Genomic DNA, 56,418 nt, shown 5'->3' on the forward strand with positions numbered 1-56,418 from the left:
TCAGCGGTTTTAGCAGCCTTTTCAATATCAACCTTTCCTTGCCAAGCATAGCCGAGGGTAGTTTCAAGCATATTATTCCATTCTAACCAAGAAGGAGTAAATTCAAGAGATTTGAGTTGTCCCTTTTCATATAGAGAGAAGATAGTGAGAGCGGATTTAATGTTAGGATCGTCGAAATATACTCGGGTTTTCAATTTAAGAGCGGGTATAGCCTGATGTTCTTTTCCCATAATTTCCTGCCCTTTAGGTCCAGTAGCGAACTTAATGAATTCCCAAGAAGCCTCTGGATATTTAGACTTAGAGTAGATAGCGAGGGAAAGTTGGTTAGCGGACATAAATCTTCCAGCAGGTCCTGAAGGTATAGGAGCGATACCCCAACGGAAAGGTAGTTTTCTATAGCTAACAATGAAAGAAGATATTCCCAGTGTAGTTGCGAAGTTTCCAGTCATGAAAGGATCGGAGAGTCCCTGCATGAAGGACTCAGAGGGACAGACCTTATATTTATATCTTAGTTCATACATAAATTTAAGACCCTCAAGGGATTTAGGGTTAGAGTAGATGGTGCAGGATTTTTTATCCTTAGAGAGTACAGTACCTCCTGCGCTCCAAATGATAGGATAGAGTCCACCCTCACCCCAAGTAGGGACGTAAGTTCCCCAGATTTCAGGAGTACCATCTTTATTTTCATCTATAGTTAATTTTTGAGCTGCCTCAATCCATTTATTCCAATCCCAAGACCAGTCAGGATATTTAATCTTATACTTATCAAAAATATCTTTGTTGTAGAACATTATACCGCCTAAGGTGATATCCCTTATCATAGCGTAAATCTTTCCATCCCATTCACAAACTTCCGGATCGTAATAATAATTCTTAATATTTATATCTCTCCTTATCCATTCGGTTATATCTTTGAACACTCCCTTTGAGGCTAAGTCTATGAAATAAGCTCCATCCATTAAGATCACATCTGGTGCATTTCCAGCTGCAATTCGGTTTTGTAGTTGTTGCCAATAAGCTCCCCAGGCAGTAGATTCTAAATTAACAAATATTTTATTTTGGGACTGATTAAAGGCGTCAACGATTTTTCTCTCTACTTCAATTTCCCTTATATCTCCCCATCTCATGTAAGTAATTTGGATTTTGCTCTGTCCAAGAGCTGAAAGAGACAATAGGATAATCAAAAAGCTAAAAATTAAGAACTTTTTCATTTTCAAACCCCCTTCAAAACTTGACTACTTTACTCAAATTCCTTGGGCTCTCTACATTTATGTTTTTACTTTTAGCAATATTTAGACCTAATATTTGTCCCCATATGACTTTTAAGAAAAGGCTTTCGGGAAGATCGGAAATGTAAAAGTCAGATCCCTTTCCACCTATGGTTATTACTTCTGCCCCATAGCTTTTTAGTTCATCGACTAACGGTTCTTCAGCCTGAATTCCTTTTGTATATATAGAAACTAAAAAGCCCTTTTCAAGAAGAGATTTGGGACCATGTCTATATTCAAAAGTAGAATAAGCTTCTATCTTTGAAAGCGACATTTCTTCCAACTTTAGGGCAGATTCTCTGGCAATACCTTCCTCTGCTCCAAGTCCTAAGAATATGTAGTGGTTATAATGGGTATAGTTTGAAGATAATTCATTGGCAGTATTTATTATCTTTTCAATTTCATTTAGTAGATCTTTGTATATGCTTAAATCTTCTCCTCTAACAAAACTTGCTATCATCTCTATGGTAAGAAGCATAGAGGAGAAGGATTTTGTCATAACAATAGCGTCCTCTTTTATGGGCAGAACAATGGAATTTTGAGATATTTTTACTAAAGAGCTTTCTTCCTCTAAGGTGATACCAAGGGTTGGAATTCCATACTCTTTAAATTTTTCTCCTGCCTTAACTACTTCGGTAGATTCTCCAGAGCGAGATATTAATATGGCAGATCTTCTTAAGTTTTTGAAATCTCCTATATTTTCCTTTGGAGAAAACCATATCTCTCCTCCGGGAAGAGCTTTTGTTTCCATGTTAGTTTTAAAGGTGAAAAATCTACTTCCCGAAAGGCTTAAGTATAAAGAAGTTCCACAACCTATAAAATATATAATGTCGGAATTTAAGATAAATTCAGGAAGATTATTACTTTTTAAGTAATTCTTAACATAATCAAAAACCCTTGGAAGATCTGTGATTTGTTCTTTTATTTCCTTTTCTACGATATACATAAACAAACCTCCTAAACAACAAATTTTTGACTCCATTCAGGGATTTTTTTGAACTCTTCAGGTATAGAATCGGAAACTATGTAATCTAAGTCATCAAAATTGCATACTTTAAAAGGTACCGATAAATTAAATTTTGAACTATCCGCAACAAGTACTTTCTTTTCAGCTTTTGAGATTATGGTTTTTGCTACTTCTGCCTCTTCCATATCAAAGAAGGTGATACCATTTTTAATATCTACCCCGTTAGCCCCAAAAAAGTAGTAGTCTATTTTCCCTATCTCTTGGAAGAATTTAATCACATGTCCTCCTATGCACTCAAGGGATTTTTCTTTTGTGGTTCCTCCTGAATGGATCAATCTGAAATTTTTCCTTAAATTTATTACTGCCCAAGCAGTGGTGATAGAGTTAGTTAAAATGGTTAAATTAGTAATAGGACTTTGATCTAAGGCTTGTACCATGTAATATATGGTAGATCCACCACTCATGGCAATGATAGAGCCATCTTTTAAAAGGGATAGAGCTTTTTTGGCTATTTCTTTTTTGATTTCTTTGTTTTCTTCAAGTCTTAAGAAAAAGGAATTCTCTGAAGAAATACTTGTTGCTGTTGCTCCGCCTCTTACTCTTTTTATAAGTCCTTGTTTTTCCAAAAAGTTTAAGTCTCTCCTTACGGTGATTTCTGAAATAGATAATTCTTTTGCTATCTCTTGTACTGTAAGATAACCTTTTTCTCTTATTAGTTTTAAAACCCTCTCAAATCTATATTCTTTCATTTTCGTTTATTTTAAATCAATATTTGAATTTTTTATTATTATAACAGATATTTTAGGGATGTAAAGAGGGGGGGGTGAATTTTATTATTCTTCCTTTAAAGCTTAATTTTGCCATATCTACAAAATTAGATCGTTAAATTTTAAAATTGATCTTTTTTAATCATTTTTATTGTAAACTTTGATTATAAATGATATAATAGCACTAAAAAGTTAAGGTAGGTGTCTTCATTGAAAAAGCTTCTTAGTCTTTTAGTGGTTTCCCTTTTGGTCCTTTTAATGATGGCTTCAGGACAAAAGACAGTAACTATTAGATATGGTGTATGGATGAGTGAGCAATTAGATGGTATAAAGGCTCAAATTTCTACTTTTGAAAAGAGGTATCCCAACATAAAAGTGAAGCTTGAGCATGTACCTTGGGAAGATTATTGGACAAAGCTTCAAACCATGATGGCAGGGGGAGATTGTTGGGACGTTTTTACTATGGATACAGGTTTTTATTTACCCGATTATGTAGCGAGAAATGCATTGGTAGATATTACTCCATTCATAAAAAAAGACAATCTGGATTTGAGTGTATATCCATCAGGAGTTTTAAAGCTACATAATTTTGAGGGCAAATATTATTCTCTGCCCAGAGACTATGATACTATAGGGATGTTTTACAATAAGAAAGCCTTTGATGAGGCAAAACTTAAATATCCTGATGGGAATTGGACTTGGGAAGATTTAAAGAAGGCAGTTGAGAAGCTAACTAAGAAAGATGCCAAAGGGAATATAGTAAGGTATGGGATTACAGTAGATGGAGGTCCGCTATCAGTTTCGCAAGCTTTCTTATTCCCCATGATTTTATCTCTTGGTGGAGATTTAGTTAAGGATGGAAAAGTAGTTTTTGATAGTCCTCAAGTTAAGGAGGCATTAAGTTTTGCGAGGGAGTTAACGGAAAAAGGTTATGCTCCAAAGCCAGGAGTAACCAGTGGAGATCTATTTATTGCAGGGAAGAGTGCTATTAACTTTAGCGGATCTTGGATGTTAGGATATTATGCTGAAAATATTAAATCTTTTAACTTTGGGGTTGTCATGATTCCAAAATCAAGGACAGGAAAGAGGGCAAATATTTCTGACTCCTTGGGTAATGTTATCTGGAGTAAGACGAAGAATTTGGATGCTGCATGGACTTTTGTAAAGTGGATGGCGAGCAAAGAGGCAGCAGAGATTCTTGGAAAGTCTGGTACTGTAATTCCTGCATATAGGGATACCGATACCTTGTGGATGCAGAGTTTTAAGAGATTTGGAAAGGAAAAAGATGCAAAGGTGTTTATAGATTCGGTGAAGTACACCAATCCATGGCCTCAAACAAGGGGATCTAGCGAGTGGTTTGACAGATGGGAGACTTATTATATAGTTGAGATTATAGCAGGGAGATTAGGAGTAGAAGAAGGTTTGAAACAAGCCACAGAAGAAATTAATGGGATTATTGAAAAGGCCTCTCAATAAATTGATTTTTTGGGGAAGGGGCTATAAAGGTCTCTTCCCTTTTTAAGGTGGAGGTTATAGAAAATGAGGGTTCTTGGAGGAATACCTAAGTACAAACAGGCAATTTATTTTTTTGTCTTTATAGTTTTTTCTTTAGTTTTTGCCCTTCTTGCTTACTATATACCTTTTGGAATTTCCTTTAAGCTTGCCCTTTCTAAATATGACGCCATTTCAGAGCCTCAATATATAGGATTAGAAAACTTTAAAAAGATTTTTCAAGATAAGGTTTTTTGGATATCATTGAAGAATTCTTTTTTATATGCTCTATATGTGGTACCTACAGCAGTAATTTTGAGTTTTCTTATTGCGGTTGGTTTAAATAGGAATACTAAATTTTTTAGATTTTTAAGGGTTTTTTATTTCATTCCTACAGTGACCTCTTCCGTTGCTATTAATTTTGTATGGCTTTGGTTTTTCAATCCAGAGTATGGACTCTTAAATACTATATTAGGATTTTTAGGGGTAAAAAAGATATACTGGCTAACAGATCCTAAGATTGCACTATTTTCTCTTGCTATTGTAGGTATATGGGGTAGTTTAAGTTATAATATTATTCTTTTCCTTGCAGGACTTCAAAATATTCCGTTTACCTATTACGAGGCAGCATCCCTCGATGGAGCAACTAAAAAAGATATGTTAATTCATATTACTCTTCCCCTTATGACTCCCATCATCTTTTTTGTACTTATAATGCAGATTATTAGTTCAGTGCAGATGTTTGAAAGTGTTTTTATTATGACAAGGGGAGGACCTGGATACTCTACTTATACCCTTGTCTATTATATCTATCGTAATGGTTTTAATTGGTTCCGAATGGGATATGGAACTGCTCTATCTTGGATTCTTTACTTTATTCTTTTAATCTTAACTATAATTCAGTTTAATCTCCAAAGGAGATGGGTATACTATGAGTAATAAAATCATAGCCCTCCTGCTCATTATTGGTGCTTTAATTATGTTTATCCCCTATTGGTTTATGTTGGTGGTTTCTTTTGAAACTATTGAAGAGGCATCTGCGGTGCCTCCTCATCTTTTTCCTTTAAATCCTATAATTAATAATTATAAAGAAATATTTATAAAGCTTGATTTTGGAAGATACTTTTTAAACTCTCTTATGGTTACTTTAAGCCTTGTGTTTTCTCAGATTATTCTCTGTTCTCTTGCGGGTTATGCCTTTGCAAGGCTTTATTTTCCTCTTAAAAATGTGATTTTTTTGATTTTTCTTTCGGTAATAATGCTTCCTGGAATTGTCTTGTTAATTCCCAGGTATTTGATCTTGAAAAATTTGTCCCTTGTTAATACCTTGATTGGAGTGATCCTTCTTGAGATATTTAGTGAGTTTGGCATTTTCCTCTATAGGCAGCACTTTTTGTCCATGCCTATTGAGATGGAGGAGGCTGCAATAGTAGACGGAGCTAATATGTGGGATATATTTTGGAAGATTATGATGCCTCTATCAAAGCCTATTACTTTGTCCTTTGGACTCTTAGTTTTTATTTATGGTTGGAATTTATTCCTTTGGCCTCTAATTGTTATAACATCTCCCGAAAAGAGAACTTTACCCATAGCAATAGCGCTTCTTCAGGGGCAATATTTTAGTAATTGGGGAGTAATTATGGCAGGTGGAGTTATTGCTTCTCTTCCACCTATAATTCTTTTCCTCTTTACTCAGAAAAGTTTTGTAGAAGGAATAGCCTTTAGTGGGCTTAAATAATTTAAAGTATGGAGGTGTGAATGAATGAAGATTAGTTTTATTGGAGCAGGAAGTGTAGTATTTACCAGAAATCTTTTGAGGGACTTGGCATTATTTTCTGAGTTTGATGAAACAGAGATAGCTCTTATGGATATTGATCCTGAGAGGTTAGAAGTTGCAAAAAAGATAGCAGAGGAGATAAAAGAAAAGAAAAATAAAAACTGGAATATTAAAGGTTATATGGATTTAAAATCTGCTATTGAGAATTCTAAGTATGTGATAAATACTGTCCAAATTGGTGGAAAATCTGCTACTTATGTGGATTTTGATATACCTGAAAAGTATGGCTTAAAACAGACCATTGGGGATACCCATGGAATTGGTGGAATAATGAGATTTTTGAGAACAGCGCCATTTTTAAGAGAGCTTACTCGGAATATAGAAGAATATGCTCCTTCCGCCTTACTTTTAAACTTTACAAATCCTATGTCCATGAATCAGTGGTATATTAATGATATCTCTGAGATTGACACAGTGGGCTTATGCCACTCCATACCCTATACTATTGAGCAAATTTCAAGTTATGTGGGAGTTCCTTCTAAGGAAGTAAATTACAAAGTAGCAGGTATTAACCATATGGCTTGGGTTTTGGTCTTTGAAAGAAATGGGGAAGACCTTTATCCCCTTTTATTTAAGGCTATGGAAAAGAAGGAAATATGGGAGAAGGATCCTGTAAGATTTGAGATACTAAGAATGTTTCATTATTTCGTGACCGAGTCTTCAGAACACAATGCAGAGTATGTTCCATACTTTATTAAGGATGAAGAGTTAGTTAAAAAACTTAATATTCCCATAAGGGAATATATAAGAAGGGTAGAAGAAAATGAGAAGGTTTTTGATGCCTTTAGAGACTATTATTTAAGAGGAAATAAGGAGGCATATGGGGTAGTGAAAGAACATTATGGGGACGAAGATGATGATACTTCAAAGGAATATGCTATTCAAATTATACATGGAATAGAGACAAATAATTCAAAGCTTGTTTACAGTATTGTTAGAAATGATGGGATTATAGATAATTTGCCTATGGATTGTATGGTAGAAGTTCCATGCTACGTAGATAGAAATGGAGTTTCTCCATTAAAAATAGGATATCTACCTGATCAACTTGCAAGTTTAAATCTCTCTCATATAAATGTTCAGAGGCTTGCAGTAAAAGGTGCCATAGAAGGGGATAAAGATTACATCCATTATGCTGCTCTTTTAGACCCCTTAGCTTCCTCTTTGCTTTCTCCAGAAAAAATCCATATGATGGTGGAAGAATTATTAAAGGCTCATGAAGAGTATTTAAAAGATCTTTTTAGAAAGTAGGTGAGAAGGCATATGTGGCTAAGCAAAGATTACCTTAGGAAAAAGGGAGTTTATTCTATATGCAGTTCTAATTCTTATGTGATTGAGGCAAGTATTGAATTTGCTAAGGAAAAAGGTGATTATATCCTGATTGAAGCAACTCCTCATCAAGTGAATCAGTTTGGTGGATATTCAGGAATGACTCCTGAAGATTTTAAAAATTTTGTAATGAAGATAGCAAAGGAAAAGGGTTTGGAAGAAGATAAGATAATTCTTGGGGGGGATCATTTAGGTCCCCTTCCTTGGCAAGATGAACCTTCACCAACAGCAATGAATAAGGCGAAGGATCTTATCAGGGCTTTCGTGGAAAGTGGCTATAAGAAGATACATATTGATTGTAGTATGCCTCTTTCCGATGATCCTAAAGTGCTTCCTTATGAAAAAATAGCAGAAAGAACAAGAGAGCTTTTTGAAATTGCCGAAGAGACTGCAAGAAAATATAATTTTCAGCCTGTATATGTGGTAGGAACTGATGTGCCTATAGCAGGAGGTGGTGAAGAAGAAGGAGTAACTTCTGTAGAGGATTTTAGATCTGCAATCTCCTCATTAAAGAAATATTTTAATGATGTCCCTAATATATGGGATAGAGTAGTAGGTTTTGTAATAATGCTTGGTATAGGATTTAGTTATGATAAAGTATTTGAATATGATAGGGATAAAGTGAGAGGTATATTGGAAGAGGTGAAAAGAGAAGACTTATTTGTAGAGGGTCATTCTACCGATTACCAAGCAAGATATGCATTAAGAAATATGGTAGAAGATGGAGTAAGAATTCTGAAGGTGGGTCCTGCTTTAACTGCAGCCTTTAGAAGAGGAGTTTTCTTGCTTAGTAATATTGAGGATGAAATTATACCTGAAAGGGAAAGATCTAATATAAAGAGAGTCATACTTGAGACAATGCTAAGGTATGATAGATATTGGAGAAAGTATTATAAGGATTCGAAGAGGTTAGAATTAGACATTTGGTATAACTTATTGGATAGAATTAGGTATTATTGGGAGTATGAGGATGTAAAAATGGTTTTAAACAAGCTTTTTGAAAATTTTTCAGAGGGTGTTGATATTAAGTTTATATATCAATATTTTTATGATTCATATTTTGATGTGAGAGAAGGAAAAATGAAGAATGATCCAAGAGAACTTATAAAAAAAGAGATAAAAAGAGTTTTGGAGGATTATAGCTATGCTATAAACTTATAATCGTTCCCAAGGCTCTATATCGCCTGCTATAACTTTAAATATAGGATGTACTTCAATTTTCTTTGTATTTTTTATCTCTTTATATTTTTTTATATCTCTTATTATAAGCTTTTTTAATAGATGTTGAAATTCATAATATATTTGTCCTTTTGAGACAGGGATTTTATCTGTTATCTCTACCTCTACAATTTTCTTTTTGTCAAAGTTATAGCCTCTTCTTTTAGCTTCTAAGAAAATTTGAAAAAGATAGGCATTAATATAAAGTACTGGATCTTCTGTTTTTTTAAATCTTTCTAACTGGGGATGATTTCTATAGCCTTTAGTCCTTCCTTCTAATACTTTTTTGGCAAGTAGTCCCTCTCTCCAAACTGCTAAAAGCCCTTTAGTATCTAAATATTTAGGATGTATAGACCATAAACGCATTTAAGTTTCATTAATTTTAATAAATATATTCAAAGTCGTAAGAATAATAGATTGTTATTCCTTTACTTTTTGCAAATTCTTCTGTTTCTGGTTCTGTCATATATGTGACTATGATGGGAAAGATTTCTCCTTCTATTACCTCTCTAATATCCTTTAGCCTGTCTATAAAGTCAATTATATGCCTTAAGGAAAGATTTGCTTTTGCCTCTCCCACTATAAATATCTCTTTTCCATCCCTTTCTCCCTTCCCTAAAATATTTATCTCCATAGGTTCTCCCTTTTTGTTCTTTATAAACTTTCTGATGAGTCTTTCTTTTACCTCAATTCCAAAATCTCTTTTTAAAAGGTAAGGAAGAGATCTATAGGTTCTATCCTCAAGTTGGAAATCAATACTATGGGATAGTTCTCCTAATTCCTTTGCTATTCCATTTATTTGTTTCTGCATATTTTTCATGGCTAAAGTAAGCTCTCTGATTTCCTCTTCAGTCTTTCTCTGGGCTTCCGTTAGAGCCTCAACGGCGGTTTCTAACCTAGCTATTCTCTCTTCGGATTTTCTCTGAGCTTCTGTTAGAGCTTCCAGTCTCTCTTCAGTTCTTCTTTGTGCCTGAACAAGCTCCTCAATCCTCTCTTCGGTTTTTTCTTGAGCAGAGATAAGTCTCTCTACTGCAGATTTTAGATCCACAATTTCTTTATGAATAGGAATTCTTACTTCAAGCTCCTGAAGAACTCTCTCTTACAATAGGATATAATTCTTCTTTTGGTATTGCCATTTAATAAATTCCTCCTTGGTTTTATCTTATCATGTCTAATGTCTTTTTATCAACAACACCCTCCATAGGACCTCTTTTGGTTACACTTAAAGCTCCTATTATGTTTGCTCTTTTTAATGCATCTTCAATGGTATAACCCTGAAGTATGCTTGCTACAAATCCAGCATCAAAACAATCTCCTGCTCCTGTTGGATCAACCTCTTCCACTTCTATGGGAGCCACTTTGTATACTTTGTCTTTATAATATGCCTCTGCTCCATGTTTTCCTTTTTTAATTACAATAATTTTTTCCTCTTTGTTTACCTCTCCAATTATGGATAGTTCTCTTTCTCCCGAGAGAATGATTTTTGATTTTGATGCTATGTTTTTGATGGTTTCTAAGTATTCTTTCGAAAGTCCAAGCTCTACTCTTATATTGGGATCAAAGCTTATTAATTTGCCATATTCATAGGCAAGATTTACAGCTTTGTGTATAGCTTCTTTTACATTATCCTTTATCGCCAAAGAGCATCCCATTATGTGTAGGGCTTTTATATTCTTTATTAAATCTTCTGTTATATCTTCTGGATAAATACAGCTTGCAGCAGAGTGAGGTAGATGAAAAATAAATTTTCTTTCTCCATTGGAAAAGTAAGTTACAAAGGCAATTCCAGTAATATATTCCTGGGTTTTCTTTATTAATCCAACTTCTACACCATCCTTTTTCAATCTTTCAAAAACATTTCTGCCAAAGTCATCTTCTCCGATGCATCCTAAGATTCCACCTTTAAGTCCTAATTTTACTATTTGATCAATAAAAATTGCAGGAGCACCACTTGGATATGGTCCTAAAAACTCTCCGGGATGTAAAAAATCTTGATCAATTTTTTTTGCCATTATCTCTACAAGAATTTCACCTATGGTTAACACATCTAATTCCATAATTTTTTACCCCTTTAGTTTTCTCCCTTAACATCAATTATCACTTTAAAATATTGATCTTTATAATTTAAGATATCTTCAAATGCTTGAGGGACTTTATCAAAGGGATAAATATGGGTTATCAGAGCTTCATAGTTTACTTGATTTTTTCTTAGTAATTCAAGAGCAATAAGATAATCATCCTTTGTATACATTAAGGATCCTTTGAGATTCAATTCTCTATCCTGAATATATATAAGCTTAGCCATAGAGATCTCTTTTGGGACTCCCATAAGGATAATATCGGTTCCTTTTCTTGCGTATTCAATTGCTAGGTTTATGGTTTGATCTACTCCTACGCATTCAAATACCAAGTCAGGACCTTCTTGAGTAAAGAGGGAAAGATTTAAATTCTCTGGTTTTACAGTGATTATTCCAGGGCATAAATTTTTTGCAAGATTTAGCCTTTTGTCAAGGACATCAACAAGGACAATCTTTTTTGCAGAGGAGAGATATAAAAATATCGTAGTAAGAAGTCCAATAGGACCACTTCCTATTACAAGAACTTCATCTCCTGGTTTAAAACTTGATCTTCTTACTCCATGCACCGCAACCGCAAGAGGCTCGGTAAGTACTGCCCTTTTTAAGGGAACCTCATTTACTTTGTACACTTTATGGGAAGGTATTTTTATATACTTTTGAAATCCACCATTGGTCTTTGTACATCCTATAACATCTAGATTTTTGCATATATTATATCTTCCATGGGTACAGTTATAACATATTCCACAGGTTAAACTTGGCTCAATTACTACAACATCGTTTAAATCTACATTTCTCACATTTTCTCCTTTTTCAATTACTTTTCCTACAAATTCGTGTCCCAAAACTATTCCAGGTTTTACAAAGGGGTGTTCTCCTAAATAGGCATGAAGGTCAGATCCACAAATTCCTGCATAAATGACCTCAAGAAGAACATCATTCTCTTTTGGTTTTTCTAAGGGTGTTTCAATAAGTTCAAGCTTTTTTATATCTTTAAGAAGCCATCCCATATTTTTCATACCGTATCCCCCTAAAAATTATTTATTTAAGATTATTACAAAGGTTCCTTTTATTTCAAGAGGTATAATAAAATAGATTGTAGAAAGGGGAAAATTTATATGTTCATCGAAATCAAGGATCTTTCAAAAAGTTATCAGGTTGGTTTAACTAAGATTGATGCCCTCAAAAAGTTATCCATAGACTTTGAGAAGGGCAAGATATATGTAATCCTTGGACCTTCTGGCTCTGGAAAAACCACTCTTCTTAACATTCTTGGTGGAATTGATAAACCCGACGAAGGAAAAGTTATAGTTGATGGGGAGGATATAACTAACTATAACGATAGGGAGCTAACTAATTATCGAAGGAGAAAACTTGGCTTCATTTTTCAGTTTTACAATCTTGTGAACTCTTTGACAGTTCTTGAAAATGTACTTTCCACTAAATACCTTTCAGAAAATGGTTTAGATCCTAAGGAAGTTCTTGAAGTTGTGGGAATGTGGGAGCATAGAGATAAATTTCCTTTTGAACTTTCGGGTGGTGAACAGCAAAGGGTAGCTATAGCAAGGGCAGTAGTGAAAAATCCATCTATAATACTTTGTGATGAGCCAACAGGTGCTCTTGATTTTGAAAATGCAAAGAGGGTTCTAAAGCTTCTTGAGGATATTAATAAAAGGTATGGTACTACTATTATAATTGCAACTCATAATACTGCTATTGCAAAAATGTCCCATAAGATTATAAGGCTAAGAAGTGGAGAATTGGTGGAGTACCAAGACAATCCATCTCCAGCTCTTGCTGAGGAGGTGGTTTGGTAATGCTTAAGAAAATTCCTATGAGGATAATATGGAGGGATAAGTCTCACTTTTTGGGGATAATTTTTCTTGTTCTTTTTGCATCTTTTGGATATGCTATCTTTAGTATTCTCATAACAAACATTGATACTAATTATAAAAATTTTGTGGAGAAGTATAACCAGGAGAATTTTCACTTTACTACATTTTTCCCTATAGATATTTCCTCCTTAGAGAAAAAATATAATGTGCTTATTGAGGAAAAATTTACATGGGACTTTGAATATGGTGATAGATTAATAAGATTTTTTAATTTAACAGAAAAGGTAAATAAGCCTTTAATTCTTGAAGGAACTCTTCCTAAAATAGGGGAGATTGCTGTAGATCCTAATTTTGCCAAGGCAAATAAATTAAGGATAGGCGATGGGATAGAAATTAATGGCATTAAGTTTCGTATTTCAGGATATGTAGCTCTCCCCGATTATATTTATATAACAAAGAATGAGACTGATCTTCTTCCTGATCCTATGCATTTTGGGATTGGAATAATGAATTTTGAAGACATGAGAAAATTTTTAGAAAGTGTTGCCTATAGATATTATATGGTGAGGGGAACTATTTCTGATCTTTCCTCTTTTAAAAATGAGATAAATTCTAAATATAGGCTTATTTCCTTTGTGGAAAAGGATGAAAATTTCAGGATCATAGTTACTGAGATGAAGATGAAAAGTGCAAAACCTATGGCTTTTGTTATATCTGGTACTATTTTAGTAATATCCTCAATTCTCCTCTTTATTGTTCTAAGAAGGCTTATAAATTCTATGCATGCTGAGGTAGGTACTCTTTATGCTTTAGGATATAACAGCAAAGAGATTGTAAGGGTATATATTCTTTTTCCCATATATATTTGGCTGATGGGTGTTATCCCAGGAAGTATTATTGGTTATGCCCTTTCAGGTCCTTTTACAGATTTTTATGTCTCCTTTATAAGTGTGCCTATAGTAGAAAAGTTTATTCCCACAAAAGATCTTCTTATTGCCTTTTTTGTACCAGCTCTTTTTATGATTCCTTCTGGATATATAGCTATAAAGGATCTTCTTAAAAAGAGAGTGGTGGAGATAATAAGAGGAGAATCAGAAAAGGGATTTAAAACAAGATTTCGCATGGAATTTCTTGATAGGTTCTCTTTTAAGAGAAGAGTAATGTTAAAACAGGGACTTTTACATCCTTCAAGAGAGCTAGTTTTAATAATAGGGGTTGCTTTTGCTACCTTAATTATTCTATATGGAGTTGTTGCAAAATCTGCCCTTTCTTATCTTGTGGAAGATACTTTTCAGAATACTTATAAATACAATTATATGTATCTTTTGAATTACTATGAAAAGGAAAATAAGTATGATGCTGAGCCTTTTAATATGCTATCCTTTTATCTTAAAGGCACCAAATCAAAGGTTGTGATTTATGGTATTTTAAAAGATTCTCAGATGATATTATTGAAAGATGGCAAGGGAGACAAAATAAATTTAGAGGGACTTGTAATTTCTCAGTCTCTTGCAGATAAATTTGGTCTTAAGGTTGGAGATGTTTTGAATTTGGTTAATAATATTGATGGAAAAGAATATAGTTTAAAAGTTACAGGGATTGCTGATCTTTACGTGGGAAACAATGGATATATGAGTCTGGAAGAATTTAATGAAACTTTTGGTTTTGATAAGGGGTCTTTTATTGGACTTTATTCTTTTCACAAGCTTGATATTCCTAAGGAAGACCTTGTTACTTATATGAGTAAAGAGGATGCAATAAAGGTCTTTAAGGATTCTGCACAAAGTGTGGATCAAATGCTTCAAGTAATGTATCTCGTATCCTTTTTCCTTGCTTTCACCATAATTTATGTCCTCGCTTCTTTAGTGATTACGGAAAATAGAAAACCTCTTGCTATTTTCAAAATCCTTGGGTTTAGAGATGGAGAGTTGAGCTCCATGTTTCTTGGTTTTAACAATTTCTCCTTTATAGTGGGCTTTCTTCTTGGAATTCCTCTTTATAATATGCTTATAAGTTATATTATAAAAGGAGTTCTTAAAGATGTAGATTTTTCTTTTAAGTTACAAGCTCAATTTAATGATATACTCTTTTCCTTTACTTATCTTTTTGTAGCCTTCTTATTTTCAAGATATTTAGGAAGAAGAAGAATTAACTCCATCTCCCCAGTGGTCATTTTAAAAGAGCAGTCAGAATAAAAATGGGCTCCCCAAAGGGGAGCCCTCAATTACATGGTAGTATAAGTTGGAGTATAGGTTTCTCCATATCTTTGTAATACTTTTATAAAAGCATTCATATGATTTTGAGAGCCTTTAAGTAAATTTGTATAAACTCTGATTATATCAGGTTTATTGGTTCTCTTAATTGCCTCTTGTAGATCTTTTATATCAAGTTCTTCAATAAAAATTCCTACTTTTAGAGCCTCAACTGCTGATTTTTTGCCTCTTTCTACCAATGTGTTGTAAAGTTCTGTGAATTTAGTATTGGTAAATTTTCCAATTCTATCATCAACTACTGGGTCCTTTAATTTGTAGTAATTGATCAATGTCTTTACAGCATTCATATGGGCTTGCTCTGAGTTTGATATGTTATAGAAAATAGGGATTTTATGAATATTATATAAGGTTATATATACGTCCCTTGCTAATTTTTCCTCCTCCCTCATATGAAGTATGTCTTCAATCTCTTGAGAACTGAGATTTTCTGCTGAGATTCCTAAGTTAGTAAATAGAATAAAGGAGAATAAGAGGATCAACGTTGCCTTTAAAAACTTTTTCATTTTTACTCACCTCCAGTTAAATTTGTTTTTACACTTAAATTATGATTATTGAACCTTAATATTCATTGAAAATAGCCTTAAATTTGGCTTAAAAAATTAAAAAATTTGCTTTTTATTGACTTTTTGAAATTCTTAAAATATAATTTAGGACAGAGGAAGGGTTAAAAATTTTATAAAATTATTAATCCTTTCCAATTTTTGGGGGAAGGACACTCTTTATGAGAAGGAAACTTTTCTTTTTGTTTTTTCTATTTATTCTCTTATGTATTTCAGGGATATTTTCTCAATGAATCTTCAGGAAACACTTTCTGTTCCAAGCCTTTCTCTTAACTCTAAATCGGTTTATACATTAAAGGATTTAGCTAGATCAGAGGAGGTCAAAAGGTATGTGGAAGTCTTTCTCAAGGATTGGGAAGAGTTGAAAGATTTAGAGTCCGGAGGAGTACCTGAGGATGAGATAAACAAGAAAAAACAAGAAATTCTTGAGGAAATACAAGAACTAAGAAGGATTGCTGAGAAGAATGGGGAAAGCGAAGAATTTTCGAATATTTTGAATAGTAGGGGATTATGAGATATTTTAATGTCTTAGGAATTTTCATATTTCTTTTATTAATGTTAGTTCTTCATACAGGGGAAGTGTATTCTTGGGGTGGAACTATCCATAGCGAAATTGTAAGAGATGCATATTACTATATGGAACGTTCATCTTATGCTACTTCTCAGCAAAAAAACTCGGCAGTCTGGAGGACAAATAATTGGGGTTTTCCATCGGATAGGCCTTGGGATATTATGGCAAGAGGGGCTGTAGAGTTTGATGAACTTACCAAACTCAGCCTGGCGACATTTGGATACCTGATTGGATAATTAATCTCTTTGCAGATGCTCACAGCTCTTATACGGCTTTTATGCATTTCTTAGATTTTCCTTCTCTTATGAATAACCTATCTCATGATTCTCATGGAAATAGAAGGAGCGGTATCCATAATAATATAGACGGCTATAACTATATAAGACACAGTAAGTTTGTAAAAGGAGAAAAGGATGATGATTATTGGGTAGATTGGTGGATGGGAAACGATGATTTTTGTATGGTTCACTCAGGAGTACTTTTAGATATGTATGAAAGAGATGAAGGAGGAAGAGACAAGAATGGTAATCTTATATCCTCGGTAAATTACTCCTGTTATACTCGTTGGGATAAGGATCATCATAACATAATTTATGCTCCAATAGATAATTTGAGTGATTACTGGTTTAAGCAAAATCAAGATTGGTGGTCACATCCCTACTGGGGACCCTATTACCTTGGTTATGCTCTTCATGCTGTTGGTGATGCCTCAGAAATGCACCATGTCTTTAATACTCTAGGCTGGGGACATTCAGAATTTGAGAGTTGGGCAAGTTATTGGTATCAATTTAGAGGGGAAAAAGAATATATGAGTAGATCTCGATGGTTTGATATGAGAAAAGTTAGAGATGCTCTTAATACGGTTTTTGCTCAGGATGGTATTCCCCCATACAGAAGGGATGTTAAGTGGCTTATAGAAAGGCTTGCAAGAGAAGTTTATAATTACTCTATAAGAAATTGGAGCACTCTCTGGGGTAGAGAGCCCTCAAAAACTACTTTTTATAAGCCCTTTGAATTATATGATGGAAATTTATCCAAAAGCTGTAGCATGCGCTGTTGCTATTATGGAAAGAGCTTATTATCTACGTGTTGTTTCTCCAACTCAAATTCAAGTTCCTGTAATGGTAATTGTTAAAAAATTCCGATTGATTGATGAGACAAATCCAGAATGGGCAGGAGAAGATGATGTATATGCAAAATTTGTAGTAAGTGATGGAATTAGGACAGTTCATACTCGGATTCCTTCCTCAGGAGATTGGGGTATGGATGAGGGGGATATAAGGGATAATATTAATGTGGTTATTTTTGATACACCAAGAATAGGAAATTATTTGAGTATTAATGTGAGGGTTTATGATGCAGATGCGGGAGATGATGATTTAATTGGAGTTGGAAGTTTGTATTTAACAAGTTCTCAAAATTGGGGTAAGGGACGAGTATTGAGTATAATATGTAATGGGGGAGGTCCAGGAGAAGGTGAAATGGAGGTTGTAGTGGAAATTAGATAAAGAGATTGCTATAATCTTAATGACTTTGGAGGTCTGCTTTTGTTGGGCAGACCTCTTTTTTATGATATACTTATTAAAATTCTTATCTTTGGAGGTGAAGGGGCTTGAAGAAGTGTGTTTTTTTAATTGTAGTTATTTTGTTATCATTTTCTATCACCTATGCTGGTAATTTTGGAGTCGGGGTAGTGGTAGGTGAGCCTACAGGGCTTTCTTTTAGGCTTTGGCAAAACAAAACTCAGGCTTTTGATTTTGGGGTAGCTTGGAGTTTAAATGCTAATGTTCTTCATCTTTTTGCTGATGTAGTTACCCACAATTATGGGGTATTTAGACCTACATCAGGTTCTATGCCCTTTTATTATGGAGTAGGAGTAAGAGTTCTTTCTGCTGAAAGCACAAATTTTGGAATTAGAATTCCTCTTGGAATTGTATACATTCCTAAGGGTACGAATTTGGACTTCTTCTTTGAACTTGTTCCAACCCTTGAGTTAGTCCCCCAAACTACCCTTGATGTAGATGGAGCCTTTGGATTTAGGTATTATTTCTAAAATATTAAGATGCCACAGGCGAAGCTAATGTGTTAAGTTGAGCGCCTGTGGCGTTTATTCCTCCTTTATTACTTTTAATTTGATACTTCCAACCTCAATTCTCTTAACTTTAGTTATTTCTTTTAAAGGTGTAAAAATTAGTAAATGTCTTTTTTCCAAATTTACATCTTGGATTATTCCAAGCTCTAATAAGTTTTCTTTTTCTCCAATAAGTCCTACGAGCCTTCCTCTATAATTTTCTTTTTGAAAATCTACATATTTATCAATGGAATGGACCAAGTAAAGAGGAAATATTAAATTTTTAGCATTTTGAAAATAGAATTCATATCTTTTTTCTCTAAACTCTCTTCTTTCTTCAAGTGATCTTTCTCTTGCAAAGACACTTTTGGGTATCCTATAAACATATTTTGAAAATCTTCCTATAATTTTTAACAGGGAATCAAGTTCAGTATTACTTTGAATGGCTACTATGTGGTCGGGATTTATCACAAAAGTCTTGTAATACTTTAGTATCTTTCCTAATCTCCCTTTTACCAAGCCACAAGTGTTAATAATTACTATCTCTGCTACTTCTTTAGCTTCGTCAAGAAGTCTTCTTACTCCCGTAATTACTTGTAAAAATTTTCCCACAGGGGTTATCTCTCCAATAAAATACCAGTTTTTTATGGATAAATTTTCAAAAGATGGGAGTTCATTTTCTATAACACTTAAAGATATGGTTCCTGGAACGCCAATATCTGCTTGTCCTAAGTCAGAGTTAATAATAGCAACCTTTGAATTGTTTTTTACCCCATAGTTTGCAAGGAATTTTACAAAAGTACTTTTTCCAGAATTTGGTAGCCCTATTACAATAACAACTCCCTTTTTAAGCAGAATCGCATCTGCAGTTTCCTGCCATAAAGGAGGTATATCTATCATTTCTGTTTAAAATTCAGTTATCTTAGGGACGTTTTCATAAAGGGATTCTAAGTCATAGAATTCTCTTGCTCTTGGTGAGAAGATGTGTACTATCAAATCATAGTAGTCAAGTAAAGTCCATCCTGTACCTTCTCTTCCCTCAATGCCTCTTGGAGTGAAGCCTAACTTCTCCATTTCCTCTTCCACGCTTCTTTGAATTGCCTTTCTTTGGGTGTTAGTAAGTCCTGTACATATTACAAGGTAATCAGTAAGTCCTGGTATTTGTGATACGTCAATTATTATTACATTTTCGGCTTTCTTCTCTAAAACGATGCGAGCAATTCTTAAGGCTTTCTCTTTACTCTCCAAGAAATTCATCACCCCTCCTTTACATTATTAATTTTAAAATATTGATCTAAAATCTCTTTTAATCTAATCTCATCAGGAATCACATAACTTATACCATTTATATTTTCAGGAGTTCCTGGCATTACAAAGGTATGAATATCTTCTTCAGTAATGTCCATGAATTTAGAGGCTATAACCATAGCTTCCATAAGAGATGCATTGGTCTCAAATATGGATCCTGCTAAGGATATATATTGAGGCAGATTTATTAGGTTTATTTTTTCCTTCATCTGTTTAAAAAGTGCCATTAAAAATTTCTGTTGTCTTTCAACTCTTCCCAAATCTCCCATAGGGTCGTGCCTAAACCTTACATATCCAAGAGCCTCTTTACCATTTAAGTGGTGTACTCCTGGAGTAAGATCTACAAAGAATTTATCAGTACTATCTCTGTAATACATTCTCTTTTCTACTTCTATATCTATTCCTCCAATAGCATCAATGAATTTTTCAAATTGTTGGAAATTGGTCTTTACATAATAGTGAATAGGAATATTTAAGAGGTTCTCAAGGGTCCTTAAGGAGAGTTCTACTCCTCCATAGGCATAAGCATGATTTATCTTTGTAAATCCATGATTAGGAATATAGGCTCTTGTATCTCTCGGAATAGAGAGAATATTTACTTTTTTATTTTTAAAATCTAAAGAAGCAATAATAATGGTATCGCTCCTTCCTGGATCATTCTTTCTTTCATCAACTCCAAGAATAGCAATATTTATCCTTTCTACCTTATTAAAGGCAACATCTAATAATTCTACTTTATCTAGTACAGAAGAATTTCGGGAGGGATTGTAATTGTAGCTATTTTGGATGTAGTAGTATCCTCCAACTCCAACCGCAACAATTACTATGAGAAGTACTAAAACTCCTATTATGAGTATTTTTAACCACCTCTTCATTTTTTGTTTTTTCCTCCTAAGTTTTTATTTGTTTCTCTCATATAATATTTTATCTTCTTTTATTAATAAATAAAGAGACCCCCAAAAGGGGGTCTCTTTATTATCCTAAGTTTAGATTAGGTTTATTTTCATAGCTTAACCACGGTTTCTTCTTTCACGTGGTCTTTCTTCCCTTGGTTTTGCCTCATTGACAATTATTCTTCTTCCTTTGACCTCTGTGTTATTAAGGGCAGAGATCATTTTCTCAGCCTCTTTTTCATCTACTTCTACAAAGCCAAATCCTTTAGATCTTCCTGTATTTCTATCAGATATGATTCTTGCAGAATATACAGTACCATGGCTTGCAAAAATATTTTTTAACTCTTCTTCTGTGGTTGACCAAGGTAAATTACCTACATACAAAGTCTTGCTCATCTTTTCACCTCATGGAAATTTTTAGAATTTCTGGGGAAGCTTTTTGGGGAGCATTCCGGAACCCTTGAGATAGGAAAATTAAGGATACTTTCGGTACACTTCACCTCTCTTTCTGGATAAATAAAAATACTTGAGAACTCTTTTAGGGGATTCCCGAGGAGTCTCAAGTATTCTTTTGACAAACCCAAATTCTCTTTTAAAAACTTAAACATAACCCAAAATAATCCTTTAGTGAGGTTATCATATCATAAAAAGTCGTGATTGTAAATATGTAAACTTAGAATTTAGCGCTTGATAGGAGTATTATGGAAAATCTGCCAAAGGGCTTAGGTGAATTTTAGGGAGATATGGCTTAAAGGTTTCAGGGTGAATAGAGGGATATTTTGGAAGTGATACATTGGAGCATGAAACTCCTAAACCTTTGGATTTAGAATCCGCAAAATTGTGCTTAGAGAAATTAAGAATTTAGGGTAAGTATATGCTCTTTTGTATTGCCTAAATCAATGGTTTTCTCCTTCGCTTTTATGACATATGGATTTGCTCCTAATTTTTTCTTTGATAATCTTCCTACTACCTCAAAGGCTCATGCTGAAAGAAGCTTTAAACTTGCAAGGGAAAAAGGATTGAAATATGTAAATATTGGGAATAGATTTCTTCTTTCCCATTATTATTAGGCTAATCTTCTTGAAAATCTGAACTATAGTATGCTGATGTTCTCTGCGGGAAAATCCACAACCTCAACTACTAAATTTGATACAGCTAAAAGGCTTTTTTGAAAGACTATGACAATTTTCTCTTATGGGAAGACAGGTTCAAGTTAGGTTTTCAGGATATGAAGGTTTACTGTTATTTTGAAAATCGTAATACATGGGTAAAGATTCAAAATGAAAAGGGAAGAATAGGTTGATAGTGTTACAAATTTGTTTTCAATTTTTTTAAGGACTGCTACAATTTCCTTTCCCTTTACATTTGATATAATTAACTCTAAGATTTTTGCTAAAAGGGAGGAGCTATTATATGAAGATAGCTAATCTGAAATCAGGAGAGAGATTTTTTATAGGTCTCCTTTTTGAGGATAAGATTTTAAATCTTACCAAGGCTATTTTAATGTATTCTTCTATTTATGAAAAAAATTTAAGGTATGTGGAAAAAATTGATGATATTCTTTATATGGATAATCTTCAAGAGTATTTAAATAAGGTTCAGGATTTTATCTTTGAGCATAATCTTATATATAGTTTAACCGAAGAAAAATATAAATTTCTTCCCCCCATAATAAAGCCTCAAAAGATTCTTGCTCTTGGAAGAAATTATGTAGAACATGCCAAAGAGTTAGGGCATAAAGTACCTAGGGAGCCAGTGTTTTTCAGTAAGTCTCCTTCCTCCCTTATAGCCCATGAAGAGGAAATTGTTTATCCTAATTTTCTAACAAGAGTAGATCCTGAAGTTGAACTTGGAGTAATTATCAAAAAGAGAGGAAAATATATTAAAGAAGAGAATGCAATGGATTATGTTCTTGGCTATACTGTAGTGAACGATGTAACGGCAAGAGATATGCAGGCTGAAGATTTTTCCAATACCAATCCATGGTTTAGGTCAAAGAGTTTTGATACCTTCTGTCCTGTAGGTCCCTATTTAGTTTTGAAGGAAGGCATTAAGGATCCTCATAATTTAAATATAGAGCTTAGGGTAAACGGAGAAATGAGACAAAAGGATAATACTAAAAATATGATCTTCAAAATACCCCAAATAATTTCTTACATTTCTAAGCATTTAACTCTTGAGGCAGGAGATATTATTGCTACTGGCACTCCTTCTGGGATTTCTCCTATCTATCCGGGAGATACTGTAGAATGTATCGTAGAAAAAGTTGGTGTCTTGAGAAATGAAGTAGTTAATGAAGATCTATGAGGCACTTATCAGTTCGTCAAGCTTTTTGAGAACTTCTTCTACATGGCCATCCAGCTTTACATTTTTCCATTCGTGAAGAATTTCACCTTCCGGTGAGATAATAAAGGTATTTCTTAGGGTACCCTCAGTTTCCTTTCCGTACATCCTTTTCTTTCCCCAGGCTCCATACTCTTTTATTACTTTGGCATCTTTGTCAGAAAGAAGGATTATTTCTAAATTATATTTTTCTGCAAATTTTTTGTGACTTTCTACTGTATCCTTACTTATACCAATTACTACTGAATTTCTCTTTTTGAATTCATCGATTTTTTCAGAAAAACTTACTGCTTCTTTGGTACATCCTGAGGTCATATCTTTGGGGTAAAAATATAAAACTACCCATTTTCCTTTATAATCAGAAAGAGAAACTTCCTTCCCATTTTGATCAGGGAGAGTAAAATCAGGAGCTTTTTTACTCATTATTAAATATCCCTCCTATATATTTTCTTCGGCTTCCTTAACTAACTCTCTCATAAGATCTTTTACCTTTACTATCTTATCAACCCTATAGGCATTAGCTCCTGCAAAGGCAAAACCATATTTGAAATTTCCCTTTTTAGCGTTAAGAAGAGCTATGGCAATACAATAAGGAGAGTTTTGATAATCACAGGTTCTTATACAGTGGAATGGACACTTGTAGGGCTTTTTCTCTCCTCTTTCTACTGCTTCAAGGAACTCGTTTTTTATAGCCCTTCCAGGAAGTCCTACAGGACTGTCTATAATCACTATGTCTTCTTTTTTGCATTTTAAATAGGCTTCTTTAAATTTTTCGTCTGCATCGCATTCATAAGTAGCTACAAATCTTGTTGCCATTTGAACTCCTTTTGCTCCTAATTTTAGGAATTTTGCAATGTCTTTTCCGTCGTATATTCCTCCTGCTGCTATGACTGGTATCTCTTTATTATATTTTTCTTCTATAATTTTTGCCTCATCCAACACTTCTTTAAGTCTATTTTCAAGGGTGATCTCTGGATTTTGTAATTCTTCTCGTTTAAATCCAAGATGTCCCCCTGCTAAGGGACCTTCTACTACAAAGGCATCGGGCACATAGTTATATTTGTTAATCCAATTTTTTGCTATAATCCTTGCCGCTCTTCCTGAGGAAACTATAGGGATAAGTTTTGTTTTATGTACTTTTTTAAGGTATTTAGGAAGATCTAAAGGTAGTCCTGCTCCTGAAAAGATTATGTCAATTTTTTCTTCCAATGCAGTCTTTACCATATCTGCAAAATTAGAAAGTGCAACCAAAATATTTACTCCTATAATTCCTTTTGTTTTTTCTTTTGCTTTTCTGATCTCTTTTCTTAGAGCTCTAATATTCGCTTCTATGAAGTTTTCAAAAAAGTCTTCCTCTTCCATTCCTATGCCTGCTGTTCCTATCACCCCGATTCCTCCTTCTTCTGCTACTGCAGAGGCAAGACCAGAAAGGGATATCCCAACAGCCATTCCTCCTTGTACTATGGGAACTGATGCTACTAAATCTCCAATTTTTAAACTTGGTAATTTCATCTTAAGACTCCTTTTTAATTAAAATTACATACCCATTATGTTATATCCAGCATCCACGTAGATTACCTCACCTGTAATTCCTGAAGAAAGATTACTCAAAAGAAATACTGCTGTATCTCCTACTTCTCTATGCTCAATATTTCTCCTTAGTGGGGCTCTTTCTTTATGGTATTCTAACATGTCGGTAAATCTTGCTATACCTCTTGCTGCTAAAGTGCTTAAAGGACCAGCAGAAATAGCATTAACTCTTATATTTTCTCCACCAAGATCATAAGCAAGATATCTTACTGAGGCCTCCAATGCTGCCTTTGCAACTCCCATTACATTGTAATTAGGTATGACTTTTTCAGAGCCATAATAGGTGAGGGTAATTATGCTAGAATTTGTATTTAAAATAGGCTTAAAAATTCTACTCATGGCAACAAAGGAGTAAACACTAACCTCCATAGCAGTAAGAAAAGCTTCTCTTGATGTTTCTATATAGGGGTTTTTAAGGGCATCAGAAGGTGCAAAGGCAATGGAATGAACAAATCCATCTATCTTACCCACATTATTTTCTATCTCTTTAGCTACTTTTTCAATGTTTTCGTCCTTTGAAACATCACATTCCACAATTAGAGGTTTAGGATTTAAATCAGCTATGATTTCTTCTACATTTTCCTTAAGCCGCTCATTTTGATAGCCAATTATTACTTCTCCTCCGAACTTCATTATGGATTGGGCAATAGCCCAAGCAATACTCTTTTTATTAGCCACATTAAAAACAGCTATTTTCTTCCCTTGAAGAAGCATAAAGCGACACTCCTTTCCTTTCAGTTTTTAAAATTATACCATGTAAGGAGTTAATGAAAGAGGTAAAAATTAATCCTCTATATAGGCTATTATTACCTCTACACCTCGTTTTTTTAACTCCTCTATATATTGAGGAGACACTTTTTCATCTACTATTATCTTACTCATCGCATTTGTTGGAGCAACAAAAGCAAAACACTCTTTTCCAAATTTACTATGATCACTAACTCCTATTATTTCTCTTCCCATTTCTATAATTAGCTTTTTAATTTGAGCTTCAGCTATACTTGCTGTGTACATTCCTTTAGAGGGAATGATCCCTGATATTCCTAAAAATACTTTGTCTACTCTAAATTCCCTTAAAACCCTTTCTGCAATAGGACCGACAAGAGCTACAGTTTCCTTTCTTAGTAGACCTCCTGTTAGAATGACTTCTACTCCTCTTGCACTTAAGAGCTCTCTTGCTACTTCTATAGAGTTTGTAACTACTGTAACATCGTGCTTGTGTTTAATATTTTTAGCAATTTGTAAAGTAGTACTTCCTGTCTCAATAAATACACTTTCTCCATCGTTTATTAATTCTGCAGCTATTTTCCCTATAGCTTGTTTTTCTTTGAGATTTTGACGCTTCTTAGTTATATATAAAGGTTCAAAGGAAAAACTATGAGGTAGAACTGCACCACCATGAGTCCTTTTAAGAAGGCCTTCTTTTTCCAAGATCTCCAAATCTCTTCTAATGGTTGCTCCTGTAACGTTAAAAATCCTTACTAAGTCAGAAACCTTAATTCCTCTTTCTTTCTCTAATAATTCTAATATTTTTGTTCTTCTTTCTTCTGGCAACATTTTTTTACCTTTATTAAATCATTTTTTGTTGAAAAATAATAACATAGGATTTGGAGTTTTGTCAAAAGAGGAAGAGACTGTTCAAAAAAATTTTAAATAAGGGGAAATAATATATTTAGAAGGGCAATTTTAAAGAGCCAAATTAAAAGAATTCTTATAAAGTAGTCTCTTCCTCCTCTTTTTATGTTCCCAAATACACTCTCTATTACTCTAAAAGTCTCTTTCACTTTTATCGCTGGCTTTATCCCTCTTCTTTCTATCTCTTTTATTAATTCTATGCTGTCATAGGATTTATCCCCTATAAAATACTCTCCCTTTAGCTCCATCCCTTTATCTAAGATATTTTTTGCTATCTTTACCTCACTTTCATAAGCTTTCCCTGTCTTTACCCCTATCACTATGTTCTTCCCTATGTCTTTCCTTATCCCTATTATTACTCCTACCCTTATATGAGACTTTATCAGCCTTATTTCTTTTCCCCTTTTTATCCTTTGACTGTATTTTGTGTTATATCCAAATCCTGTCCCATCTATTACCATGTACTTGTATTCCTTTATTTTGTATCTTTCTTCTATCTCCCTTCTCACATATTCTAAAAGCAAATCTAATGTTTCCTCCTTTATTCTATCTCTTAATTCCTCCCTTAAATCTCTGAAAGATAGTCCCCTCGATAGCTTTAAAAGAAGAGATGAAAGATATTCTTTCCATCTTCATATGAAAACCAACCCCTTTTGTTTTCTCTTTTCCTTTTTATACCCTTTAAATCCTCTTATTTCAACTTCTCTTGTTTTTTTGAACAGTCTCTATTTTAACTTGACATTGTGCTTATAGATGATACTATAGAATGAAAAAAAATAAAAAATAAAATTGAAATAAAACGAAAATAAAAATAAAAAACTGGGTAAGATAGGAGGTGTTTAGATTGCCAAAAGAAATACCTGTACTTCCAGAACTTGAACCAGGATATATTGAGGTAGGTGGAAAGGTACCTAAGTTTCAATATAGAAAATCTTTAAAAGAAGAATTAAAAGAGGGGAGCATAACTAAAGAAGAGAGCATAGATCTTTTCAAATGTATGCTTATGATCCGAAATTTTGAAGAGATGATCTATGAGTTAAGGGTTAATAAAGGTAAATATGGGAATATTAGGTATCTATATATAGGTGCTACTCATCTTTCCATTGGACAGGAAGCAGTTCCCACAGGCGGAATTTCAGTTATTAAGAAGGATGATTATATTACTAGTACCCATAGAGGGCATGGTGATGCCATAGCTAAAAGCTATTTTGGATTAAAAGATATGAGTGAAGAGGAGCTGATAGCTTTTATTGAAAATAACAAAGAAATTGCAAATTTTTTAGGATATGATTGGAAGAACAAAAATAAAAATATTCTTTATCAATATGCCCTTGATATTGAATTATTCAAAGCAATAGGGGAGCTTTTTGGAAAAGAGTGGGGTGCTTGTAGGGGAAGAGGAGGATCCATGCATATTGCGGACTTTAGTGTAGGACATTTGGGGGCAAATGCTATTGTTGGTGGTAGTATGGGAATAGCTGTAGGGTCTGCTATGGCTTCAAGATATATGGAAGATGGTAGAGTAACTTTATGTTTTATAGGGGATGGAGCAATGAATACAGGAATAGCTCATGAGGCAATAAATATGGCATGTATGGCACAATTTACTAATGGTCTTATGAGTAAAAAATTTGGAGTTCCTGTAATATTTATGGTTATGAATAACCAATATGGTGAGTCTGGACAACAAAGGGGCGAAGTAACAGGAATAGATTTTATTGCAGAGAGAGGTTTTGCGTATAGCAAGAATGGTATGCATGCAGAAGTAGTAAATGCTATGAATGTGCTTGCAGTAAGAGATGCAGTCAAAAGAGCCGTGGAAAGGATAAGAAAAGGAGAGGGGCCAGTTCTTCTTGAATTTTGGGGATACAGATTTATGGGACATTCTTTAAGTGATACTTTGGAAAAACCAGAAAATGTTACTTATAGAACCTACGATGAGTTACAAGCATGGAAAAAATATGATCCATTGGAGATTTATGCGAAAGAGTTGATAGATGCAGGAGTACTTACTCCTCATGAGATTGAAAATCTGAAAAAAGAATATAGACAGAGAAATGAGAATATTGCTGCAAAGGTAATTGAATCTCCTAATCCCGACCCTAAGGATATGACAAAATATGTTTTTAAAGAAGACTCCATAGATAGTTTTGTGCCTGAGAAGTTTAGAAACGTTACAGTGCTTAAGGAACCAAAATTTAAGGACAGAGATCCAGAGGTAGAGATAAACTACAAAGAAGCAATTATTGAGGCATTATATCAAGAAATGAGGAGAGATGGAAGAGTACTAATGTGGGGAGAAGATATAGCTGATTATGGTGGTTCTTTTGGAGAAACAAAGGGACTCTTAGAAATATTTGGAAGGGATAGGATATTTAACACCGCAATTTCTGAAGCAGCAATAGTAGGAGCAGGAGTTGGAGCGGCAATGAGAGGTCTGAGGCCTGTGGTGGAGATAATGTATATAGACTTTATTTTAATTGCTATGGATCAAATAGCAAATCAAGCTGCTAAAATGCGCTATATGTCAGGAGGACAAGCGGAAATTCCTCTCACCATAATAACCACTATTGGTGGTGGTAAAGGATATGCAGGTCAACATTCTCAGAGTATTGAGTCAATTTTGACCCATTTCCCTGGATTAAAAGTTGTTGCTCCATCAGATGCTTATGATGCCAAAGGTTTATTGATAGCTTCTATAAGGGACAAAAATCCTGTAATTTATATAGAGCATCAAAATTTACTTCAAGATCCTTTATTACTTTCTTTGTCCAAGAGAAAAGTCCCCAAAGAAGATTATATAGTCCCTATTGGTAAAGCAGACATTAAGAGAAGAGCTAAAAATTATGATAAAAGTGTTACTGTAGTTTCGTGGTCTGCCATGATTTACGCCGTATTAAAAGCAGCAGAGGAATTGGAAAAAGAGGGTATTGAATTGGAGGTAGTAGATCTTAGAAGTCTCTATCCTTTAGATATGGATACTATTATTGATTCTGTAAAGAGGACAAGAAGGTTTGCTGTTGTTACACAAGCTGTGGAATTCATGTCTCTATCTTCCGAGATAATAACTCAACTTTATCAAAAAGCCTCATCTTTTCTTATTAGACCTCCAATAAGAATAGGCGCTCCTTTTTGTCCTCCACCAGCTTCTCCTGTTCTTGAAAAAGCATACTTACCTAATGACAAAAGAATTATAGAAGAAATTAAAAAGTTATTCTAACAAGGAGGTAAGAATTTATGGTTAAAAACATTGTTATGCCTAAGGTTAGCGATGTGATGGAAAACGGTACTGTTACTTCTTGGCTTAAAAAAGAGGGAGATAAAGTGGAAAAGGGTGAGCCTTTATTGGAGATTGAAGTGGAAAAAGCCATAATGGAGATAGAGAGTGAATACGATGGGTATTTGAGAAAGATACTTGTGAAAGAGGGAGAAACAGTACCTGTAGGAACTGTCTTAGCTTATATTACTGATACCTTAAATGAAAGTATACCTGAGTAAGGAGGTTTAAACTTTGAGTGGTAATAATGTGATAAAGAGAATCCCTTTGAATACAGTAAGAAGAACTATCGCTGAGAGGTTATTAAAAAGTAAGCAATCAATACCCCATTTTTACGCTATTGCCGAAGTTGATACTACAAACTTAGTTGAGACAAGAGCAAATTTTGTTAATGAGAAAAATATAAAAATTTCTTATGATGATTTCATAATTAAGGCTACTGCTCTTTCTATGAAAGAGTTTCCGTTAATAAATGCCCGATTTAAAGATACAGAGATAGAGCTTTTGGAAGACATAAATGTGGGTTTTGCTGTAGCTTTAGGGGAAGAAGGTGTAGTGGTACCTGTTATAAGAAATGCTGATAAAAAGCTTATAGCTCAAATATTTGAAGAAAGGATTTCTCTTGTAGAAAAAGCAAGAAATAGAAAGTTAAGAGTGGAAGATATATCTGATAGAAGCATTACTGTAAATAATGTTGGTGTGTTTGGAGTAAGATCTATACTTGCTATAATTAATCCCCCTGAAGTAGCTATTGTTACCTGTGGGGCTATTCAAGATAGAGTGGTGGTAATTAATGGAGAAATAAAAATTAGGAAGATGATGGATATAACTCTCTCCGCAGATCATAGGGTAATAGATGGGGCATACGGATCTAAGTTTCTCATGAAAATAAAGGAGTTTTTAGAGAATCCTGATTTATTATTGAGTAAGGGGGAATAAGAATGGAAACAATAGCTTTAAGAATGTATGGGAAGATGGATTTAAGACTTGAGAAATTTGAACTTCCTGAGATTAAGGAAGATGAAATACTTGCGGAGATAATTTCAGATACCAGTTGTCCTTCCACCTACAAAGAAATTGTTCAAGGTCCGGATCATCCAAGAGTTCCAAAGGATGTGGACAAAAATCCTGTTATTGTAGGGCATGAAATGGCAGGAGTAATTTTGAAAGTGGGGTCTAAATGGAAGGGAAAATATGAGGAGGGTCAAAAGTTTACAATTCAACCTGCTTTGCTGTATGAAAGGGGACCTGTAGGAGTATTAAGTGCTCCAGGATATTCATATAAATATTTGGGGGGTCTTGCCACAAAGGTTGTTATTCCTAACGAGGTTATGGAACAAGATTGTCTTTTAATTTATGAGGGTGATGCTTTTTATAAAGCATCCTTAATAGAACCTTTGTCGTGCGTGATAGGTGCTGTGAATGCTCAATATCATACTAGGGAAAATTCTTATGAGCATATCATGGGGATAAAACGTGGAGGGAAGACTGCCATTCTTGGTGGTGCAGGACCTATGGGTCTTGCTTTTCTTGCCTATCTTATTTATGGTCCTCAGAATCCAAGCTTACTTGTTATCACTGATATTGATGATGCAAAGTTGCAAAGAGCTATGAAGGCTTTTCCCAAAGAAGAAGTTAATAAAAAGGGAATAGATATTAGGTTTGTGAACCCAACAAGAGAGCAATCCTATAAAGAAATAAAATATGATGATATTTTTATTTTATATCCAAGTCCTAAGCTGGTTGAGGAGGCAGACTCTCTTCTTGCAAGAGATGGTTGCTTAAACTTCTTTGCAGGACCTACTGATCATAATTTCATTGCTTGTGTTAATTTTTATAAGGTTCATTATGATAAACATCATTTTGTGGCTACATCGGGTGGTAATGCTGATGATATGAAAATAGCATTAGATCTTATACAAAGGGGAGTTATAGACCCTTCCCCTATGATTACCCATATAGGTGGACTTAATGTAGCAAGAGATGTGCTTTTAAATTTCCCTAATATCTCTGGGGGTAAAAAGTTAATCTATACCCATATAAGATTTCCATTGTCAGAAATAGAGGATTTTGAGAGATTAAGTGTAGAGGGTCCTGAGGAATTGAAAGATATATACAGAGATTTAGCTCAAATAGTGAAGGATAATAATGGCTGGTGGTGTAAAGAAGCTGAAGAATATCTACTAAAAAGGGGGGAGAAAATAGATGTGTGATTGCCAAAGATTAAAAAATAGAGTGGCAATTGTTACAGGTGCAGCTCAAGGGCTTGGAGAAGCTCTTTCTTATAGACTTGCAAAAGAAGGATGTAATGTAACTGTAGCTGATATAAAAGTAGAAAAACTTCAAGAAGTGGCAAAAAGGATTGAAGAGGAATATGGCAGTAAGGCTCTTGCGGTCAAGTGCGATGTTGCTAACGAGGAAGATGTAAAAAATATGGTAGAAAAAACTGTTGAGACTTTTGGAAAACTTGATATAATGGTAGCTAATGCTGGTATTTTAATTGCTCATGATATTACGGAATTTCCTCTTGAGGATTGGAAGAAGGTAATAGATGTTAATTTAACGGGATATTTTCTTTGCGCAAGAGAGGCTGCCAAGGTAATGGTAAAACAGAAATCCGGAGTAATAATTCAGATTAATTCAAAATCAGGAAAGAAAGGGAGTTTTAGAAATTCTGCTTATTCTGCCTCAAAATTTGGAGGAATAGGATTTACCCAAAGTATTGCATTAGATCTTGCACCGCATAATGTAAGGGTAGTGGCGGTATGTCCAGGAGATCTTTTGGATTCTCCATTATGGAAGGAAAGCCTTTATGATCAATATGCTAAAAGATTGGGAATAAGTAAAGAAGAGGTAAGAGAAAGATATTTAAAGCAGATACCTCTTGGTAGGGCATGTACTTATGATGATGTGGCAAATGTAGTAGTATTTCTTGCAAGCGATGAAGCTTCTTATATTACTGGAGATGCAGTAAATGTAAGTGGTGGGGTAGAAATGAGGTGAAGAAATGAAGGTACATATAGATATCGGTATTAATGGGGCTTTTTTGACAAGAAGGTGGGAAGATCCTGAGAATTTTATAAAACTTACTAAGGAATTAGGATATGACTATCATTCTTTTTGTAGTGATGTTTTAGACCCATTTTTTAGTGGAGATAAAATTTATCAGATAGAAACTGCAAAGAAGATAAGAGAGTATGCAGAAAAATATAATGTTAAAATATGGGACTATTACACAGGTATGGCAACTCATAGGTTTCATGGTCTATCTCACAGTGATGAAAGAGTAAGACAAAGAATGAAGGAATGGATAATATCTGCTATGGACATTGTTAAAGAAATGGGGGCAAAATATCTTGGAGGACATTGGGATGCTTTATCTGTGGAAGTTTTGCAAGATCCAGAAAAGACAAGAGAAAGGATCAAGTATGTTTATGAAACTTTTAAAGAACTTGCAAAGATAGCAAAAGAAAAAGGACTTTTAGGTATATCTAATGAACAAATGTATATACCCAGTGAAAAACCCTGGACTCTTCAAGAGGCTGAAGAATTTCTTATTGAAGTAAATAAAAAAAATGACGGTGTTCCTATATATATAACCATTGATGTGGGACATCAAGCTGGAATGCACTATGGTCTTTCTGGAGAAGATTTATCCTATGAAGAATGGTTAAAAAGGTTTGCAGTATTCTCCCCTATAATTCATTTACAACAAACTACGAGGGATGCTAGTGCGCATTGGCCCTTTACTGAAGAGTATAACGCTATAGGTCATGTAAAGATTGAGAAAGTTCTTTCTGCAATTGAATACTCTTTCAAGCATTATAAAGAAAGTCCTATTTCTCAGTATTTAAAGCCTGTGGAAGAAATTATTCTTATTGCTGAAATTATTCCTTCATCTACGAAAACTGAGGAAAAACTTTTGAAAGAACTTAAAGAAACTGCTGAATATTTGAGGAATTATATTCCCAAAGGAGGAATTTATTATGAATTCTGAAATAGAGAAGGTAAAAAGGGAACTTGTAAAAATAGGGAAAAGGATAGCACAGGAAAATTTAATTGTGGGACCTGGAGGAAATATTAGTGCAAAAGTTGGAAATAGAGTTTATATAAAGGCGAGCGGTATTTCTTTTGAAGATGCCACAGAAGATGACTATATTGGTGTTGATTTTAATTCTGGCGAAGTAATTGAAGGTGATAAAAAACCTTCTTCCGAAATATGGATGCATCTTGAATGTTATAAAGTAAGAGAGGATGTTAAGGCAGTAGTACACACCCATCCTATATATTCAATTGCTTATGCTTTTCAAGATGAACCTTTAAAATTATTCACACCTGATATGGTGGCTCTTCTTGGGGGAGAAATTCCTGTAGTAGAATATGTGGTGCCCGGTGGTAAGGAGTTTGCAGGAGTAGTTGGAGGCGTTATAAAAAATCATAATGGGGTCCTTGTTAAAAATCATGGATTGGTAACAGTAGGAAGTAATCTCAAAGAAGCGCTTTATAGAACTCTCTTAATTGAGAATTCCATAAAGACAATATTTGTAGCAAAATTGTTTGGTAAGATGGGCTTCTTTACAAAAGAACAAATTGAAGAAATTGACAGCTTAGAGGTGGAAAAATATAGGAGAAAACTACTAAAAGAAAAAGGTTGATTATCTCCATGGGATATTATCTTTTCTTCTTACTTGTATCTCGTCAATAACAGCATTATTTCTAAATTTTAATAAGAAAACAATTATTTCTGCGATCTCGGAGGGCTGAATCAGTAATGCCTTTTCAAGATCAGGCCTTACTTTATTTACAAGATCTGTTGCTACACCCCCTGGGGAAATTAAGTGCACTCTTATTCCATATTCGTGGACTTCTTGAGCAAGGACTTTTGTAAATCCATGTAATGCATGTTTTGAGGCAGTATAAGCACTTTGATTTACATAACCCTTGTACCCTACCACCGAAGAGATATTTATAATTGTAGGAATCTCTGAATTCTTTAAATAGGGAATAGCATACTTACATAAAAAATAAGGCACTTTTGCATTAATGGTCATTATTTCATCCCATTCCTCTTCTGAAGTTTCAATAATAGGCTTAGATAAGGCTGTTCCTGCATTATTTATTAGTATATCTAACCTTTCAAAATGTCTTATTACTTCTCCTATTACAGTTTTTGGTGCATTTTTCTCTCTTAGATCTATGGATAATATGAAAACATTTATATTTTCCTTCTCTAATTTCTCTTTAAGTTCCCTTAGTCTTTTTTCATCTCTTGCTATAAGAGCAAGATTAACTTTTTCTTTTGCAAGTCTCTTTGCTATTTCTTCTCCTATCCCCCTACTTGCCCCAGTTATTAATGCTATTTTATTTTCAAGACTTCTCATGACTTTATTATAGCAAATCTATTTGTCCTCTAAAATTTATCCTTACATAAAGATAACTCCTGAATATACTTCTTGGAGCGATTATTGGACTAAACTTAACACTCAGGCTGCTGCACAGAATGGGTAAATAAAGGACTCCTTTTACCTTTGGATGATTTTGTAAAGAATAATGTTATTAATCTCAAGGATGTGGCTCCTAATTACATAAAGCCTGGAATAGTAAACGGTAAACTTTATGGTATCAATTTAGGTGTAAATGCATTAGGATTAGTATACGATCCTGAGATTTTTAAGCAAGCAGGAATTCCTATACTACGCTTTCCTTAGTTCCCATATTCTTTATCTTTGTGTTCTTTCAAAAATATATGGAAACTGGAATTGCTACTACCTCAGTTTCAAAGTTGTGAGTTCTTTTGTTGCCCTTCAAGGGTTTTTGTGATACCCTTAAAGTAATAGAAAATGAAAATAAAAAATAAAAATTATAGATAAAAAATAAAAATTAATAGGGGGATTTTTTATGAAGAATTATGAAAAGAGATATGAAATTTTAAGAGGTATGTTAGAAGAAGAGGGTATCAATGTGGATGAGGTTGAGAAAAAGTTAAAAAATTTTAGGATAGAAACTCCTTCTTGGGGTTATGGTGATTCGGGAACAAGATTTGCAGTTTTTAAGCAAAAGGGATCTGCTAGGAATATAAAGGAGAAACTTCAAGATGCTGCAATAGTGCATAAATTAACAGGGATATGTCCCACTGTAGCTCTTCATATTCCATGGGATATGTATGATGATTGGGATGAACTTCTAAAATATGCTGAGTCTCTTGGAGTAAAACCAGGAGCAATTAATCCTAACCTCTTTCAAGATGACGATTATAAGTTGGGAAGTTTAACTCATCCTGATAAAAGAGTAAGAGAAAAAGCCATAAAGCATATTTTAGATTGTATTGAAATAGCGAAAAAACTTGGTTCAAGGGATATTTCTTTATGGCTTGCAGATGGAACAAATCATCCAGGACAAGATGACTTTAGATTTAGAAAACACAGATTGGAAGAGAGTTTAAAAGAAGTATACTCTCATTTGGAACCTGACATGAGGCTTTTAATAGAGTATAAATTCTTTGAACCTGCTTTTTATCACACTGATATTCCCGATTGGGGAACCGCTATTATACTTTCTAAAAAACTTGGAGATAAAGCTTATGTTCTGGTGGATTTGGGGCATCATCCTCTTGGGACTAATATTGAGCAGATAGTTGCTATTCTTCTTGATGAAGGAAAACTTGGTGGTTTTCATTTTAATAATAAGAAATATGCAGATGACGATTTAACTACTGGTTCTATTAATCCCTATGAACTGTTTTTAATCTTTAATGAACTTGTCTCTGCTGAGCAAGATGGTTTAAAGATGGATATAGCTTATATGATAGATGAATCACACAATTTAAAGAATAAGATAGAGGAAATGATACAAAGTGTAGAGAATATATTTAGGACCTATGCTAAAGCTCTAATTGTCAATAGAAAAGCTCTTAGAAGATATCAAGAGGAGCAAGACATAGTCATGGCTGAGAACACTTTAGTTAAAGCTTTTGAAACTGATGTGATGCCTTTGATATACAAAGTTAGGGAGGAGATAGGAGTTCCTCTTGATCCCTTAAAAGCCTTTAGGGAAAGTGGATATATGGAAAAAGTGATTAAAGAGAGAGGATAAGGGGGAGGCGTATGGAAGAGAGGAAATTTCTTGCTATCGACCTTGGAGCAGAAAGTGGTAGGTTAATTGTAGGTATACTGAGAGATGGAAGATTAGCCATTGAAGAAGTTCACAGATTTATAAATAGACCTGTAGATATTTTGGGAAGATTATATTGGAATGTAACCCAAATGTTTCAAGATATAAAGGATGGTTTGGTGAAAGCATTCTCTAAGTATAAAGATATAGAGAGTATAGGAATTGATACATGGGGAGTTGATTTTGGGTTAGTAACCAAGGAGGGTTATTTTGCTGGCATACCTGTATGTTATAGAGATCATAGGACTGATGGTATCCTTGAAAAGGCTTTTGAAGTCATGCCTAAGGAAAGAATCTACGAATTAACAGGAATACAAATAATGCAGATTAATACGCTTTTTCAACTTTACAGCATGGTTCTCGAAAATTCCTCTCTTTTTAATTCTACCTATAAACTATTGTTTATGCCTGACCTTTTTAATTTTATGTTAACAGGAGAGATAAAAACGGAGTTTTCCATAGCAACTACCTCTCAAATTTATAACCCTATAAAGGATGGATGGGAGGAGGAAATATTAAGAAAATTTAGCATACCAAAGGATATCATGCCCGAAGTTGTACCACCGGGAACAGTGATAGGAAAGTTATATAAAGGTATAGAAGAAGATTTAGGAGTCAAAAATATTCATGTTATAGCTCCATGTGAGCATGATACAGGCTGTGCAGTGGTGGGAGTTCCAGGAGAAGGTGATGATTGGGCTTACATTAGTTCTGGTACTTGGTCATTAATGGGGGTTGAATTAAAATCTCCAATTATTAATAATGATTCTTTAAGAGCTAATTTTACTAACGAGGGAGGATATAATAAGACTTTTAGGTTTTTGAAAAATATTATGGGACTTTGGTTATTGCAGAGGGTAAAAAGGGAATGGGCGAAGGAGGGTGAAGATTTATCTTACACCGAGATTACGAGGCTTGCAGAAGAAGAAAAGCCCTTTAAATATTTTATAAATCCTGATGATGTTTCTTTCCTAAATCCTACCAGTATGGTTAAGGAGATACAAGATTACTGTAAGAAAACAGGGCAAAAAGTTCCCGAGAAAAAGGGTGAAATCGTAAGGTGCATATTAGAATCACTTGCTTTTAGATATAAAGATGTATTTACAGATTTGGAGAGAATATTAAATAAAAAGATTAAGGTGTTGCATATTGTAGGTGGTGGTTCGCAAAACCAATTACTCTCACAATTTACTGCTGATGTTCTTGGAATACCGGTTATTACAGGACCTAAAGAAGCCACTGCTCTTGGAAATATTGTGGTTCAAGCTATAACAAAAGGGGTTGTTAAAGATATCATAGAGGCAAGAAAGATTATAAGAGATTCTTCTGAAATGAAAGTTTATCAACCCCAAAATACTGAAGAATGGCTTAGAAATTATGAAAAATATAAAGAAATAACACAAGGAGTAAATTAAGATTCGAAGGTTGCAATCCCTCTCTAATTGGTATAAAATTAGATGAAAATAATTCTCAAAGGGGAGGGATAGAAATGGTGAACATAAAGGATCTTTTCCAAAGTGCGGATTGGGCAAAAGAAAAGCATGTTCCTGTTATTGAGATATTAGAAAAGGACAAAGAAAAAGGTGTTAGAATTAGAGTTTCTGTGGGAAAAGAAATTCCACATCCCAATACTACTGCTCATCATATTGCCTGGATAGAGGTATACTTCCAGCCAGAGGGAGATAAATACCCATATCATGTAGGAAGATTTGAATTTGTAGCCCATGGAGCCACAGTGCAAGGGCCTGACACAAGTACTGTTTATTCAGAGCCCGTAGTAGAATTTGTTTTTAAAACCCAAAAGGATGGTGTGATTTTTGCAACATCTTATTGCAATATACATGGTCTTTGGGAGAACTCAGCTGAGCTAAAGTTATAAAAGAAAAAGATTAGTTTAATTATGGATATAAATAAAAGGAGGAGGGATTAATTTCTCTCCTCCTTTTTTATTTATTATGAAAAAACAATTGCTGTGCTAAAATATGTTTCCAAAAGAGCTATAATTAAGGAGGTTAAGTATGAGGAAGTATATAATTGTTTTGATGATTCTTTTAGGGGTAATTTTAGCCCTTGGCTTTTCCCAAGAATAACTTAAAGAAAATGTACTTACCCTAAATAACAAACCTGTAGGATTTGGAGAAGCCACCATAGGGAGTGCTGGAGGAAAAATTGTAACCGTTGATAATGTGAATGATTTTAAGAACTACGCTCAAGTTCAAGAACCCTATATAATACTTGTGAAAGGAGTAATAGATACTAGTAAAGAAACGGGACAAGTAAATATTGCATCAAATAAAACTATAATTGGAGTTACCCCTGATGCGAGTATAATAGGTTGGGGAGTATATTTAAAGGGAGTAAATAATGTGATAATAAGAAACTTGACAATAAAAAATAAAGTTGAAAATCCTAAAAATGATGCTATTACTGTTGAAGCATCTCAAAATGTCTGGATAGATCATTGTACCTTATCCAGCGATATGGTTGTAGCTCCTGAAAGAGAAAAAGATAAAGATAAGGTTGATGCACTTCTTGATATAATAAAGGGATCTAAAGGCATAACGGTGTCTTGGAATATTTTTGAAAATAGTTGGAAATGTACTCAAGTGGGAAGTAGCGATAATTCTACAATAGACGCAGAGGCAAGGGTTACTTACCATCATAATATATTTAGGAATACAAATTCAAGAAATCCCAGTGTGAGGTTTGGAACAGTTTTATGCTATTGCATCTAGAATGGGGGCAAAACTTCTTGTGGAAAATAACTATTTTGAAACTGTAGCTCTGCCTATTACAACTCAATTTGAAAGTCCTCAAGATGGGTATGTCAAAGAGTCTGGAAACCTTTATTGGGAATGTGGAGATAATAATATAACTCAGGAGTTAAAAGAATTAAGAGTTCCTTATCTTCTTGATAAAGGTGCAGGTGCGGGGAAAGAGGTAGAGATTAAATAATCAAAGGGGAGCATATTTGCTCCCCTCTTTATTTTTAGGTGCTTTAAAATTCTCTTCTATACCTTTTAACTTAATTTTCCTCTTTTGATCTTTTAGCATAATTTATTAAAAAACCTTAAAATTTTTAACAAATTTTTAATTTTTTCTTTGACTGTAAATATTATTGGTGATATACTTCTTTTGAATAAAATATGCAATATTTTTGTATATTATGCAAGGAGGTAATAAATTTGTTGCGGAGTAAAGTAAAATGGATTATATTATTGATGTTTCTATTGCAAATAGTTTCAGGCTGTTCCTCTAAGCAGACTACTGATTCTACAAACATACCCCCAATAGCGGTGCCTACAAATTTAAAAGCAGAAATTTTAAGTGAAAAAAGAGTATTGCTAACATGGTAGGACAATTCCAATAACGAGGATGGATTTAAGGTTGAAAGAAAAGAAGAGGAAAAAGATTGGATACAAATTGCAGTTGTCGGATTCAATACAGTAAATTATATAGATTCTAACCTAACTCCCGGAAAAACTTATTCTTACAGAGTAAGAGCATATAATTCTTCTGTTAATAGTGATTATTCCAATGAAGTCAGTATAACAACTCCTTTAATTATAGCACCAGAGCTATCTTTATCTATTGACGAAAACAATCATGTTAAATTGTATTGGACAACGAAGTCAGAGGTAACGCAAGGTTATGTTATTGATAAAAAAGAAGAGAGTGGAGATTGGCAAGAGCTTTTAACCTTAGATGTATCTTCTAAGTCTTATACTGATCCAGATGTGATATCTGGAAAAGTTTATTGGTATAGAATAAAGGCCTTTAGTTCTAACATTGAGAGTGATTATTCTGAGGCTTACGTATATGTTCCCTTAATAAATCCAAGTAATTCTCCTGACTTTTCTCTTTTAGGTTTTGCCACTTTAAATTGCGGAACTACAGGTGGAGAAGGCGGAACAGTAGTTTATGTGAGTACGGGTGTTGAGTTGCAAAATGAGATAAATAAAGGCGGTCCAAGGATAATTTATGTAAATGGGACTATCACACCTCAAAATAACAATAATAAGTATGTTATTATGCCCCTTATAACAGTATCAGTTTTCCCAAAGTTTACTTTTTATTTTTATTTGCAAAAAGTATGAAAAGAGGAGGAAGGCAACAGGTTTTATAGAAGAGATGAGAGAGTATATAGTAAAGAAGATTAAGGGAAGTGAAGTAGAAAAGTTTAAAATTCAGGTATTAAGCATCTCTTTACATTCCCTGAGAAATTCTGCTCTTTCTTCAGGCTTCATTCCATAATTATAATGCCATCTTGGAGCTTCCCAGCTATTATATCTTACTCCTTCATTATAAATATAAAAATTCTGAGGAATATTTACTCCATATGGACAGGGCACACAATACATACATTGAGTGCAATCTATAGCCTTTATTCCTAAATATATATCCCTTACTCTTTCGATAAGTTGGAGCTCTTCAGGAGTTAAAATCCCTACTTCTGCTTTGTCAGCAATTTCAATATTCTCCTTAACCTGCTCTAAGGTGCTCATTCCTGAAAGGAGCATAGTTACTTCTGGATGATTCCAAACCCAAAGTAGTGCCCATTCCACAGGAGATCTTTTAATTTTAAAATTCTCCATAAGTTCTCTTGCTTTTTCAGGTGGATTTACTAATCTTCCTCCCCTTAATGGCTCCATAATAATTACCGCAAGGCCTTTACTTCCTGCATACTTTAAGCCTTCTCTTCCCGCTTGATAATTTATATCCATATAGTTATATTGTATCTGACAAAATGTCCAATCATAGGCATCTACAATCTTTTTAAAGGTATCTAAATCATCATGAAAAGAAAATCCTAAATATCTAATCTTTCCCTCTTTTATTTTTTTCTCTGCCCAATCTAAGACTCCTAAATTATATACATTTTGCCATGTTCCCTTAGAGAGAGAATGAAGAAGATAAAAATCTATATGATCTGTATCTAACTTCTTCAATTGTTCATTAAGTAACTTATCAAAATCTTCTTTTGTATGGACTAACCATACAGGAAGTTTTGTGGAAAGATAAGTTTTTTCTCTATATCCTCCTTTTAATGCTTTTTCAACTAAAATCTCACTTTGTCCTCCATGATAACCATACGCGGTATCTACATAATTTACTCCATGATCAATAGCGTATCTAATCATTTCTATTGCTTTTGGCTCATCAATTTTTTATTCATCATTCCCAATAATTGGAAGTCTCATAGCTCCAAATCCTAAAACAGATACATATTGGTAGAGACAAGTGAATTAGGATTAAACTTTATTCTTATGTTTGGAGAAAATTTTCAAAACAATATTGACTTTTGGAGAAAATTTTTATAGAATTGGGTAGAAAGATTAAAAAATAGAACTTAAAGGGGGGGGTCCTAAAAAATGAAAAAAGAAATTATTTTGATTCTTCACATCGTATCTCTTTTTATACTACTACCAATAATAAGCGGCTGTATTGGAAAACCACAAAATCCACCCCCAGGAACTCCTAATTATTCAACCATAATCGAAGCTGAACAAAATTGGTGTCATAGATCCAAAAAGTGAAAGAGCAATTTATTTATATCAAAAAAAAATTTAACGAGTTTTTCCTTGGATGGCCATCTTTGGAAAAGCCAGATTTATTCCTTTGGGCATTCTTAGCCTATGTTGCTGCACTAATGGGAGATAAATCAAGAGTTAATACTTTTTTAAATACTGTAAATTCTCAATATATCACTGTAGGACATCCTTGGCCATGGTATGTAGCAGAAGCTGGCTGGACCAATACGTGCTGCAAAATACACAAGGGAGATAACTTGAAATGAGGGAATCAAATAAGAATTTCGTTAGAAAAGAAGATATAGTAGGAAAAATTAGGGAGCAAGGAATCAAAGAGGGAGATATAATGTTAGTACACAGTTCCTTAAGAAGTTTTGGTTATGTAGAAGGAGGAGCAGAAACAGTTATAGATGCTTTGCTTGAAAGCGTTGGAGAAGAGGGGACTGTAATAGTTCCTACAATTACAGCCAAAAGTACTGATTCTCCAGAGAACCCACCAATCTTCGACGTAAATAACACGCCTTGTTGGACAGGAATAATACCTGAAACTTTTAGAAAAAGAAAAGAGGCTAAGAGATCTCTTCACCCAACCCATTCTGCAGCAGCAATAGGGGGGTTGAGGGATTTAATCATAGAGGGGCACGAATTTTCTGAAAGTCCATGTGATAAGAATAGTCCATATTATAAAAACGCTGAAAGAAACGGATACATTATGTTGATAGGTGTAGATCAAAATAGTAATACATCTATTCATTCATGTGAGGAAATTGTCGGAGTTCCTTATCACTTACAGGAAGAATTTACTCAGGTTTATATAACTGGATATGATGGAGAGAAGATATTGGTTAGAAATAGACTTCATAACTGGAATAAACCCCCAACTGATTTTAACAAAATTGAATCATTGCTTTTGGAAAAAAGTATAATGAAAATCTTTCATATAGGAAATTCTACCATAAGATTGATAAAGGCTTCCCAGATGTTTGATATGTTAATAGACATTCTTACAAAAAATCCACTGTTCTTGTTGAAGAATCCTAAAGAATATAACCACTTTAAAAGGAGGTGATGAATTTACAAATATTCAAAAATTTTAAAAAATTTAGAACCAAAATCTCAGAAAGGGAGGGTAAAGAATGAGAAGGTTAGTAGAAAAAATTTTAGGTTTAATTTTTGTGTTATCACTTGTTTTCTTGATGTCTATAAGTTATGGAAAGGAAACAGTGAAAATTACAATTTGGCACTACCTAAACGATAGGGATAAACTTTTAAAAACATTAGCAGCCCAATATACTATTAAGACAGGAGTAAGAGTAGAATTCCAATTATACAGTGGAGATCAGATGGGAGCAAAAATTAGAGCAGCAGCTCAAGCGAGAACACTACCTGATGCGTGGACAGGGGTAGGATTAAAAGGTGACTTATCAAGATTAGCTCAAGCAGGAAATATTCTAAATTTAACACCCTATATTAAAGATTGGGTTTCAAGATTTCCTGAAAACATAGTAGCACAAGTAACTTTTACAAAAGATGATGGATACAATGTGGAACCAGGAACATATGGAATACCTTTGGACGTAAACAACATGCAATTCTTATACAACAAAGACCTATTCAAGAAGGCAGGGCTCGATCCTAACAAACCACCAAAAACATGGAAAGAATTCATAGAATATGGAAAGAAATTAAAGGAAGCTGGAATACTCCCCTTCGCTACAGGTTTTGGGACTTGGGCAGGCTTAACCATGATACAACCTTATGAATTTGCATACTTAGGAGAAGAGAAACTAAATGCTGCAAGGTTAGGGAAGATAACCTTCAAAGAAGCAGGATATGAGAGAGTACTCAATCTATTAGTTGAAATGAGAGATGCAGGTATGTTTGCTCCTGGAACTGCAACTATGGATCTACCAACCGCTGAACAAATGTTTGCAAACGGGCAGGTTGCAATGATTTTTGATGGTTCTTGGGCTATTGGAGTATTCAAAATGATGAATCCCAATTTCAAGAACTACTTTGTATTCTTCCCACCTAAAGATGAAAGAGCTCCTTATCAAGCATTAATACCAGGAGGAATTGGAGCTTATTTTGTAGTTAACAAAGATTCTAAGTATATAAAAGAAACCATAGAATTCTTGAAATGGCTAACCGACGTACCTCAACAAGCTAAATACGCTAAAGAAAGCTTTAACCTACCTGCGAACAAGAATACCATTGACCCAAGAACTTTAGGTCCACAGATAGCTGAGTTTGTTAAGGGAATGGACAAGGTATACTCCTACTTAGCTCCATTCAAGAATCCACGTACAGAAGAGATTCTTGCAAAGGGTATGCAGTTAATAATCTTAGGACAGAAGACCTGTGCAGAAGTAGTAAAGGAAATGGATGAGACCAATAAGTAAAAAAAGGGGGGGGGATAAAATTCCCCCCCTTAATTTTAGAAGTATAAGGGGGGATTTTATGAGAAAAATTGGAGATCAGATAGGAAGCTTTCTATTCGTTCTGCCGGCATTAGCCTTCTTTGTAACCTTTAGTATTTATCCATTGTTTAAAACTTTTCAGTTAAGTTTCTTCCAATGGGACGGCATGACCAAAAATATGACTTTCGTGGGATTTCAAAATTATATAAATGCCTTTAGGGATTTTATATGGTTAAAATCTCTCAAAAATGGAGTCTATCTTGCTATACTAGCATTAATAATTATGAATTCCATAGCTTTTATTTTGGCTGTTCTTGTAAACTTAAGAATAAGAGGTTCTAAATTTTATAGAGTGGTTTTTTATATTCCTCCAATTCTTTCAGGGATAGTAGTAGGTTTTATTTGGAAATGGATTTATGATCCTAATTATGGAATATTGAATGGAATTTTAGATATTCTTCATCTATCCCAATTTAAAAGAGCTTGGCTAAGTGATATCCATACAGCTTTAATTTCCGTTTCTATTGCTTCTATGTGGCAAGGAGTTGGAGGATCTTTTATTCTCTTTTTGGCTGGTTTACAGGGTATTCCAGAAGAACTTTATGAAGCTTCAATAGTTGATGGGGCATCTTTTTGGCAACAGTTCTTTTATATTACTATTCCCTTAATGTCCAGAACCCTTATGATAGTCTCAATTCTTACTATACTTGGAGCTATGCAACTTCTAACTATTGTCATTCCTCTAACCAATGGTGGCCCTGGATTTGAAACAGAAGTTCCAGCTCTTAGAATTTATAAAGAAGCTTTTTCGAATTATAGGTTTGGCTATGCTACTGCCCTCTCAGTCCTTCTAGGAATTATGCTATTTATCATATCAATAATTCAGATAAAGCTCAGAAGGACAGATTAAATAAGCGGAGGTTATTAACAATGAAAGTGAAGTTGAATAGAATATTTATACATTTATTTCTAATATCCTATGCCATAACCTGTTTGTTTCCCTTGGTATGGATGATTTCTACTTCCTTAAAAACTACTTCAGAGGTATATTTAAATAGAAATCTTATTCCCAAAAGTCTTAATTTTGAAAATTATATAAAAGCTTGGACAGAGGGTAATTTTTCAATTTATTTTACCAATAGTATTATCTATACCATATCTATCGTGGTAGGTATTGTGATAGTTTCTACCCTTGCAGCCTATGCTTTTGCAAAACTTAATTTCCCTTTTAAAAATATAATATATTATGCTTTTTTGATGATGATGTTAATACCAATACCTGGAGCTTTTGTTCCTCTATATGTTCTACTAGTTAAATTGGGGATTCAAAACACAAGAATTGGATATATTTTGCCCATGATAAATTCTGGTCTATCGGTAAGTATATTTATATTAAAAGAATTTTTTGAGCAAATTCCTAAGGAATTAGAGGAATCAGCTGTGATTGATGGATGTAATAAATTTCAATTGTATTACAAAATAATGTTTCCTCTTGCGCTACCTGCTATCTCTACAATTGTAATTTTTAATGCTTTATCTGCATGGAACGAATATATCTTGGCAGCTGTCAACTTTACAGATCCTAATAAAATGCCGGTACAACAAGGATTATTTATCTTCCAAGGACAATATTTCACAAGATATGAATTATTAATGGCTGCAACTACTATTATAACTTTACCCATAATTATTCTATATCTTTCCATGCAAAGATATATTGTAAAGAGTATATCTGGTGCTGTAAAAGGATAAAAAGGGGAGGTACACATAATGATAGACCTCACAATAATACCGGGTTTTAGATGTTCCAATTATTTAAAGCCAGAAGTAAGAATATACTCTTCTGAGAAGCTTCAACTTTCCATCGAAGCATTCAAAAAGAAAGAAAAATTTTTAGATCTAAACTATGAAGTTGGGGAAGGTCTTAATAAAATCTTTTTAGATTTTGGCAATCATCACGGGAAAATCAACCTACAATTTAAGTTCTATAAGAATCAACACGAAATTGTCTTCTCAAAAGGTTACGAGTATGAAATAATAAATTCAGGTTGTAAATCTACTACCTTAATAGACGGCTGTTGGGTAAGTATATACCATTGGAGCGAGGATGAGGGTAGATGGTTTAATGAAGATCTAAAGAATCTGGAGGATGAAGACTGGAAACAAATTATTCAAGATATGAATGAGATAGGTATAAAGGGAGTAATTATTCAGAACGTATTTTACTGCAATGAATATGCAGGCCAACATGATATGACGATAGAAAATTATAAAGGACTTGCTTTCTATCCTTCTAAAATCTATCCCCAAAAATTTCCCATAAAGGCAAGGGACCCTATAGAAGCAATTCTTTCCAAAGCAGATGAGTTAAACATGAATGTATTCTTGGGTGTAGGGCTTTTTGCTTGGTTTGATTTTTCCTATGAATCTTTGAAATGGCACAAAAATATCACTAAGGAGCTATGGGAGATGTATGGACACCATCCTTCTCTCTATGGATGGTATATATCGGAAGAAATGTTTGGATCTCTATATTATGAATATCCTCATCTTCCCCCAGAATCATATAAAGATATTGTAAAATTTTTTGAAGAATATAAGGATTTTGTTAAAGATCTAACCCCTACAAAACCTGTTGCCCTTGCCCCTAACAACATAAGATTTCATGAGTTTCTTAAAGAATGGGAAGAGATCCTTAAAAATGTGGACATAGTAATTCCCTTTGGCTTTGCCCGAGACTCTGAAAACCTAAATATAGATAAGATTACTGAAGTATGTCAAAAAACGGAAACTCACTTTTGGGTTGACATGGAGATGTTTGCCTGGCCTATAGATAATGGCTTAGTTCCCAAAACTCCAGAAGATTTAATAAAAGAAATTAGAATGTACGATGATGTTGAACAGATATATGGTTACCAATATATAGGTATTATGAACTCACCAAGCTTCAGATACCAACTTGGTGGAGAAAAGACAAGAATTCTTTATAATGAGTATCATAAATATTATTCCCATATTAAGTCAAAAAACTCTTTAGATTAGTTAGGAGATAAAGCTATGAAAAAGGAAGAACTTTTATTAAAACTTAAAAATGGTATTATAGTTTCTTGTCAAGCTCAGCCAGGGGATCCAACTTTTGGAAATGATTGTATTTTAGCTTTTGCTAAGGCAGCATTTATTGGAGGTGCCAGTGGGTTAAGGCTAAATGGCCCCGAAGATATAAAAAAGATTAAAAAAGAAGTTCCCCTTCCTATAATTGGAATCTATAAAGACAGAGATTTAGATTCTGAAGTATATATAACTCCTACTTCAAAACATTTTGAGGAAGTTTTAAAAGCAGGGGCAGATATAATTGCTGTAGATGCGACAAAGAGAAAACATATAGAGGCGGAAAATGGTGCGGAATATATAAAATTTTTGAGAAAAATTTTCCCTGAAGTTATAATTATGGCAGATATATCTGATTATGAGGAGGGAATTTTGGCCTGGAAGGCCTCTGCAGACTTGCTAAGCACCACTCTTTCAGGATATACTCCATACACAAAAGGAAAAAAACTTCCTGACTTTAAATTGGTAAAAGAATTAGCTAAAGTCGTGGATATACCAGTGATATTAGAAGGTGGAGTGTGGACTCCAGAAGATGTAAAATATGCTTTTCAGTGTGGAGCTTATGCTGTGGTCATTGGTACCGCTATTACTCGTCCCCATATTATTACAAAAAGGTTTGTAATGGCGACTAAAAACATTGAGGAGATATATAATGAAGAATGAGGTTTCAGCTCTAAATTTATTAAGGAGTATATATCCCTCTCTTTCTAAAAAAGAAAAAGAAGTAGCTAAATATATTATTGAGAACACATCAAAAGTAATTTATTTGTCTATAACGGAGTTATCAGATATTTGTAAAGCAGGAGATGCTACTATAATAAGGCTTGCTCAGAAATTGGGGTATCGTGGTTATCAGGAGTTAAAGCTTGCTTTAGCAAGGAGCTTAGTAAGCCCTGAAATAGAACTTTTAGAAGATGTAAAACCTGAAGATGATCTTATTACTATCATCCAAAAAATTAGGTCAAGGAATGTAAAAGCAATTAACGATACTACAGAGATAGTAGATTTAGAAAATTTATCTAAGGCTATAGATTTAATTGTTAATGCGAGAAAAGTAGAATTTTATGGAGTGGGAGCTTCAGGTATCACCGCTTTAGATGCAAAGTATAAATTCTTAAGAATCGGAATTTTATGTGATGCCTTTGTTGATCCACACCTTCAAGCTATGTCTGCAGCTTGTCTCACAGAGAAAGATGTAGCAGTGGGAATATCTCATTCAGGAGCCACCAAAGATACTGTTGATTCTTTAAGAGTAGCTAAAAATTCTGGAGCAAAAACCATATGTATAACCAATTTTTCTCGTTCTCCCATAACAGAAGTTGCAGATGTAGTCTTACTTACTTCTTCTCCTGAGGCTCCCTTAACCAGTGGAGCTATTAGGTCTAAAATAGCTCAACTTCATGTTTTGGATTTACTTTTTACAGGAGTAGCCATGAAGATTGCTAAAAAGGCGGGAGAATACACTGAGAAAACTGCAAAAGCAGTCCTCGAAAAGCTATATTGAAAAAGGAGAAAAAATATGTTCTTTTTAGGAGTTGACGGAGGACAGACAAAAACCCTATGTATTATAGGAGATGAAAAGGGAAATATCCTTGCTTTGGGAAGGGGAAGAGCACTAATTCACATCCTCTCCCCAGAGGGTCCTCAAATTGCAGAACAAGCCCTTAAAGAGGCAGTAGAATCTTCTTTTTCTAATCTTCATGGAAGTTTTGAAATTGAGGTAGCTTTTTTGGGGCTTACAGGAGTCCCATATTCAGATTCTGAAGAGGCAAGAGTTTTTGAGAAAATAGCCCAAAAAGTGATAAAGGCAAAAAAGATATTTATAGATAGTGATCCCGCTATTGCTTTAGCGGGAGCCTTTTCTGGGGGTCCAGGCATCATAGTTATTGGAGGAACAGGATCGGTATCTTTGGGATATGATGGAGAAAGATATGCAAGGTGTGGAGGCTTTGGATATCTTTTTGGAGACGAGGGGGGAGGGTTTCAGATAGCTCTTCAAGGGCTGAAAATTGCTCTTAAATTTGAGGATGGATGTCATCCATATACTGTTATAAGGGAGAAAATTTTAAAGGACTTTAATTTTTCCTCTATAGAAGAAATCGTAAGAAAATATTATGCAGGGAAAATAGAGAGATCAGAAATTGCTCTTATGACAAGAAGTATAAGAGAATCTGCGGAAGAAGGAGATGAGTATGCAAGGGAAATTCTTTTCAATGCAGGATTAGAGCTTTCAAGGCTTTGTGATTGTGTTTATAAAAAGCTAAATTTTAAAGATAAAGTTTTTGTTTCTGGTATGGGAGGAGTTTTTAACATTTCCTTTGTTAAAGAAAGTTTTATGAAAAATTTAGATCCCCAAAAGTATATTGTAAAAGAACCAGATTTTCCCAGTATAGTTGGAGCATTAATAAAAGCTTATCAAATGGCTGATATAGAAATAAATGAAGAGATAAAGAAAAATCTTAAAAAACTAAGTATTTAAAGAAAGGAGAAAGAAGTATAAAGGCTGTATATTTTGAAGAAAGTATACCAAGATATTTAATTAGTAAACTTTTTGGGAGAATAAGTCCTTCTTTTTATTATAATGTTTTTTCCTGTATAAGATATGGAGATATTTCTGAACCAAAACTCCCTAATGAGAATTGGGTGAAGATAAAAACCATAATGGGAGGAATATGTGGAAGTGATATAAACTTAATTCGTCTTCATGATAGTCCCTCTACTTCTCCTTTTGCCTCCTTTCCATTTGTTATAGGGCATGAAAACTTAGGAATCATCGTAGAAAAGGGAGAGAATGTAAAGGAATTTAATATAGGGGATAGAGTTATAGCAGATCCTGTCCTTTCTTGCTCTGCACGAGATATTAACCCCTTATGCGACAACTGTCAAAAGGGAAACTTTAGTCAATGTAGGAATTTTACAAAAGGAAGTATATCTCCAGGATTTATGATAGGCTCTTGTAAAGACACTGGTGGAAGTTGGGGAGAATATTATGTTGCCCACAAATCTCAACTCTTCAAAGTTCCTGAAAAGGTTAAAAATGAAAATGCAATCTTAGTGGATGCCTTTTGTTCTGCTCTTCATCCAGTAATTAGGAATTTTCCTAAGGATTCAGATAAAGTTTTAGTAGTAGGTGCGGGAAGTATTGGAATAAATGTAGTTTCCTCTTTAAGAGCCTTAGGAAGTAAGGCAAGAATTATAGTTTTAGCAAGGTATAAATATCAAGGAGAATTTGCAAAACATTATGGAGCTTCTGAAGTTATATATTCTAAAGGATTAAGTAAAAAGGAATTATATAAAAAAGTGGCAGATGAAGTAGGAGGAGAGATGCTTCAGCCCATTTTGGGGAAACCTATTTTAGTAGGAGGTGCAGATATTGTTTTTGAATGTGTAGGAACCGATGATAGTATAGATGATGCTTTAAGATTCACTAATATGGGTGGGAAATTAGTAATGGTGGGATTAGTTGGGGAAACCAAAAAAGTGGATTGGACCCCATTATGGTTTAAGGAATTAAAAGTATTTGGCACAAATTCCTCTGCAGAAGAGGAATTTAATGGGGAAAAGAAAAGGTGTTACCAGATTGCTTTGGAACTTATGGAAAAGGGATTAGATCTCTCTCCTCTTTTAACCCATACTTTTCCACTAAGGGATTACAAAAAAGCAATAGAAATGAATTTTAAGAGAAGTAAATATGGAATGGTAAAATCTGCTTTTAAATTTGAGGAACCTCAAATTTAAGTTTTAATTTTTCTTCTTCTATAAATTTTATAAAATAGTAGAAGGGATTATTCAGAATATTATCTTCATAAAAGCAATAAATATTTGTTCCATGATTGGGAACAGAAAAGATTGCTAATTTTTTCTTAAAATTCTTATACCTTTCTTTTATAGCGGTAAAAATTGCGTATCTACTCATAGCATGCATTAAATCCATACCGCATCCTACAGGAGGATAATTTTCTAAGTCTTGTGGAATTTCTATTATTTCTCGAGAATCATAATATTCTATTCCTCTATGAAGATGGATAATTCCAATTATAGGAGGAATTTTGGAAGAAAATTCCATTAAAGGAAAGGTAAATTCTTCTGCTTCTACTGAGGGTCCTTTCACTTCTATATTTTCTATAGGAAATACTTCTACTTTTCCGTCAGAAGTTGGAATTACAGGAACAAGATCTTTTGGCGATAAATTTGCCTTATCTACATTATATTTCCCAGAAGCGGTAACAACAAATAAATCCATCAAAGAGTCATATGCCATAAAGGCTCCTTCAGCTTGTCTTGAATATGAAAGAATTGCAGATATAAATCTTCCTAATCTTTCGTCTTTTACAAGACTTCCTATCTTTACAGGTGGAGAAAGGAGTTTTTTATCTCCCAAAAATCTTCCAAGACTAATTATGGAATTAACAACAGGAGAGTTTACCCATTTTTCATAGGAAATTATTTTATCTTCTTTCTTCTTATATCCTCCAACTTCTTTACAAGAGCCAAAGACTCTTAATCTTTTCCCCAGCTCATTAATATCTTTTATTAGAGGACATCCTCCTTCCATAGTTGATAAAATAAAACCTAAGGGTAGAATTTCCTCTTTCCTTAATTTATAAGGAACAATAATATTTTTAAAGGCACCTATTTTTGCCATGAGCATTCTAAATAAGGTTACTTTTCTGTGATAAGGCAAATTCAATATAAAATTATTTTCATCTCTAATAAAGATGACATTTATAAAATTAGGATGGAGGAAGGTAAGATTTTCAATAATTCTTTTGCAATGGATATTCCAAAAGGAGTAATTATTGCATGGAGGCATATTCATACTCCAACCCCTATGGCGAAAGAATTGGGACTTTGTGATAAGCAACTGGTTAAAGTAAAATTGGGAACTGTAAGAGCATTGATTTTTGAGAATGTATTAATAAGAGTAAGAGATGACTTTAGTTGGGAGCTCCATATTGATACTGATGAAGCAAATGCAGCAATGGTTAAAACAGGAGATATTGCAGAGTTAATATTAGAGCCAACGAAGATCACTGCAAATATTTAATTTCTTTTAGGGGGGAGTAAAAGTCCCCCCCCTAAAATTTTTTAAATAATATCTAAATCTATTCTTCCCGCAGAGCCCCAAAATCTTGTTATTATATTTTCCAAGCCCTCAGGCTTTCTCTCAGAAAGCCATAATTTTTTATACATATTAGCAAGCTCTATAAAATCAGAAGTGTTTGCTTCTCCTTTTATCCTATTTATTCCCACCCTTAAAGTTTCTTTCATAAATTCCAAATCTTCAGGAAGATTAGTTTTAGAAACTTTTTCCCATATTTCTTCATATCTTCTTAAAAGACCATCTCTATCAGAAAGATTATCTAATATCTTAAGATAGTAATCTGTCCAATAATCTCCTACAGGTTTTCTTTCTGGAAGAATTCTCCCTATTACTTCTGTATAATATCTGAATATAAAATCTTTAAAAAGTACATGTTTTATTGTTTCTGAAAAAATTGTTTCTCCAAACTCTTTTCTTGCCAAAAGTATTTCTTTGTTTTCTCCTGATAAAGCCATCCATTTATCCTCCCAATTTCCTTCTCCTTCTGCGATTTCCATTCCTGCAAGAATAAGAGGATTCAAGAAGGAAAAAAGGCACTCCTCTCCATCATCTCCCCAGGCAGTGATTAAAAATCCAGGAAGTTTTTCTTCTTTTGCAGGTTTTAAAAAGTTTTTCAGATTTAAAAGAGCAATATCAAAATTAGGATAATATCTTGACCAATTAGAAAGACCAGGGCATGCTAATTCTTTTTCCTTTCTTTCCCCAAACATATTTATTTTATTCTTAAAATATTTCTGAGATTGCCCACTATAATCCCAATTGGCTATCATTACCTCATCCCAAATCTTACTTTTTAAAACTATTTTCCATCTCTCCCTTTCCTCTTCTCTAAGATACATTCCTGTAAGCATATCTCCCCAGACTATAGGTTCTTTTCCCTTTTCTTTAACCATTCTTATCATATTTTTGTGATGCATTTCAAAAAGTTGTGGTCCCTCAAAAACTCCAGTCTTATCTAAGCTTCTTCCTCTGCCAAGAGCCCAAGTTTCATCTCCTCCAATATGGATATATTTTGAAGGGAAAAATTCTAAAACTTCAGAAAGAAGTTCGTAGGCAAAATTTCTTCCCGATTCATTGGAGATATCTAAGCATCCTTCATTAGGTCTGTGCCACTCACTAAATCTTCTAAATTCAGGAAGAACTAATATATTTTCCATATGACCACAGAGTTCTAAGGATGGAAACACTTCTATCCCAAGATTTTTTCCATATTCTATTATCTCTTTAAGCTCTTCTTCCTCTAATCTTCCTCTCAGTTTTCCAATTTGAGGATATTTTCTCCAAGGAAATAGGTCTTCAAAATAAATAGCAAAGTGATTATATTTAAGAACAAAAAGCCATTTTAAAAGTTCTTTAAAGGTCTTTAAATTAGGAACACCACCCCTTGCTATATCCAAATGATAACCTCTAAAAGAAAAACTAAATTCTTCTTCAATAGTCACCTCAGGAAGAATATTTTTATTTTCCATAATAAGTTGAATAATAGTTGCATAACAGATATTTTCATTTCCCCAAATCTCAATTACTCCATCCTTAATTTGAATTCCTATCCCTTCTTTTTCTTTTTTATTTATTCTCCATTTCCCCTTTGGAATATTAAATTCCTTTGAAAGAAATTCTGAAAAGTTCTCAAATCCATCAAAAGGAAACCATTTGCCTGTGAATTCCAATTTTTTAGGTTCAGGGATAATAAAAATTTTCCCTTCCATAACTCTACCTCCTTATATAGATTTTTTTTGAGAAAAAGAATATATAATAAAGAAAGTATTATTGATTTCTGGAGGAAATTTATGAGTAGATTTTTAGTAGTATTTCTTATAGGAGTAATTATTGCCCTTATTTTTTCCATGCAGAATAACACATCTATAACCATATATTTTGGTCCCTGGCAATTCCAAGGATCTATTGCTCTTATTTTATTAATAGCTTTTTCCTTAGGATTTATTTTAAGTATAATTTCAGTCGCTCCTACATTAATAAAAAATAGATTTACCACCTCAAAGCAACAAAAAAGAATCCAAGAACTGGAAAAACAGATTTCAGAAGGAAAAGAAGAAATAAAATCTTAAACATCACTTTAGCTCCTTATATTTCTCAGTCTTGGATCAAGAAGGTCTCTCAAGCCATCCCCAAAAAGATTAAAACCTAAAACTAATAAAACTATAGCAAGTCCAGGGAATATGGCGGTCCAAGGAGCAATAATCATAAATCTTCTGGCACTACTTAACATATTTCCCCAAGAAGGATAAGGAGGTTGAACACCTAAGCCCAAAAAGCTTAGAGCAGATTCTAATAAAATCCCTAAGGATAGACATAGGGACATTTGGACAATTATAGGAATAAGAATGTTAGGGAAAATATGCTTAAATAAGATATGAAATTTCCCTCCTCCTATAGCAAAGGCAGATTGAATAAAGTCTAAATTTTTGATACTTAAAACTCCTGCTCGAACTAATCTTGCAAATTGTGGAGTATAAACTATTCCAATAGCAATTATTACATTATAGGTTTTCTCTCCTAATATTCCCATAATAAATATTGCAAGAAGTAGAGGAGGAAAGGAAAAAAGTACATCTACAACTCTCATTAAGAAATTATCCAATTTCCCACCCCAAAAACCTGAAATTACCCCTATGGACACTCCGAAAAGTGAAGCGATAAGAGTTGCAGTAAAACTTATTAGGATAGAGATTCTACTCCCCCACATAATTCTTGAAAGTATATCTCTTCCAAATTCATCAGTTCCTAAGAGATGTTTAAGAGAAGGGGGTTGTAAAACTTCTTCATAATTCATCTCGGTAGGATCATAGGGGGTCCAAAAAATTCCTATTATTGCCATAAGTAAATAAAAAATAATAATTGTTAAGCCTGCAAGAGCTATATGGTTTTTTCTAAGTCTTATAAAAAATTTCATTTTTCACCCTCATTCATATCTAATTCTTGGATCTATAAAAGCGTAGAGAATATCAGTTAATAAATTTATAAGAACAAAGAGAAAAGATATAATTAGAACTATTCCCTGAAGAAGAGGATAATCCCGTTGGAAAATTGCATATAAAGCTAATCTTCCCATACCTGGCAATGCAAATACTTCTTCTATAACGATTGCTCCTCCTAAAAGATAGCCTGCATTAAATCCTAAAATCGTAACTATTGGAAGTAATGCATTTCTTAAGGCATGTTTAAATAATACAGCTCTTTGAGAGAGACCTTTTGCCTTTGCTGTTTTAATATAATCCATCTGAAGAACTTCTAAAATACTATTTCGTGTAAATCGCATTACTACTGCTCCTAATCCAAGCCCTATAGCTAAGGATGGTAAGAATAGCATTTTTATATTAAGAAGTGGATTTTTAGAAAAAGGAATAAAATTCCCCATTGGGATTAAGCCTTCAAAAGAAGAAAATAATATAACAAAAAGAGTAGCAAGCCAAAATTGAGGTAAAGAAAGTCCTAAAAGTCCAATAATTCTAATTAAAATATCAATAACAGGACTCTGTTTTAAAGAAGACAGTATTCCTAAGGGAATTCCAATAATTATAGAAAGAAATAAAGAAAAAATTGTCAATTCTAAACTAAGAGGAAGTCTACTTAAAATATCAGGTAATACTGGTCTACTGGTTCTTAAAGAATAACCAAAATCTCCTCTAAGAATTCTTGATAACCACTCTAAGTAAAGAATAGGAATTGGTTTATCTTCTCCAAAAATTCTCTTAAGTTCTTCCATTTGTTGAGGAGTTGCTTCTACTTGTGTTCCTAAAAATAATTCTAAAG

63 protein-coding genes and 1 pseudogene (1 of these 64 running past the window's edge) are annotated in these 56,418 nt (G+C 33.8%); 41 read left to right on the top strand and 23 right to left on the bottom strand.

All coding sequences use genetic code 11. The features are described from left to right. From ACP5QL_RS05260 to ACP5QL_RS05270, 3 genes are all read right to left on the bottom strand, one after another. The coding region (locus ACP5QL_RS05260) for an ABC transporter substrate-binding protein (protein WP_428125872.1) at positions 1-1,211 on the bottom strand (1,211 nt) is incomplete at its 3' end. Positions 1,212-1,224: 13 nt separating this feature from the next. Then, positions 1,225-2,214 (bottom strand): SIS domain-containing protein, encoded by a 990-nt coding sequence (locus ACP5QL_RS05265; RefSeq protein ID WP_428125874.1) that lies wholly within the window; start codon positions 2,212-2,214, stop codon positions 1,225-1,227. 11 nt (positions 2,215-2,225) lie between these two features. Then, the gene (locus ACP5QL_RS05270; RefSeq protein WP_428125877.1) at positions 2,226-2,984 is read right to left on the bottom strand and encodes a DeoR/GlpR family DNA-binding transcription regulator; all 759 of its coding nucleotides are present in this window, start codon (positions 2,982-2,984) and stop codon (positions 2,226-2,228) included. A 219-nt stretch (positions 2,985-3,203) separates the two neighbouring features. Here ACP5QL_RS05270 and ACP5QL_RS05275 point away from each other — a divergent pair, with 219 nt between their 5' ends. The 5 genes from ACP5QL_RS05275 (at position 3,204) to ACP5QL_RS05295 (ending at position 8,820) form a co-directional block, all read left to right on the top strand. Beyond that, positions 3,204-4,478 (top strand): ABC transporter substrate-binding protein, encoded by a 1,275-nt coding sequence (locus ACP5QL_RS05275; RefSeq protein WP_428125879.1) that lies wholly within the window; start codon positions 3,204-3,206, stop codon positions 4,476-4,478. A 63-nt stretch (positions 4,479-4,541) separates the two neighbouring features. Then, positions 4,542-5,432: a carbohydrate ABC transporter permease gene (locus tag ACP5QL_RS05280; RefSeq protein WP_428125882.1), complete on the top strand. Its 891-nt coding sequence runs from the start codon at positions 4,542-4,544 to the stop codon at positions 5,430-5,432. Further along, positions 5,425-6,231, top strand: a complete 807-nt coding sequence (locus ACP5QL_RS05285) for a carbohydrate ABC transporter permease (RefSeq protein WP_012582772.1) — start codon at positions 5,425-5,427, stop codon at positions 6,229-6,231. Before ACP5QL_RS05280 ends, ACP5QL_RS05285 begins: the two co-directional genes overlap by 8 nt. Positions 6,232-6,255: 24 nt before the next feature. Then, complete coding sequence (locus ACP5QL_RS05290; protein WP_272995412.1) at positions 6,256-7,581, top strand: alpha-glucosidase/alpha-galactosidase; 1,326 nt, start codon at positions 6,256-6,258, stop codon at positions 7,579-7,581. Positions 7,582-7,593: 12 nt separating this feature from the next. Then, positions 7,594-8,820 (top strand): class II D-tagatose-bisphosphate aldolase non-catalytic subunit, encoded by a 1,227-nt coding sequence (locus tag ACP5QL_RS05295; protein WP_272995410.1) that lies wholly within the window; start codon positions 7,594-7,596, stop codon positions 8,818-8,820. Here the strand turns inward: ACP5QL_RS05295 and ACP5QL_RS05300 are convergent. From ACP5QL_RS05300 to ACP5QL_RS05315, 4 genes are all read right to left on the bottom strand, one after another. After that, a complete protein-coding gene (locus ACP5QL_RS05300; protein WP_012582775.1) occupies positions 8,815-9,243 on the bottom strand; it encodes a pyrimidine dimer DNA glycosylase/endonuclease V in 429 nt (142 codons plus the stop codon). The genes ACP5QL_RS05295 and ACP5QL_RS05300 overlap by 6 nt on opposite strands. Before the next feature lie 16 nt (positions 9,244-9,259). Further along, positions 9,260-9,925, bottom strand: coding sequence for a hypothetical protein (locus ACP5QL_RS05305; RefSeq protein WP_428125889.1), 666 nt, complete (start codon positions 9,923-9,925; stop codon positions 9,260-9,262). Between the two features lie 109 nt (positions 9,926-10,034). Then, on the bottom strand, positions 10,035-10,934 hold the full coding sequence (locus ACP5QL_RS05310; protein WP_012582777.1) for a sugar kinase: 900 nt from the start codon (positions 10,932-10,934) through the stop codon (positions 10,035-10,037). A 14-nt stretch (positions 10,935-10,948) separates the two neighbouring features. Next, positions 10,949-11,974, bottom strand: coding sequence for a zinc-dependent alcohol dehydrogenase (locus ACP5QL_RS05315; RefSeq protein ID WP_012582778.1), 1,026 nt, complete (start codon positions 11,972-11,974; stop codon positions 10,949-10,951). 99 nt (positions 11,975-12,073) lie between these two features. On the opposite strand from ACP5QL_RS05315, the gene ACP5QL_RS05320 reads away from it, so the two are divergent. Both ACP5QL_RS05320 and ACP5QL_RS05325 read left to right on the top strand, forming a co-directional pair. After that, complete coding sequence (locus tag ACP5QL_RS05320) at positions 12,074-12,772, top strand: ABC transporter ATP-binding protein (RefSeq protein ID WP_428125894.1); 699 nt, start codon at positions 12,074-12,076, stop codon at positions 12,770-12,772. Next, positions 12,772-14,985: an ABC transporter permease gene (locus tag ACP5QL_RS05325; RefSeq protein WP_428125896.1), complete on the top strand. Its 2,214-nt coding sequence runs from the start codon at positions 12,772-12,774 to the stop codon at positions 14,983-14,985. The genes ACP5QL_RS05320 and ACP5QL_RS05325 overlap by 1 nt, the downstream gene beginning before the upstream one ends. Positions 14,986-15,014: 29 nt before the next feature. Here the strand turns inward: ACP5QL_RS05325 and ACP5QL_RS05330 are convergent, their stop codons facing one another. After that, a complete protein-coding gene (locus tag ACP5QL_RS05330; protein WP_273334176.1) occupies positions 15,015-15,566 on the bottom strand; it encodes a DUF2202 domain-containing protein in 552 nt (183 codons plus the stop codon). A 286-nt stretch (positions 15,567-15,852) separates the two neighbouring features. On the opposite strand from ACP5QL_RS05330, the gene ACP5QL_RS05335 reads away from it, so the two are divergent. From ACP5QL_RS05335 to ACP5QL_RS05355, 5 genes are all read left to right on the top strand, one after another. After that, the gene (locus tag ACP5QL_RS05335) at positions 15,853-16,137 is read left to right on the top strand and encodes a hypothetical protein (protein WP_012582782.1); all 285 of its coding nucleotides are present in this window, start codon (positions 15,853-15,855) and stop codon (positions 16,135-16,137) included. After that, positions 16,134-16,430, top strand: coding sequence for a hypothetical protein (locus tag ACP5QL_RS05340; protein WP_012582783.1), 297 nt, complete (start codon positions 16,134-16,136; stop codon positions 16,428-16,430). The genes ACP5QL_RS05335 and ACP5QL_RS05340 overlap by 4 nt, the downstream gene beginning before the upstream one ends. 68 nt (positions 16,431-16,498) lie before the next feature. Then, entirely contained in the window at positions 16,499-17,329 is an 831-nt protein-coding gene (locus tag ACP5QL_RS05345) for a hypothetical protein (RefSeq protein WP_273334178.1), read from the top strand. Beyond that, complete coding sequence (locus ACP5QL_RS05350; RefSeq protein WP_428125903.1) at positions 17,316-17,702, top strand: hypothetical protein; 387 nt, start codon at positions 17,316-17,318, stop codon at positions 17,700-17,702. The genes ACP5QL_RS05345 and ACP5QL_RS05350 overlap by 14 nt, the downstream gene beginning before the upstream one ends. 104 nt (positions 17,703-17,806) lie before the next feature. Beyond that, positions 17,807-18,247 carry a hypothetical protein gene (locus ACP5QL_RS05355; protein WP_428125905.1) on the top strand — a complete coding sequence of 147 codons (441 nt, stop codon included), beginning with the start codon at positions 17,807-17,809 and terminating at the stop codon, positions 18,245-18,247. Between the two features lie 54 nt (positions 18,248-18,301). On the opposite strand, the gene ACP5QL_RS05360 is transcribed toward ACP5QL_RS05355, so the two are convergent. The 4 genes from ACP5QL_RS05360 to ACP5QL_RS05375 all read right to left on the bottom strand — a co-directional run bounded on the left by ACP5QL_RS05360 (position 18,302) and on the right by ACP5QL_RS05375 (position 20,862). Next, on the bottom strand, positions 18,302-19,165 hold the full coding sequence (locus tag ACP5QL_RS05360) for a Clp1/GlmU family protein (protein WP_272995849.1): 864 nt from the start codon (positions 19,163-19,165) through the stop codon (positions 18,302-18,304). Positions 19,166-19,171: 6 nt separating this feature from the next. Next, entirely contained in the window at positions 19,172-19,522 is a 351-nt protein-coding gene (gene rsfS / locus ACP5QL_RS05365) for a ribosome silencing factor (protein WP_012582788.1), read from the bottom strand. Next, complete coding sequence (locus ACP5QL_RS05370) at positions 19,522-20,448, bottom strand: LCP family protein (protein ID WP_424662270.1); 927 nt, start codon at positions 20,446-20,448, stop codon at positions 19,522-19,524. Before ACP5QL_RS05370 ends, rsfS begins: the two co-directional genes overlap by 1 nt. Before the next feature lie 135 nt (positions 20,449-20,583). Continuing rightward, the gene (locus tag ACP5QL_RS05375; RefSeq protein ID WP_012582790.1) at positions 20,584-20,862 is read right to left on the bottom strand and encodes an RNA recognition motif domain-containing protein; all 279 of its coding nucleotides are present in this window, start codon (positions 20,860-20,862) and stop codon (positions 20,584-20,586) included. Positions 20,863-21,879: 1,017 nt separating this feature from the next. On the opposite strand from ACP5QL_RS05375, the gene ACP5QL_RS05380 reads away from it, so the two are divergent. After that, positions 21,880-22,773 (top strand): fumarylacetoacetate hydrolase family protein, encoded by an 894-nt coding sequence (locus ACP5QL_RS05380; protein WP_272995844.1) that lies wholly within the window; start codon positions 21,880-21,882, stop codon positions 22,771-22,773. On the opposite strand, the gene bcp is transcribed toward ACP5QL_RS05380, so the two are convergent. The 5 genes from bcp to ACP5QL_RS05405 all read right to left on the bottom strand — a co-directional run bounded on the left by bcp (position 22,768) and on the right by ACP5QL_RS05405 (position 26,558). After that, the gene (gene bcp / locus ACP5QL_RS05385; RefSeq protein ID WP_012582794.1) at positions 22,768-23,232 is read right to left on the bottom strand and encodes a thioredoxin-dependent thiol peroxidase; all 465 of its coding nucleotides are present in this window, start codon (positions 23,230-23,232) and stop codon (positions 22,768-22,770) included. The genes ACP5QL_RS05380 and bcp overlap by 6 nt on opposite strands. Positions 23,233-23,247: 15 nt before the next feature. After that, positions 23,248-24,321 carry an NAD(P)H-dependent flavin oxidoreductase gene (locus tag ACP5QL_RS05390; RefSeq protein ID WP_012582795.1) on the bottom strand — a complete coding sequence of 358 codons (1,074 nt, stop codon included), beginning with the start codon at positions 24,319-24,321 and terminating at the stop codon, positions 23,248-23,250. A gap of 24 nt (positions 24,322-24,345) precedes the next feature. Next, on the bottom strand, positions 24,346-25,113 hold the full coding sequence (locus ACP5QL_RS05395; RefSeq protein WP_272995840.1) for an enoyl-ACP reductase FabI: 768 nt from the start codon (positions 25,111-25,113) through the stop codon (positions 24,346-24,348). Positions 25,114-25,182: 69 nt separating this feature from the next. Further along, positions 25,183-25,956, bottom strand: coding sequence for a DeoR/GlpR family DNA-binding transcription regulator (locus ACP5QL_RS05400; RefSeq protein ID WP_428125912.1), 774 nt, complete (start codon positions 25,954-25,956; stop codon positions 25,183-25,185). A 92-nt stretch (positions 25,957-26,048) separates the two neighbouring features. Then, entirely contained in the window at positions 26,049-26,558 is a 510-nt protein-coding gene (locus tag ACP5QL_RS05405; RefSeq protein WP_428125914.1) for a transposase, read from the bottom strand. 311 nt (positions 26,559-26,869) lie between these two features. Between ACP5QL_RS05405 and ACP5QL_RS05410 the strand changes: the two genes are divergently transcribed. Genes ACP5QL_RS05410 through ACP5QL_RS05440 form a run of 7 tightly spaced genes read left to right on the top strand, consistent with a single transcriptional unit; the run spans position 26,870 to position 33,966 of the window. Next, positions 26,870-29,254 carry an alpha-ketoacid dehydrogenase subunit alpha/beta gene (locus tag ACP5QL_RS05410; protein ID WP_428125917.1) on the top strand — a complete coding sequence of 795 codons (2,385 nt, stop codon included), beginning with the start codon at positions 26,870-26,872 and terminating at the stop codon, positions 29,252-29,254. A gap of 17 nt (positions 29,255-29,271) precedes the next feature. Continuing rightward, on the top strand, positions 29,272-29,532 hold the full coding sequence (locus ACP5QL_RS05415) for a biotin/lipoyl-containing protein (protein WP_272995797.1): 261 nt from the start codon (positions 29,272-29,274) through the stop codon (positions 29,530-29,532). Between the two features lie 13 nt (positions 29,533-29,545). Further along, a complete protein-coding gene (locus tag ACP5QL_RS05420; RefSeq protein ID WP_164930980.1) occupies positions 29,546-30,250 on the top strand; it encodes a dihydrolipoamide acetyltransferase family protein in 705 nt (234 codons plus the stop codon). A gap of 2 nt (positions 30,251-30,252) precedes the next feature. Further along, positions 30,253-31,524, top strand: a complete 1,272-nt coding sequence (locus tag ACP5QL_RS05425; protein WP_428125921.1) for a zinc-binding dehydrogenase — start codon at positions 30,253-30,255, stop codon at positions 31,522-31,524. Beyond that, a complete protein-coding gene (srlD, locus tag ACP5QL_RS05430) occupies positions 31,517-32,314 on the top strand; it encodes a sorbitol-6-phosphate dehydrogenase (RefSeq protein WP_272995793.1) in 798 nt (265 codons plus the stop codon). The genes ACP5QL_RS05425 and srlD overlap by 8 nt, the downstream gene beginning before the upstream one ends. A 4-nt stretch (positions 32,315-32,318) precedes the next feature. Continuing rightward, on the top strand, positions 32,319-33,308 hold the full coding sequence (locus tag ACP5QL_RS05435) for a sugar phosphate isomerase/epimerase family protein (RefSeq protein ID WP_012582811.1): 990 nt from the start codon (positions 32,319-32,321) through the stop codon (positions 33,306-33,308). Beyond that, positions 33,298-33,966: a class II aldolase/adducin family protein gene (locus tag ACP5QL_RS05440; RefSeq protein WP_012582812.1), complete on the top strand. Its 669-nt coding sequence runs from the start codon at positions 33,298-33,300 to the stop codon at positions 33,964-33,966. The genes ACP5QL_RS05435 and ACP5QL_RS05440 overlap by 11 nt, the downstream gene beginning before the upstream one ends. On the opposite strand, the gene ACP5QL_RS05445 is transcribed toward ACP5QL_RS05440, so the two are convergent. Continuing rightward, positions 33,967-34,692 (bottom strand): SDR family oxidoreductase, encoded by a 726-nt coding sequence (locus ACP5QL_RS05445; protein WP_012582813.1) that lies wholly within the window; start codon positions 34,690-34,692, stop codon positions 33,967-33,969. Positions 34,693-34,839: 147 nt separating this feature from the next. Between ACP5QL_RS05445 and ACP5QL_RS05450 the strand changes: the two genes are divergently transcribed. The 8 genes from ACP5QL_RS05450 to ACP5QL_RS05485 all read left to right on the top strand — a co-directional run bounded on the left by ACP5QL_RS05450 (position 34,840) and on the right by ACP5QL_RS05485 (position 40,578). Continuing rightward, positions 34,840-35,019 (top strand): hypothetical protein, encoded by a 180-nt coding sequence (locus ACP5QL_RS05450; RefSeq protein ID WP_164930981.1) that lies wholly within the window; start codon positions 34,840-34,842, stop codon positions 35,017-35,019. A gap of 190 nt (positions 35,020-35,209) precedes the next feature. Next, positions 35,210-36,403 carry an L-rhamnose isomerase gene (gene rhaI / locus ACP5QL_RS05455; protein ID WP_012582814.1) on the top strand — a complete coding sequence of 398 codons (1,194 nt, stop codon included), beginning with the start codon at positions 35,210-35,212 and terminating at the stop codon, positions 36,401-36,403. An 11-nt stretch (positions 36,404-36,414) separates the two neighbouring features. After that, on the top strand, positions 36,415-37,896 hold the full coding sequence (locus ACP5QL_RS05460) for a rhamnulokinase (protein WP_012582815.1): 1,482 nt from the start codon (positions 36,415-36,417) through the stop codon (positions 37,894-37,896). 74 nt (positions 37,897-37,970) lie between these two features. Next, positions 37,971-38,360: a class II SORL domain-containing protein gene (locus tag ACP5QL_RS05465; RefSeq protein WP_012582816.1), complete on the top strand. Its 390-nt coding sequence runs from the start codon at positions 37,971-37,973 to the stop codon at positions 38,358-38,360. A 307-nt stretch (positions 38,361-38,667) separates the two neighbouring features. Next, positions 38,668-39,216, top strand: coding sequence for a hypothetical protein (locus ACP5QL_RS05470; RefSeq protein ID WP_272995785.1), 549 nt, complete (start codon positions 38,668-38,670; stop codon positions 39,214-39,216). Continuing rightward, positions 39,188-39,436 (top strand): hypothetical protein, encoded by a 249-nt coding sequence (locus ACP5QL_RS05475; RefSeq protein WP_272995784.1) that lies wholly within the window; start codon positions 39,188-39,190, stop codon positions 39,434-39,436. The genes ACP5QL_RS05470 and ACP5QL_RS05475 overlap by 29 nt, the downstream gene beginning before the upstream one ends. Before the next feature lie 230 nt (positions 39,437-39,666). Next, a complete protein-coding gene (locus ACP5QL_RS05480; RefSeq protein WP_428125930.1) occupies positions 39,667-39,837 on the top strand; it encodes a hypothetical protein in 171 nt (56 codons plus the stop codon). A gap of 258 nt (positions 39,838-40,095) precedes the next feature. Next, positions 40,096-40,578, top strand: coding sequence for a hypothetical protein (locus tag ACP5QL_RS05485; RefSeq protein WP_428125933.1), 483 nt, complete (start codon positions 40,096-40,098; stop codon positions 40,576-40,578). Positions 40,579-40,737: 159 nt separating this feature from the next. Here the strand turns inward: ACP5QL_RS05485 and ACP5QL_RS05490 are convergent. Continuing rightward, positions 40,738-41,682, bottom strand: a pseudogene (locus tag ACP5QL_RS05490) (aldo/keto reductase); the annotation flags it as partial. A 171-nt stretch (positions 41,683-41,853) separates the two neighbouring features. On the opposite strand from ACP5QL_RS05490, the gene ACP5QL_RS05495 reads away from it, so the two are divergent. The 11 genes from ACP5QL_RS05495 (at position 41,854) to ACP5QL_RS05545 (ending at position 51,278) form a co-directional block, all read left to right on the top strand. Continuing rightward, positions 41,854-42,018 (top strand): hypothetical protein, encoded by a 165-nt coding sequence (locus ACP5QL_RS05495; protein WP_428125936.1) that lies wholly within the window; start codon positions 41,854-41,856, stop codon positions 42,016-42,018. A gap of 59 nt (positions 42,019-42,077) precedes the next feature. After that, on the top strand, positions 42,078-42,278 hold the full coding sequence (locus tag ACP5QL_RS05500) for a hypothetical protein (RefSeq protein WP_428125938.1): 201 nt from the start codon (positions 42,078-42,080) through the stop codon (positions 42,276-42,278). Continuing rightward, positions 42,275-43,081, top strand: a complete 807-nt coding sequence (locus tag ACP5QL_RS05505) for an AAC(3) family N-acetyltransferase (RefSeq protein WP_428125941.1) — start codon at positions 42,275-42,277, stop codon at positions 43,079-43,081. Before ACP5QL_RS05500 ends, ACP5QL_RS05505 begins: the two co-directional genes overlap by 4 nt. A gap of 67 nt (positions 43,082-43,148) precedes the next feature. Beyond that, positions 43,149-44,414, top strand: coding sequence for an ABC transporter substrate-binding protein (locus ACP5QL_RS05510; RefSeq protein WP_273333316.1), 1,266 nt, complete (start codon positions 43,149-43,151; stop codon positions 44,412-44,414). Between the two features lie 58 nt (positions 44,415-44,472). After that, entirely contained in the window at positions 44,473-45,342 is an 870-nt protein-coding gene (locus ACP5QL_RS05515) for a carbohydrate ABC transporter permease (RefSeq protein WP_428125945.1), read from the top strand. Positions 45,343-45,362: 20 nt separating this feature from the next. Further along, the gene (locus ACP5QL_RS05520) at positions 45,363-46,184 is read left to right on the top strand and encodes a carbohydrate ABC transporter permease (RefSeq protein WP_273333318.1); all 822 of its coding nucleotides are present in this window, start codon (positions 45,363-45,365) and stop codon (positions 46,182-46,184) included. A gap of 18 nt (positions 46,185-46,202) precedes the next feature. Then, positions 46,203-47,474, top strand: coding sequence for a DUF4434 domain-containing protein (locus ACP5QL_RS05525; RefSeq protein WP_273333320.1), 1,272 nt, complete (start codon positions 46,203-46,205; stop codon positions 47,472-47,474). A gap of 15 nt (positions 47,475-47,489) precedes the next feature. Continuing rightward, positions 47,490-48,203, top strand: coding sequence for an N-acetylmannosamine-6-phosphate 2-epimerase (locus tag ACP5QL_RS05530; protein ID WP_428125949.1), 714 nt, complete (start codon positions 47,490-47,492; stop codon positions 48,201-48,203). Continuing rightward, the gene (locus ACP5QL_RS05535) at positions 48,193-49,044 is read left to right on the top strand and encodes a MurR/RpiR family transcriptional regulator (RefSeq protein WP_272996033.1); all 852 of its coding nucleotides are present in this window, start codon (positions 48,193-48,195) and stop codon (positions 49,042-49,044) included. The genes ACP5QL_RS05530 and ACP5QL_RS05535 overlap by 11 nt, the downstream gene beginning before the upstream one ends. A 15-nt stretch (positions 49,045-49,059) precedes the next feature. Continuing rightward, entirely contained in the window at positions 49,060-50,019 is a 960-nt protein-coding gene (locus ACP5QL_RS05540) for a BadF/BadG/BcrA/BcrD ATPase family protein (protein ID WP_428125952.1), read from the top strand. 164 nt (positions 50,020-50,183) lie between these two features. Continuing rightward, entirely contained in the window at positions 50,184-51,278 is a 1,095-nt protein-coding gene (locus tag ACP5QL_RS05545; RefSeq protein WP_428125954.1) for a zinc-dependent alcohol dehydrogenase, read from the top strand. Here the strand turns inward: ACP5QL_RS05545 and ACP5QL_RS05550 are convergent. Beyond that, complete coding sequence (locus tag ACP5QL_RS05550) at positions 51,253-52,185, bottom strand: hypothetical protein (protein WP_428125956.1); 933 nt, start codon at positions 52,183-52,185, stop codon at positions 51,253-51,255. The genes ACP5QL_RS05545 and ACP5QL_RS05550 overlap by 26 nt on opposite strands. 27 nt (positions 52,186-52,212) lie before the next feature. Here ACP5QL_RS05550 and ACP5QL_RS05555 point away from each other — a divergent pair, with 27 nt between their 5' ends. After that, complete coding sequence (locus ACP5QL_RS05555) at positions 52,213-52,587, top strand: PduL/EutD family phosphate acyltransferase (protein WP_272996025.1); 375 nt, start codon at positions 52,213-52,215, stop codon at positions 52,585-52,587. A gap of 41 nt (positions 52,588-52,628) precedes the next feature. Here the strand turns inward: ACP5QL_RS05555 and ACP5QL_RS05560 are convergent, their stop codons facing one another. Next, complete coding sequence (locus tag ACP5QL_RS05560) at positions 52,629-54,353, bottom strand: beta-N-acetylhexosaminidase (RefSeq protein WP_428125959.1); 1,725 nt, start codon at positions 54,351-54,353, stop codon at positions 52,629-52,631. Positions 54,354-54,434: 81 nt separating this feature from the next. On the opposite strand from ACP5QL_RS05560, the gene ACP5QL_RS05565 reads away from it, so the two are divergent. Then, a complete protein-coding gene (locus tag ACP5QL_RS05565) occupies positions 54,435-54,713 on the top strand; it encodes a LapA family protein (RefSeq protein ID WP_272996021.1) in 279 nt (92 codons plus the stop codon). Between the two features lie 8 nt (positions 54,714-54,721). Here ACP5QL_RS05565 and ACP5QL_RS05570 read toward each other — a convergent pair whose 3' ends face one another. Both ACP5QL_RS05570 and ACP5QL_RS05575 read right to left on the bottom strand, forming a co-directional pair. After that, positions 54,722-55,558: an ABC transporter permease gene (locus ACP5QL_RS05570; protein WP_272996019.1), complete on the bottom strand. Its 837-nt coding sequence runs from the start codon at positions 55,556-55,558 to the stop codon at positions 54,722-54,724. Positions 55,559-55,567: 9 nt separating this feature from the next. Next, a protein-coding gene (locus ACP5QL_RS05575) for an ABC transporter permease (protein ID WP_428125964.1) crosses the window boundary here: on the bottom strand, positions 55,568-56,418 show its 3' portion. 100 nt of this gene lie beyond the right edge of the window; 851 of the gene's 951 nt are visible here — the last part of the coding sequence; its start codon lies beyond the right edge, outside the window — the gene reads right to left on this strand; the stop codon is at positions 55,568-55,570.

This window comes from Dictyoglomus sp., assembly GCF_049968615.1.
In the GTDB taxonomy this organism is placed as follows: domain Bacteria; phylum Dictyoglomota; class Dictyoglomia; order Dictyoglomales; family Dictyoglomaceae; genus Dictyoglomus; species Dictyoglomus turgidum.

What these genes read in the sequence shown, in the direction of transcription:
- ACP5QL_RS05265 (WP_428125874.1), bottom strand. Translation starts at nt 2,214, where the DNA reads ATGTATATCGTAGAAAAGGAAATAAAAGAACAAATCACAGATCTTCCA.
- ACP5QL_RS05270 (WP_428125877.1), bottom strand. Translation starts at nt 2,984, where the DNA reads ATGAAAGAATATAGATTTGAGAGGGTTTTAAAACTAATAAGAGAAAAA.
- ACP5QL_RS05280 (WP_428125882.1), top strand. Translation starts at nt 4,542, where the DNA reads ATGAGGGTTCTTGGAGGAATACCTAAGTACAAACAGGCAATTTATTTT.
- ACP5QL_RS05285 (WP_012582772.1), top strand. Translation starts at nt 5,425, where the DNA reads ATGAGTAATAAAATCATAGCCCTCCTGCTCATTATTGGTGCTTTAATT.
- ACP5QL_RS05290 (WP_272995412.1), top strand. Translation starts at nt 6,256, where the DNA reads ATGAAGATTAGTTTTATTGGAGCAGGAAGTGTAGTATTTACCAGAAAT.
- ACP5QL_RS05295 (WP_272995410.1), top strand. Translation starts at nt 7,594, where the DNA reads ATGTGGCTAAGCAAAGATTACCTTAGGAAAAAGGGAGTTTATTCTATA.
- ACP5QL_RS05300 (WP_012582775.1), bottom strand. Translation starts at nt 9,243, where the DNA reads ATGCGTTTATGGTCTATACATCCTAAATATTTAGATACTAAAGGGCTT.
- ACP5QL_RS05310 (WP_012582777.1), bottom strand. Translation starts at nt 10,934, where the DNA reads ATGGAATTAGATGTGTTAACCATAGGTGAAATTCTTGTAGAGATAATG.
- ACP5QL_RS05315 (WP_012582778.1), bottom strand. Translation starts at nt 11,974, where the DNA reads ATGAAAAATATGGGATGGCTTCTTAAAGATATAAAAAAGCTTGAACTT.
- ACP5QL_RS05320 (WP_428125894.1), top strand. Translation starts at nt 12,074, where the DNA reads ATGTTCATCGAAATCAAGGATCTTTCAAAAAGTTATCAGGTTGGTTTA.
- ACP5QL_RS05325 (WP_428125896.1), top strand. Translation starts at nt 12,772, where the DNA reads ATGCTTAAGAAAATTCCTATGAGGATAATATGGAGGGATAAGTCTCAC.
- ACP5QL_RS05330 (WP_273334176.1), bottom strand. Translation starts at nt 15,566, where the DNA reads ATGAAAAAGTTTTTAAAGGCAACGTTGATCCTCTTATTCTCCTTTATT.
- ACP5QL_RS05335 (WP_012582782.1), top strand. Translation starts at nt 15,853, where the DNA reads ATGAATCTTCAGGAAACACTTTCTGTTCCAAGCCTTTCTCTTAACTCT.
- ACP5QL_RS05340 (WP_012582783.1), top strand. Translation starts at nt 16,134, where the DNA reads ATGAGATATTTTAATGTCTTAGGAATTTTCATATTTCTTTTATTAATG.
- ACP5QL_RS05345 (WP_273334178.1), top strand. Translation starts at nt 16,499, where the DNA reads ATGAATAACCTATCTCATGATTCTCATGGAAATAGAAGGAGCGGTATC.
- ACP5QL_RS05350 (WP_428125903.1), top strand. Translation starts at nt 17,316, where the DNA reads ATGGTAATTGTTAAAAAATTCCGATTGATTGATGAGACAAATCCAGAA.
- ACP5QL_RS05360 (WP_272995849.1), bottom strand. Translation starts at nt 19,165, where the DNA reads ATGATAGATATACCTCCTTTATGGCAGGAAACTGCAGATGCGATTCTG.
- rsfS (WP_012582788.1), bottom strand. Translation starts at nt 19,522, where the DNA reads ATGAATTTCTTGGAGAGTAAAGAGAAAGCCTTAAGAATTGCTCGCATC.
- ACP5QL_RS05370 (WP_424662270.1), bottom strand. Translation starts at nt 20,448, where the DNA reads ATGAAGAGGTGGTTAAAAATACTCATAATAGGAGTTTTAGTACTTCTC.
- ACP5QL_RS05375 (WP_012582790.1), bottom strand. Translation starts at nt 20,862, where the DNA reads ATGAGCAAGACTTTGTATGTAGGTAATTTACCTTGGTCAACCACAGAA.
- ACP5QL_RS05380 (WP_272995844.1), top strand. Translation starts at nt 21,880, where the DNA reads ATGAAGATAGCTAATCTGAAATCAGGAGAGAGATTTTTTATAGGTCTC.
- bcp (WP_012582794.1), bottom strand. Translation starts at nt 23,232, where the DNA reads ATGAGTAAAAAAGCTCCTGATTTTACTCTCCCTGATCAAAATGGGAAG.
- ACP5QL_RS05390 (WP_012582795.1), bottom strand. Translation starts at nt 24,321, where the DNA reads ATGAAATTACCAAGTTTAAAAATTGGAGATTTAGTAGCATCAGTTCCC.
- ACP5QL_RS05395 (WP_272995840.1), bottom strand. Translation starts at nt 25,113, where the DNA reads ATGCTTCTTCAAGGGAAGAAAATAGCTGTTTTTAATGTGGCTAATAAA.
- ACP5QL_RS05400 (WP_428125912.1), bottom strand. Translation starts at nt 25,956, where the DNA reads ATGTTGCCAGAAGAAAGAAGAACAAAAATATTAGAATTATTAGAGAAA.
- ACP5QL_RS05415 (WP_272995797.1), top strand. Translation starts at nt 29,272, where the DNA reads ATGGTTAAAAACATTGTTATGCCTAAGGTTAGCGATGTGATGGAAAAC.
- ACP5QL_RS05425 (WP_428125921.1), top strand. Translation starts at nt 30,253, where the DNA reads ATGGAAACAATAGCTTTAAGAATGTATGGGAAGATGGATTTAAGACTT.
- srlD (WP_272995793.1), top strand. Translation starts at nt 31,517, where the DNA reads ATGTGTGATTGCCAAAGATTAAAAAATAGAGTGGCAATTGTTACAGGT.
- ACP5QL_RS05435 (WP_012582811.1), top strand. Translation starts at nt 32,319, where the DNA reads ATGAAGGTACATATAGATATCGGTATTAATGGGGCTTTTTTGACAAGA.
- ACP5QL_RS05440 (WP_012582812.1), top strand. Translation starts at nt 33,298, where the DNA reads ATGAATTCTGAAATAGAGAAGGTAAAAAGGGAACTTGTAAAAATAGGG.
- ACP5QL_RS05445 (WP_012582813.1), bottom strand. Translation starts at nt 34,692, where the DNA reads ATGAGAAGTCTTGAAAATAAAATAGCATTAATAACTGGGGCAAGTAGG.
- rhaI (WP_012582814.1), top strand. Translation starts at nt 35,210, where the DNA reads ATGAAGAATTATGAAAAGAGATATGAAATTTTAAGAGGTATGTTAGAA.
- ACP5QL_RS05460 (WP_012582815.1), top strand. Translation starts at nt 36,415, where the DNA reads ATGGAAGAGAGGAAATTTCTTGCTATCGACCTTGGAGCAGAAAGTGGT.
- ACP5QL_RS05465 (WP_012582816.1), top strand. Translation starts at nt 37,971, where the DNA reads ATGGTGAACATAAAGGATCTTTTCCAAAGTGCGGATTGGGCAAAAGAA.
- ACP5QL_RS05495 (WP_428125936.1), top strand. Translation starts at nt 41,854, where the DNA reads ATGAAAAAAGAAATTATTTTGATTCTTCACATCGTATCTCTTTTTATA.
- ACP5QL_RS05505 (WP_428125941.1), top strand. Translation starts at nt 42,275, where the DNA reads ATGAGGGAATCAAATAAGAATTTCGTTAGAAAAGAAGATATAGTAGGA.
- ACP5QL_RS05510 (WP_273333316.1), top strand. Translation starts at nt 43,149, where the DNA reads ATGAGAAGGTTAGTAGAAAAAATTTTAGGTTTAATTTTTGTGTTATCA.
- ACP5QL_RS05515 (WP_428125945.1), top strand. Translation starts at nt 44,473, where the DNA reads ATGAGAAAAATTGGAGATCAGATAGGAAGCTTTCTATTCGTTCTGCCG.
- ACP5QL_RS05520 (WP_273333318.1), top strand. Translation starts at nt 45,363, where the DNA reads ATGAAAGTGAAGTTGAATAGAATATTTATACATTTATTTCTAATATCC.
- ACP5QL_RS05525 (WP_273333320.1), top strand. Translation starts at nt 46,203, where the DNA reads ATGATAGACCTCACAATAATACCGGGTTTTAGATGTTCCAATTATTTA.
- ACP5QL_RS05530 (WP_428125949.1), top strand. Translation starts at nt 47,490, where the DNA reads ATGAAAAAGGAAGAACTTTTATTAAAACTTAAAAATGGTATTATAGTT.
- ACP5QL_RS05535 (WP_272996033.1), top strand. Translation starts at nt 48,193, where the DNA reads ATGAAGAATGAGGTTTCAGCTCTAAATTTATTAAGGAGTATATATCCC.
- ACP5QL_RS05540 (WP_428125952.1), top strand. Translation starts at nt 49,060, where the DNA reads ATGTTCTTTTTAGGAGTTGACGGAGGACAGACAAAAACCCTATGTATT.
- ACP5QL_RS05550 (WP_428125956.1), bottom strand. Translation starts at nt 52,185, where the DNA reads ATGGCAAAAATAGGTGCCTTTAAAAATATTATTGTTCCTTATAAATTA.
- ACP5QL_RS05560 (WP_428125959.1), bottom strand. Translation starts at nt 54,353, where the DNA reads ATGGAAGGGAAAATTTTTATTATCCCTGAACCTAAAAAATTGGAATTC.
- ACP5QL_RS05565 (WP_272996021.1), top strand. Translation starts at nt 54,435, where the DNA reads ATGAGTAGATTTTTAGTAGTATTTCTTATAGGAGTAATTATTGCCCTT.
- ACP5QL_RS05570 (WP_272996019.1), bottom strand. Translation starts at nt 55,558, where the DNA reads ATGAAATTTTTTATAAGACTTAGAAAAAACCATATAGCTCTTGCAGGC.